This window comes from Arsenicicoccus sp. oral taxon 190 (assembly GCF_001189535.1).
Lineage (GTDB): Bacteria > Actinomycetota > Actinomycetes > Actinomycetales > Dermatophilaceae > Arsenicicoccus.
The window spans coordinates 282,233-337,548 of sequence record NZ_CP012070.1 but is presented as its reverse complement, the minus strand read 5'-3'; the positions used below and the strand labels follow the sequence as shown (position 1 = coordinate 337,548).

Genomic DNA, 55,316 nt, shown 5'->3' with positions numbered 1-55,316 from the left:
GACAGCTCCTCGACGTCGTCGAGGTTGCGGTAGTCGAGCGGGGCGAGGATCGCCCGCAGCTGCTCGGTGGCGGCCCCGATGTCGACGACCACGTTGTGCTCGTCCAGCTCGCGGCGCTCGAAGGTCGCCTCCACGACGTAGGTGACGCCGTGGAGCTGCTGGGCCGGCCCGAAGAACGGGTCGGGGAGGCTGTGGGCGCACATGAACCTGCTGCCGACGGTGACGCTGAACACGGTTACTCCTGCTGGTCGGGGGACGGGGCGGGGTAGGTGACGATCTGGCACACGGCGTCGCGTCGCCCGTCGGCGAGCTCGACCATGGTGGCCGGCAGGTCCGCGAAGTCGACTGCGGGGGAGAGGAGCTCGTCGAACGTGTCGTCGCCGAGCGCGGCGAGGGCGACGGCGAGCCGGTCGGCGAAGCCGCGACGGGCGCTGCGCGCCGGGCTGACCCGCGACACCTGGCTCGCCCGGACGGACAGCCGTTTGGCGTGGAAGGCCCCGCCGAGGGGCACCTCGGGGGTGCGGGTGCCGTACCACGACATCTCGATCACCTCGCCCTCGACCCCAAGCAGGTCGAGGCAGGTCGCGAGGCCGGCGGAGCTCGCCGAGGTGTGGACGGCGAGGTCGCAGTCGCCCTGGGCCTGCTCCGGGGTCACGGCGGTCAGGCCGAGGGCCCGGACCTGGTCCCGGCGCGACGCGGAGGTCTCGACGACCTCGAGGCGCTGCAGCGGGTGGCGGCGCAGCAGCAGGGCCACGGCGAGGCCAACCATGCCGGCGCCCACCACGGCGACCCGGTCCCCGATGCGCGGGGCGGCGTCCCACATCGCGTTGACGGCGGTCTCGACGGTGCCCGCGAGCACGGCCCGCTGCGTCGGCACGCCGTCGGGGACGGGGACGACGGCGGTGGCGGGGACGACATACCGGTCCTGGTGGGGGTGCAGGCAGAACACCCGCCGCCCCACCAGCTCGGCCGGCCCGGCCTCGACGACGCCCACGTTGAGGTAGCCGTACTTGACCGGTCCGGGCAGGTCTCCCACCTGATATGGCGCCCGCATCAGCGGGGCGATCTTGGGCGGCACCTGGTGCCGGTGGACCAGCAGCTCGGTGCCGCGGCTCACCCCCGAGGCGAGGGTCCGCACCAGCACGTCGTCGTCGCCGCGGGGCGGAAGCGGCTCGGCACGCAGCTCGCCAGCGTCGGGCCCGGTGGTCCAGTAGGCGAGGGCCGAGCCGGGGCGGTCGGGCGAGTCGATGACGAACCTCCTCGGGTGGGGCCACGCGGGCCGACGGGACGGTGCGCTCGTCATGCTAGGTGCTGCGCCCCGGCGTGCGGGGGCTGCGGGTAGGCCCCGTCGGGCTCGAACCGACGACCCACGGATTAAAAGTCCGCTGCTCTACCAGCTGAGCTAGAGGCCCGGGCGGTGGTGCGGCGAGAGGCCGCGCCGACCGTCAGCGGCCCAGTGTACGGCCCACCCGCGAGCGGCCGGATCGGCACGGCGGGCGGACTGGCAGGGCGGGCGGATCGGCATACGCCTCAGGGGCGTCGGGACTGCGCGGCCTGGCCGCGGACGACCTCCTGGGCGACCGTGGCGAGCTTGACGTTGAGGTCCTGGCTGGTGCGCCGCAGGATCTGGAAGGCGCGCTCGTCGTCGACCTTGTGCGCGGCCATGAGCAGGCCGACGGCCTTGCCGATCTCGCGGGAGTTGTCGAGGGCTCGGCGCAGGTTGGCTGCCTCGTACCGGGCCCGGACGGACATGATGGCGACGGAGGCGACGGAGGCCAGCACCGCGGCCTGGTCCAGGGCGGCCTCGCCCAGCGCGCCGGGGGTGTCGGAGAAGAGGTCGAGGGCGCCGACCTTCTCGCCGTCGGCCAGCAGGCGGCAGCCGATCATGCCGCGCACCGGGGTCTCGGCCAGGACGGCGGCGGCGAGCGTGGGCCAGGCGCCGGGGGTGCGCAGGTCGGGGTCGTGCTGGAGCGCCTCCTCGAGGATGGCGTCCAGGCAGGGGCCCTCGCCGACGCGCAGCTCCAGCTCGTCGATGCCCTTGGCGACGTCGTCGGTGGAGGCGACGCTGCGCGGCTTGCCGTGGTCGACCAGCAGGATCGCGGCGCGGTCGCACCCGTCCACGAGCTGCACCGTGGCGGCGACGATCGCGTCGTAGACCGCCTGCGGCTCCGAGCTGCGGTGGACCAGGGCCGTCAGGTCGGCGAACACCGCACGCGTCTCAGGGGGGAGCTGGGTCATCGGAACTCCTCGGGCAAGCAACCATGCATCGGCTCGGCCGTGATGGGGTAGCAAGACAACAACATGCGAACCGGGCCGAGAGTGAGCTCGGGGTCCAGCAGCGTGGCCCACGCACCGTCTTGACGCGCCACCCTAGTGAGGATGCCACATGAGCACCAGCGATCTGTCGTCGATCCCACCCCAGAGTCAGGAGTGGCCGGGGAGCGAGACGGCCCTGACGCCGAGCGCCGACCACGGCGAGTCGAGCTGGACCGGGCGAGATCGCCTGCCCGGCAAGCGGATCCTCATCACGGGGGGTGACTCCGGCATCGGTCGCGCCACCGCGATCGTGTGCGCCAAGGAGGGCGCCTCCGTCGCGATCACGCACCTGCCCGAGGAGGCCGAGGACGCCCGCGGGACCAAGGCGGCCGTGGAGGCTGCCGGCGGGACCTGCCACCTCATCGCGGCCGACCTGCGCACCCAGGAGGCCAACGTCCGGGTGGCCCACGAGGCCCTGGAGGCGCTCGGCGGCCTCGACGTCCTCATCTGCAACGCCGCCTACCAGATGGCCTACGACTCGCTGGAGGCCTTCCCCGGCGAGCAGATCGAGCGGACCTTCGCGACCAACGTGTTCGGGCCGTTCTGGCTGGTCCAGGAGCTGGCCGGGGCGCTGCGCGGCGGCTCGGTCATCGTGACGACCAGCATCCAGGCATACTCCCCGTCGGAGCACCTGCTGGACTACGCCAGCACCAAGGCCGCCCTCAACAACCTCGTGGTCAACCTGGCGAGCGAGCTGGGCGAGCGCGGCATCCGCGTCAACGCGGTCGCGCCGGGCCCGATCTGGACGCCGCTGATCCCGGCCACCATGGCGGAGGAGAAGGTGGACGGCTTCGGGTCCGACACCCCGCTCGGCCGGGCGGGTCAGCCGGTCGAGGTCGCGGCGGCCTATGTCTTCCTCGCGTCCGACGAGGCCAGCTATGTCTCCGGCACGGTCCTCGGGGTGACGGGCGGCAAGCCCGTCTTCTAGAGCCCGTATGCCGCTCGACGGCCGCCGCCCGGCCACACCGGGGTCAGCGGGGTCACCGGGTCACCGGGGTCACCCCTGACCGGTGATCTCGGCCTCGGCGGCGGCCGTCGCGCTGCCCAGCCGGTCGAGCACCTCGGTGACCAGCGCCAGCTGCTCGGGCGTGTAGCCGTCCAGCACGGTGTAGAACCCCGAGTTCATCGGCTCGAAGAGCTGCCGGCTGTCCTCGAAGGTCCGCTCCGCCGGCTCCAGCCGCACCCGCCGGCCGTCGTCGCCCGCGCGGGCCCGGTGCACGTGGCCGGCGCGCTCCATCCGGTCCAGCAGGGCGCTGACCGCGGCGGGGGACAGCCCGAGGGCGCGTCCGAGGTCGCCGGCTCCCATGGGTTCACCGGTCTCGGCGGCGTGCCGCACCACGGCGACGGCGTGCAGGTCCGCGGCGTGGTGGCCCGAGCGGCGGGCCACGGCGGCGACATACGAGTTGACGCGCAGGCCCAGGCGACGCACCGCGTCGCCCACGTCCCGCGCCTGGACCGGGACGGTTTCCGGGCCGGGGCCGGACGGGTGCGGGTGCTGGTTGACCATGACTCACTTCGATGATGGAATCACTCCACCGTCGAAACAACCTCTCTGCGGCAGGGCGTGGTCTGCGAAGGCAGGCGGCCCCGATCCTACGTCTCGGAAGGTCGGACCGTATGTCGGATGACCAGACCGACGTCATCGTCGTCGGGGCCGGGCTGGCCGGGTTGGCGGCGGCGTGCCACCTGCGTGGCCGCGGGCACCAGGTGACCCTGGTCGAGCGTGACGCGGGGCCCGGCGGGCGGGCCGGACGGTCCCACCGCGACGGCTACACCTTCGACACCGGACCCACGGTCATGACCATGCCGGACCTGCTCGACGGCGCCCTGCGGGCCGTGGGGACCAGCGTGGCCGACAGGGTGCCGATGCGGGTGCTCGACCCGGCCTACCGCGCGACCTTCCACGACGGCAGCACCATCCATGTGCGCCACGGCCAGGAGGCGATGCGCGACGAGATCCGCCGCACCTGCGGCAGCGTCGACGCGGCGGCCTACGACGGCTTCGTGGCGTGGCTGCGCGAGCTCTACGCGGTGGAGATGCCGCACTTCATCGACCGCAGCTTCGACTCTGTGGCGGACATGCTGTCCCGGCCTCGCGCCCTCGCCCGCCTGATGCGCCTCGGGCCGTTGCGCCGCCTGGGGCCGCTGATCCGCGACCGGTTCCAGGACCCGCGGCTGCACCGCCTCTTCACCTTCCAGGCCATGTATGCCGGGCTGCCGCCCGAGTCGGCGCTCGCCATCTACGCGGTGATCACCTACATGGACACCGTCGAGGGGGTCTACTTCCCCGAGGGCGGCATGGGGGCGATCCCCGCGGCGATGGCCGCTGCGGCCGAGCGCGCCGGCGTGCAGGTCCGGTATCGCGCGGAGGTGGCCCGCCTGCTGCGGTCGGGCACCGACGCCCGGGGAGCCGCCGGTGGTGCGGTGACCGGGGTGGAGCTCGTGGACGGCGAGCGGATCCACGCCCCCGTCGTCGTCTGCACCCTCGACCTGCCGGTGGCCTACGAGCGGCTGCTGCCCGACCTGCGCCCGCCCCGCGCGGTGCGCCGCGGCACCTACTCGCCGTCGGCGGTCGTGTGGCACGTCGGGACGCACTCGCCCGTGCCGGAGCACGTCGCGCACCACAACATCCACTTCGGCGAGCAGTGGAACGCCGCCTTCGACGCTCTGCTGCACCGCAGGCAGCTCATGCCCGACCCCTCGCGCCTGGTCACCGTCCCGTCCGTGACCGACCCCTCGCTGGCCGCCCCGGGCGGGTCCACCCTCTACGTCCTCGAGCCGGTGCCCAACCTCGACGGCGGCCAGGACTGGGCGCGCGAGGCCGGGCCGATGCGCGAGCGGCTGCACGCCTTCCTCGAGGCGCACGGCTATCCCACCGACGTGGTGGCCGAGGAGCTGTGGACCCCCGCCGACTGGCAGCGCATCGGCAACGCCCACGGCACCCCCTTCGCGCTCGCGCACACCGTCGCCCAGACCGGCCCGCTGCGCCCGTCCAACCTCGAGAAGCGGGTCCCCGGGCTGGTCTTCGCCGGGTCGAGCACGATCCCGGGCGTCGGGGTGCCGATGGTCCTGGTCAGCGGCAAGCTCGCGGCCGACCGGGTCGACGCGCTGGCCACCGCCCGCGCGAGGGGCGTCCGATGAGCGTGCCGGGCCCCCTGGAGCTCGAGGGCTACCGGCGCTGCGCCGCGATCACCCGCCGCCACGGCACCACCTACTACTGGGGTGTCGCGCTGCTGCCGCTCGAGCGCCGCCGCCACGTCCACGCGGTCTACGCGCTGTGCCGGGCCGCCGACGACATCGTGGACGACGAGGGCGCCACGTCCCCCGAGCAGGTGGCGCAGACGACCCGCCGCCTGGAGGCCTTCCGGCATACGGTCCTGCAGGCGGTCGACGGTGCCCCGGTGGACGACCCCGTGCTCGCCGCCGTCGTCCGCACGCTGCGCAGCTGCGCGCTCGACCAGGCCGTCCTCGACCGCTTCTTCGGTGCCATGGCGGCCGACCTGACGACGACGCGCTACGAGACCTGGGAGGACCTGCTCGGCTACATGGACGGGTCCGCGGCGGTGATCGGGGAGATGATGCTGCCCGTGCTGCGACCCACGACCCCCGAGGCCCTCGGGCCGGCCCGCGCGCTCGGGCTGGCCTTCCAGCTGACCAACTTCATCCGTGACGTGGCCGAGGACCTCGACCGGGGCCGCGTCTACCTCCCGCAGGCCGACCTACGGGCCCACGGCGCCGATCCGGCGCTGCGGCGCGTGACCCCGCAGTGGCGCACCTTCCTCGCCGAGCAGATCGAGCGCAACCGCGCGTTGTATGCCGAGGCCGACCGGGGCATCCCCCTGCTCCCCGGCGCCTCGGCGCGCTGCGTGGCGACGGCCCGGCTGCTCTACTCCCAAATCCTAGACCGCATCGAGGCCGCCGACCACGACGTCTTCAGCTCGCGGATCCGGGTGCCGACCCCCGTGAAGGCGGCCACCGCGGCCCGGGCCCTGGTGCGGCTGCCCGCACCGGTGCCTGCGTGACGGGGCTCGCCTACCTCGCCGCGCTGCTGCTGTCGCTGGGCGGGGTCGCGGCCATCGACCGCCGCTGGCGGCTCTTCGTGTGGGACCGGCCGCGGGCGGCGCTCGTGGTGCTGGCGGTCGGGCTCGGCTACTTCGTGGTGTGGGACCTGGTGGGGATCGCGCTCGGGCTCTTCCACCGCGGCGAGACCCCCTGGATGACCGGGCTGCAGGTGGCCCCGGAGCTGCCCGTCGAGGAGCTGTTCTTCCTCGTGCTGCTGAGCTGGTCGACGATGTGCCTGTGGTGCGGCGGCCGGCGCTGGGCCCGGCACCGGGGGGAGACGCGATGACCTTCACCCTGGTCAACCTCGCGATGCTGGCTGTGGCCGCGCTCGGGGCGTGGCTGGCCCTGCGGGGGGTCTCCGCGGCAGGTCGCGGCCCGTGGCTGCGCCCGACGCTGCTGACGCTGGCGGGGCTCGCCGCGCTGACGGTGGTCTTCGACAACCTCATGATCGCCGCCGACCTGTTCGACTACGGCGACCAGCACCGCAGCGGCGTCCAGCTCGGGCTCGCGCCGATCGAGGACCTCGCCTACCCGCTGGGCGCCGTCATACTGCTGCCTGCCCTGTGGGTCTGGCTGCGGGACCAGGAGACTCGGCGATGACCGGCGCCGGGCGTCTCGGCCGACTGGTCGCGTCCTCGCGCCCGCTGAGCTGGGTCAACACGGCCTACCCCTTCGGCGCGGCCTACCTGCTGACCGCCGGGCGCCTGGACCTGCGGGCGATCGTCGGGATCGTCTTCTTCCTCGTGCCCTACAACTTGCTCATATATGGCGTGAACGACGTCTTTGACTACGAGTCCGACCTGCGCAACCCCCGCAAGGGCGGCGTGGAGGGCATCGTGCTGGACCGCTCGCTGCACCGCCTGACGCTGTGGGCGGCCCTGCTGCTGCCGGTGCCGTTCGTGGTGTGGCTGCTGGTGCACGGGTCGCTCCTCGCCGGGGTCGTGCTGGCGGTGTCGGTCTTCGCGGTGGTGGCCTACTCCGCGCCGGGGCTGCGGTTCAAGGAGCGGGCGTTCGTCGACTCGGCGACGTCGAGCACCCACTTCGTGTCGCCGGCGGTCTACGGCGTGGTGCTCGCGGGGGTGGCGCTGCCGTGGCAGGGGTGGGTCGCGCTGCTCGCGTACTTCCTGTGGGGGATGGCCAGCCACGCCTTCGGCGCCGTGCAGGACGTGACCGCCGACCGCGCGGCCGGGATCGGGTCGGTCGCGACGGTCATCGGGGCCCGGGCGACCGTCCGGCTCAGCTGCGGCCTGTATGCCGCCGCCGGGCTGCTGCTCGGCCTCACCGGGAGGTGGGGCGTGCTCGCCGCGCTGCTGGTGCTGCCCTACCTGTGGATGGCGTGGCCCTACCGCTCGATCAGCGACGCGGAGGCGCCGCGCGCCAACGCCGGGTGGCGCAGGTTCCTGTGGATCAACTACGTCGTCGGCTTCCTGCTGACGCAGCTGCTGATCGCGCGGTGGCTGGTGGGCTGAGTCGGCCTCTGTGAGGGCGGGCGGTCGCGACGATGGCCGCCACGAGTGCCCCGGCCCCGTCGGCGGCGAGGTCGGTGAGGGAGTCGGCATACGTGACGTGGATCGCGGGGTCCAGCCAGACGTGGCCGGCCAGCTCGCCGAGCTCCCACACCACGCCGAGAGCCAGGACCGCGACGGTCGTGGCGGCCACGCGGCGTCGGCGCTCGACGCGGGCGTGCGGGCTGCTGCGGGGTGCCGTCCGGGATCGGCGAACGCTGGTGGCGTCCTGGGCGTGCGGGGTTCCCCGATCCTGCGGCTGCGGCAGGACGCGCAGCACCAGCAGCGCCAACGCCGCCCCGGAGGCCGCGTGCGCGACCAGGTCCAGCCACCAGACGCGGGCATAGCTGCCGTCGGCGGCCCACCACGCCGAGAGCGCGAGCACGACCTGGCAGGCGAGGTCGTGCCGCCGCGGCAGGTCGACGAACCGCGCCGCCATCGCCCCGCCGAGGGCCAGGAACATCGCCGCGGCCGCGGGGGCGCCGTAGTGCACCCACACCAGGGGGACCAGGGCCGCGACGGCGAGGCGCCCCGCGTCCGGACAGCGCCAGCGCCCCTGCCGGACCAGCCAGTCGTGGCGCGTCACGGGTGTCGGGCGGCCGGCGGCAGCGTGGTGAGGTCGCCGGTCGGCCACCGACGCGGGTCGTCGGGCAGGTCGGCGAGCTGGGCGACCTGGTCGGCGCACCACGGAGAGACGGTGATCGAGCCGTCCAGGACCCCGTCGCGCAGCTCGGGCCAGGGCACCCACCAGGCGTCGTCGACCTCGGTCGGGTCGAGCGCGAGCCGTCCGTCGCCGGAGGGCACCTCGGCGACGTGGACCGGGCACAGCTCGTGCTCGACCACGCCGCGCATCTCGGCGCGGTAGGCGAACCGCGGCAGCACGACGCGCACCCCGGTGACGGCGAGCCCCAGCTCGTCGCAGGCCCGGCGGGTGACGGCGTCCGCGAGGGTTTCGTCGGGGGCGGGGTGCCCGCACACGGAGTTGGTGACCACCCCCGGGAAGGTGGCCTTGTCGCGGGCCCGGCGGGTGAGCAGCACCCGGCCGCGGTCGTCGACGACGTAGCAGGAGAAGGCCAGGTGCAAGGGGGTGCGCTCGTGGTGCACCGCTGCCTTGGGGGCGGTCCCGAGCGCCCGCCCGTCGCTCGAGAGCAGCACCACCTGCTCGGGCTGCGGCGCCGGGGGCTGCGGCGGCAGGCCCGGGCCGATGGGCAGCCCCAGCCGGTCCATCCACCGCAGGCCGGCCGAGCCTCCCGCGCCCCAGCCGCGCCGCAGCGTCCGCAGCGCCATCCGGACCCGCCGCGCCGCCTGCCCCGGGCTGTGGAACATCCGCCCCGCCACGCCGACCCGCAGCCCCGGGTCGAACCGCACCCGCGCCTGCGGGCCCAGCGCCAGGCTGAGGTCGAGGTCGTCGTGCAGCGTCGCGTCGTCGCGCGTCACGAGGTGGCGCACCCGCTCCCAGGCGCCGCGCCGCAGCGCCATGTTGGACCCCCACAGCGGTATGCCGGCCAGCGCGGCCCCCGTCGCCCCGAAGGCCCCGGCCAGGTAGACGGCCGTCGCGAGCGGCGCCGCCACCGCCGGCAGGTCGTAGAAGCGGCCCGGCCCGGTCAGGCCGTCCAGGCGCGGGTCGGCGGCGAAGCGGTCGGCGATCCGGGCGACCCAGTCGCGCGGCAGCCGGCTGTCGGCGTCGCAGCGCGCGATGACGTCCCCGGTCGCGCTGTCGTAGCCCCGGGCCGCCGCCGCCGGCACCCCCACGAGGGGCTCGGTGACGACGCGGGCGCCATACGCGCGGGCGACGTCGGCGGAGCCGTCGGAGCTGGCGTTGTCGACGACGATGACCTCCCAGGGCGCGCGGCTCTGACGGGACAGATCGTCCAGGACGTGACGCAGCAGCGGGGCGTCGTCGCGGACCGGGACGACCACGGACACGCGGGGTCCCGAGATCGCGCGGTCGGATCGTTCCATGGACGAAAGATATCCCGTTAGGGTGGCGCCATGGAGCACTGGCGCGACACGGTCGCGCGGCATCGGCGGGCCGAGCGGTTCGCGGCGGACAGCGAGCAGCCCGCGCGGCGGCAGCGGCGGCGGGTCGTCGCCGTCCTCACGGTCGTCCTCGGGGCGGCCGTGCTCGCGTGGACCCTGCGGATCGCCCCGGGGGACCCGAGGTTCTACCTGGCCACGGTGGGGCTCGCGGCCGTCTGGCTGGCCGGGGCCCTCGCCGCCGGGCGGCCGCTGCGGGCCACCGAGGAGCTGGGACGGCAGCGCGCCCCCCGGCTGGTCGTGACCGGCCTCGCGGTCGGCCTCGTGCTGCTGGTGGTCTTCCTGGCCGGGGCCGTGGTGGTGGCGCGGGTGCCCGTGCTGCGCGAACCCGTCCAGGAGCTGCTCGACCACGCCCGCTGGGGCTCGCTGCCCGCCGTCCTCGCCCTCACCGCCCTCAACGGGGTGGTGGAGGAGCTGTTCTTCCGCGGGGGGCTCTACGACGCCTTCGGGGGCCGCGGCGCGGTGCTCGGCAGCACCGCGGTCTACACCGTGGTGACCGCACTCGCCGGGATCCCGCTGCTCGCCCTCGCCGGGCTGCTGCTCGGGCTGGTCGTCGCGCTGCTGCGCCGGCTCACCCACGGGGTGCTCGCCCCGATCGTCACCCACCTGACCTGGTCGCTCGGCATGCTGCTGCTGCTCGGCCCCCTCCTCGACCTCCTGGAGCGATGAATGTCCGACCACGACAAGCCTGAGCAGTCCGACCAGCCCGATCAGCGCGATCGGCCCCGCGAGGCGCGCGAGGGCCGGCTCGGGCTGGTGACCGGAGGGACCGGGTACGTCGGCGGCGAGGTCGTCGCGGCCCTGCTCGACCAGGGCTGGCGGGTCCGCGTCCTGTCCCGCAGCGCCGGCAAGGTCCAGCGGACGTCCTGGGGCGACGCCATCACCGACGACGACGGCGCCGTGGACGCTCGTGCCGGGCAGGTCGAGGTCGTCGAGGGCGACGCCTCCGACCCGGCCGACCTGCGCCGCGCCCTCGACGGGGTGGACGTCGCCTGGTACCTCCTGCACTCCATGGGGGAGGGCACGGACTTCCAGCAGCAGGAGCGGGAGATGGCCCAGGCCTTCGCGGACGCCGCACGTGCCGCCGCGGTCTCCCGGATCGTCTACCTCGGCGGCCTGCACCCGCAGGGCGAGGAGCTGTCCGAGCACCTGGCCTCCCGCGTCGAGGTCGGCGAGATCCTCCTGGGCTCAGGGGTGCCCACCGCCGCCCTGCAGGCCGGAGTGGTCCTCGGGGACGAGTCGCAGTCCTTCGTGATGCTGCGGCACCTCGCGGAGCGGCTACCCGGCGCGATCGCCCCGCGGTGGCTGCGCAACACGATCCAACCGATCGCGGCCGACGACGTCGTCCACTACCTCGTGGCGGCCGCCGACCTGCCGGCGGACGTCAACCGGACCTTCGACGTCGCCGGTCCGGACGTCATCAGCTACGCGGACATGATGAAGCGGTACGCCGCGGTCATGGGGCTCGGCCCACGCCCGGTCGTCACCGCCCCGGTGACCACGCCCCGCCTGGCCGCCCGCTGGATCGGTCTGGTCACGCCCGTGCCCTATGCCCTCGCGCAGCCCCTCATCGGGTCCCTCCTGCACGACACCGTCGCCTCCGAGTGCGACCTCGCCGACCTGGTGGGCGAACCCCAAGGCGGCGCAACGGGTTTCGAGGCGGCGGTGCGTCGAGCCGCCCAGGGCCAGGACACCCGGCGGTGGCGGCATACGGTCTCTGCCACCGGGTTGGCTGTGCTCGCCACGGCAGCCGTCGGCTCGCTGGTGACCGACCCCTCGAGCCGGTGGTACCGCCGGCTGTCCAAGCCCTCCTGGCAGCCCCCCTCGTGGGCCTTCCCCGTGGCCTGGACGGCGCTGTATGCCGACATCGCGCTGGTCTCGGCCCTGACCATCGCCGACCTCGCGGAGACGGACCGCGAGGAGGAGGCGCGCGCCTACGCCCGGGCGCTCGGGCTCAACCTCATGCTCAACGCCGGCTGGAGCGCGGTGTTCTTCGGCGCGAAGCAGCTGCGGCCGGCCGCCGTCGAGGCGGTGGTGCTCGCGGCCAGCTCCGCCGACCTGGTGCGCCGCGCGGCCGGGGTCAGCCCCGAGAAGGGGGTGGCGCTGGCGCCCTACGCCCTCTGGACCGCCTTCGCCGCCGCCCTGACCGCGGAGCTGGCCCGCCGCAACGCCTAGCGGCCGCTGGGCTGGTCGCGCGCGCCGGCGTCGGCGCCGGGCGGGCGGTCGGTCGCGCCCGCCGGCCGCACCAGCCGGCGTCGACTCGCATGCACAACGGGACGAACCCGCAGGGCGCCCCGGCGATCCGGGCCGTTGTGCATGCGAGTTCTCGGCCTCGGGCCGGGGCTAGCGACCCCGGGTCTCCTCGTAGCGCCGCAGCGCCTCGCGCCGCTCCTCGGCGTGGTCCACGACCCGCTCGGGATAGCCGTGCGCGAGGCCCCCCGCGACCTTCCACGGCTCGTGCACGGCCCGGCCCGCGACGTGGGCCAGCTCGGGGACGTAGCGGCGGACGTAGTCACCCTGCGGGTCCCACCGCTTGCCCTGCTCGACGGGGTTGAACACCCGGAAGTAGGGCGCGGCGTCGGTCCCCGTGCCCGCGGCCCACTGCCAGCCGTGGTTGTTGGAGGCCAGGTCGCCGTCCACCAGCAGGTCGAGGAAGTGGCGCGCGCCATACGGCCACCAGATGTGCAGGTCCTTGACCAGGAAGGACGCGGTGACCATGCGAAGTCGGTTGTGCATCCAGCCTTCTCGGGCGAGCTGGCGCATGCCGGCGTCCACCATCGGATAGCCGGTCCGGCCCTCGCGCCACGCGTCCAGGAGCCCGGCGGCGTCCTCGTCGGTGGCCGGGTCGGCATAGGGCATCGTCGACAGCTCGCGCCTCAGGTCGCCCCAGGCCGAGTCGGGGCGGTGCCACAGCACGTCGGCGTAGAACTCCCGCCAGCACAGCTCGTTGACATAGCGCTGCGCCGAGTCGCCTTGTGCCGCAGGGTGTCTCGCGAGGCCGTGCAGCAGTGTCCGCGGGTGGATGGTGCCGTGCTTGAGGTGCATCGACATCCGGGAGGTCCCGTCGAGGTCGGGGCGGTCACGGTCCTCGGCATAGGTCTCGAGCGGGCCGTCGAGGAAGTCCTCCCAGGCCTCGCGGGCCGCGTCCTCCCCGACCGGGTGCCGGGGCTCGACGTCGGGGAGGGGTTCGGAGTCGACGCCGCGGTGCCAGCGCAGCCGGGTCGGGACGGGCGGCGGGGCGGGCCAGCCGTGGTCGCGCCAGGCCCGCGAGAACGGCGTGAACACCTTGTACGGCGTCCCGGACCCGGTGGTGAGGGTGCCGGGGCCGACGGCATACGGGCAGCCTGTCGCCACGAGGTCGACGCCCTGGTCGTCGAGGAGGGCTCGGACGCGCTCGTCCCGGCGGCGGCCGTAGGGCGTGGACTCCTGGGAGACATGGACGCTCGTCGCGCGGGTCTCGGTGGCGACGGCGGGGAGCACGTCCTCGGGGCGGCCGTGGCGGACCACGAGCGCCCCGTCGGTGGCCTCGTGCAGGGCGCGCACCGCGCCGAGGTAGGCGTCGCGGCGGGGCCCGCCGGCGCGGTCGAGGGCGGGGTCCACGACGACCAGCGGCAGCACCGGGCCGCCGTCGGCAGCGGTGATCAGGGCGGGGTGGTCGTGCAGCCGCAGGTCGCGGCGCAGCCACAGGACGGTGGTCATCGGGCTCCTCTGGTGGACCTCCCCGAGGTGGTCACATCCGCCTGGGTGCTGACCCGGGCGGATGTGACCACCTGAGGGAGGTCAGGTCACTCGGCCTTGCCGTCCTCGTGGATCTGCTTCGCCAGACGCTCGACGTCGTCCTCGCTCTTGTCGACCCCGGCCTCCTCGAAGCCCTCCCGCAGCTCCTGCGCCACGGTCTCCTGCTCGGCGCCCTCCTGCCAGGACTCGACGCGCTCGACGACGCGGTCCTCGGCCTCGGCCTTGGCCGCTTGCACCTCGTTGTGGTTGTCGCTCATGGTGATCTCCTGTCGGTTGTGGTGCGTAGGGGTCAGAGGTCCACGGTCTCGTTGTCGCCCTCGACGCGCTTGCCGGTGACGGTCGCCTTCACGAGGTTGGCGAGCTGCACGACCTTGCTCCCGCCCGGCGCGTCCCAGTACTCCGCGGACTCGCCGGTCACCTCGATGAGGATGTTCTCCGGGTTGTCCGGGCCGCCCTCCATCCACGCGTCGGTGAAGGTGCTCCACAGCTCCTCGAGCTTGGCCCGGTCGTCGACCACGCGGGCGGTGCCGGACAGCGACACCCACGAGCCGTTGCCGGCGTAGGCGAGGTTGACCTGCGGGCTGGCCTGCAGGTCGCGGACCTTCTCCGTGCTGCGCTCGGCGATGAACCACACCGTGCCGTCGAAGTCGACGTCCTGCGTCGCCATCGGCCGGGACACGAGGCGCCCGGTCGCGTCGGTCTGGGTCAGCATGGCCACGCGGGTGCTCTTGATGATCTCGGCGACCTTCTCGCGCTGCTCGTCAGTCATGGGGATCTCCTTCGTGTGGTTGGGGATTGGTCAGGTGTCGGGCGACCTGGTAGGCGGGGCGCCGCAGCACCCGCACCCAGGCCGGTGGGCGCAGCCCCGCGAGGGGCCGCTCGACGGGCGTGAACCGCAGCCCCTGGTCCGCGCCCCAGGCGTGGTCCAGCTGCAGCCGCGCCGCGGGGTGCCACCGGCCGGCGGCGCCGGCCCAGGACAGCTCGTATGCCGCCCGGCCCGCCGGGTCGAGCCGCAGCCACCGGGCGCCGCGGCTGCTGTCCTGGGGGAGCAGGGTCGTCAGCGGCCCGCCCTGCTCGCTGCGGTGCAGGGTCAGCAGCCACCGCGTCACGGGGCCGGTGCCGGTGGAGGCGAAGAGCAGGTCGGCGTCGCCCCCGTCGGCGCCGGCGCCCTCGACGCGGACGGCGACGCCCATGACGTCGGGGCCGTGGTGGGCCAGCGACATCGCTCGGGAGGCGCGGACCGTGCACCGGTGCGCGCCGAGCTGGTCGAGCAGCGGGATCCCGGACGGCTCGTCGGGGCCGCCGCCGGTGGTGGGCGTGCCGGCGGTGACCGTGCCGATGATGAGCGTGCCGGTGGCGACGCGGCCGTAGGCGTGCAGCGGCTTGTCCCGCCGGACCACGGCCACCGCCCCGAGGGCGCCGGCCAGGGCTGCTCCTCCGGCGGCCGACCCGGCGAGCCGGGCGGCAGCGAACCCGGCCGAGACCGCCGAGACCGCTCCGCGGGTCGGGTCGTCCCGCAGGCCGCGGCTCATGACGGCGCCCCGACGTGCAGGGCGCGCACGGCGTCCACCGTGTCCGCCTCGGCCGCCGTCTTGTCGTCCCGGTAGCGCACGACCCGGGCGAACCGCAGCGCCATGCCGGCGGGGTAGCGCGGCGAGGTCTGGATGCCGTCGACGGCGATCTCGACGACCTGCTCGGGGCGGACGTGCACCACGTGGCCCTCGCGGGAGGTCTCCAGGGCCAGGAACCGCTCGGTCTGCCACGCGAGCATCTCGTCGGTCATGCCCTTGAAGGTCTTGCCGAGCATGACGAGCTCGCCGGTCTCGGGGTCGCGGGCGCCGAGGTGGATGTTGGACAGCAGGCCGGAGCGTCGTCCGCTGCCCCACTCCACGGCGAGCACGACGAGGTCGAAGGTGTGCCGCGGCTTGACCTTGATCCAGCCGCTGCCGCGGCGGCCGGCGGCATACCGGGTCTCGGGGTCCTTGACCACGACGCCCTCGTGACCGGCGGCGACGAGCTCGGTGAAGAAGGCCGTGGCCTCGTCCGCCGCGGCGGTGGTGACGGCGGGGACGAGGTGGCCCGGCGCGACCCGGCGCAGCACCGCGTCGCGCTCCTGCTGCGGCCGGTCGACGAGGTCCTCGCCGTCGAGGTGCAGCACGTCGAAGAGGAAGGTGGTGAGCGGGGTGCGTGCCTGCAGCCGCTCGACGTCGGCGGAGGACGCGGTGCGTGCCCCCGTGACCTGGAAGGGGTGCGGCCGGCCGTCCTCGCGCAGCGCGATCGCCTCGCCGTCGAGGACCACGGAGCGCACGTCGAGCGAGCGGGCGACGGCCACCACCTCGGGGACCCGCGCCGTGATGTCCTCCAGGCTGCGGGTGTGGACGCTGACCACGTCGCCGTCGCGGTGGACCTGGATGCGGATGCCGTCGAGCTTGCACTGCACGATCCGCTCGCCGCCGGTCTCGTCGAAGGCCTCGGCGACGCTCGGCGCGGCGCCCGCGAGCATCGGCCGCACCGGCCGCCCCACCTCGAGCCCGATGGCCTCCACGGCGTCGGCCCCGCCGGTGGCCGCGGCGAGCGCGACGGGTCCGAGGTAGCCGGCCATCATCGCGCCGCGCCGGACCGTCGCCTCCGGCAGGTCGTATGCCGCCGCCACGGCCGCCACCAGCACCCCGTCCTGGGCGCCGTGCCGGAGCTCCCCGACGAGCAACGCCCTCAGGAACTCCTGCTCCGGGGCGGTCGCCGTCGTCAGCAGGCGGTGCAGCGCCTCGGTGCGGGCCGCGGCGGAGCCGGGACCGGACAGGGTCGCGAGGGCGGTGACCGCGTCGTCCACGTCGCGCACGCTCAGGGTGCTCGCGGCGGCCGGCGGGGGTGGCTGCGCGATGGCGCGGTAGCCGACGCCGACGCGGCCCTGCGGCAGCACCCCGGCCAGGTGGGAGGCGACGACGCCGACCTCCTGCGGCTCGGCGCGGCGGAGCAGCTCGGCGATGGCGCCGGTCTTGGCCGTGCGCGACCGGGTGGCCGCGACCGCGGCGCTCGTGGCGACCAGGTCGGCGTAGGCGAGGGTCATGCCCGGTGGTGCTCGTTGTTGCGGCGGGCCGCGCGGTTGCCGAGGACGGTGAGCGCCTCGACGACCGGGTTGCCGAGCCGCTCCCGGGCCTCGTGGCCGGTGATGGTCTGCCCGTCGCCCGTGCCGGACGGCAGCACCCGGGCCATCAGGCCGAGCAGGCGCGTGGTGGTCGCGGGGGCGAGCCCGGCCACCCGGGCGCCGACCTTGCTGAGCGGGGACAGCAGCGCGACCGGGTCGCCGGCGAGGGTCGCCTCGACCATCTGGTGGGCGGCGCGGTCGGCGCTCATGGACACCAGCGGCAGCGAGGCGCCGGGGGCGAACCAGGCGTACTCCTTGGCCTGGTCCCCGATGAACTGCGCCTGCAGGTGGGACCCGGTGCGCATGAGCCCGGGCACAATCGTGGTGGCGGTGACGCCGGTGCCGGCCAGCTCGGCGGCCAGGCCCTCGGTGAACCCGACGGCCCCGAACTTCGCGGTGCTGTAGGGCAGCAGGTGGGGGACGCTGATCTTGCCGCCGATGGAGGTGACGACGCCGATCCGGCCCCGGCGCCGCTCACGCATCACCGGCAGCACGGCGAGGGCGAGGTTGACCGGTCCCCACAGCATGATGTCGATGGCCTGCTCGAAGTGCTCCCGCCGGGTGGCGGCCAGCGGCCCCACCTGGATGACGCCGGCGACGTGGATGGCGACGGTGATGGGTCCGACCTCGCGCTCCACCTCCTCGATGACGGCCTCGAGACGGGCGTGGTCGGTGACGTCGGCGGTGCGGCTGTGGGCGTCGATGCCCTCGCCGCGCAGCTGGTTGCGCGCCGCGTCCAGCTCCTCCGGGTTGCGGGCCAGCAGGACCACGCGGAACCCGCGCTCACCGAGGTCGCGGGCCACGAGCAGCCCCAGCCCGCGGGAGGCGCCGGCCACGACGGCGACCGGGGTGCGGCCCTGGATGGCGGTGGTCTGGTCGTCGTTGCTCATACCGAGTGCCTACCCTTCCACGGCCGAAACAATCCGTGTCGGGGGCGCGACGATCGTCGCGGCGTCCGGACCCACCGTCTCGGCGTCGTTGAGGTCCGCGAGCAGCCGCCCCAGCCCGAGCGCCGCCCGCCCGGGCATGCGCCCCGCGGTCCGCACGGTGCTCGACCGGGTGCTGGTCGTCCGCAGCCCAGCCGCTGCGAGGCGCTGCAGCAGGCCGGTCTCCTCCCCGTGGGGGACCGCCGGGAAGCCGCCGACCGCCAGGTAGGCGTCGAGGCGGACGGCGAGGTTGGCGGCATACGCGTGGGTGTGCGTGTCGGGCCCGGTCATCCCGGCCGCGAGGATCTGGTCGTATGCCGCCCTGGCGCCCGGCGTGGCCGCCCAGTCGACGAGCTTGACGAGGCCCGCGACGGCGACGGCGTGGCGCCGGGCCGCCACGGCGAGCAGGTCGGCGATCCACGTCGGCGGGACCACCGAGTCGGCGTCGGTGCTGAGCAGCCAGCAGCGGCGCGGGTCGGGGATGCGCGCGGCGCCGGTGCGGACGCCGTGGTCGCGGACCTCGCCGACGGTCTCGGAGTCGTGGTCGACGAGCACGCTGCGCTGCACCTGCGGGGGGCACGGGTGCCGCCGCGCGGCCAGGTCGGTGCCGTCGGTGCACCGGTGGGCCACGACCACCACGTGCACCGACCGCACGAGGCCACGGCGCAGCGCCTGGACCGCGGCCGCGCCGACCGCGGTGAGGGCAGCGCCGACCTGATCCGCCTCGTCGTGGGCCGGCACCACCACGAGGGCGTGGTCAGCGGGGGAGTGCACCGAGGTAGCCCTCGTCGGCGTCGCGGTTCTGCTGGGCCAGGTAGAGGTCGGCGTCGAGGATCGCCTGAGCCAGCTCGGGGTCGTAGGCGAGGCCCGCGGGCCCGGCGAGGGCATGGCACTCCGCGAGGACCCGGCGGGCGCAGCCGGCCACACCGGACCGCACCTCCGTGGACAGCTCCTGCCCGCGACCGCCGGCCCCACGCGCGGGGTCATGCGCGGGGTCATGGGCGGGATCGTCCTCACCGGCGGCCAGGACCTCGGCGGCCGTGGCGAGCAGCGCTGCAGCGCAGGCCAGCTCGGTGCGCACCCGCCCCCACCGCAGCGCGCGGGCCGGCGCCGGCGGGGCGGCTGCGGTGGCGCGGGCGGTGAGGTCGGCGACGCGGGCCGCGCACCCGGCCCAGACGGCCGCGACCCCGACCCCGCCGGGGAAGAACCCGGGGCGCCCGAGGTAGAAGCCCTCCGGCCCCACCTGGGCGGTGCGGGCCGCCTGCACGTCGCGGACATCGACGGTCAGCGAGCGCGAGGCCACCATCGCCGGGGTGTGCCAGCTGTCCGCCGCGCCCTGCCAGCCGGACACGTCCAGGTCCAGCAGCACGGAGCGGTCGGCGTCCAGCCACACCGGCAGCAGGGCCCGGTCGACCATCCCGACGCCGGAGGCGAAGCGCAGCGTCCCCGAGAGCAGCCACCCGTCGTCGGTGGGTGTGGCCTGCACCCCGGTGGCGTGCGACCGGGACGCCCAGACCGCGTAGACGGCTCCGGCCGCCGGCGGCACGTCGGCCTGCCGCAGGATCCGCAGCGCGTCGACGTGTCCCTCGGTGAGCCGGCCCAGCGGCACGTCGGTGCGCCCCAGCGCGACCAACGACCGCAGCAGCTCCGGCCAGCCCAGGTCGGCCCAGGCCCGGGACGCCGCCAGCTCGCGCAGCGCCGCGGCACGGCGCTGGTCCTGCTGGTCGGCGCCGACACCCTCCGCACCCAGGTCGGGCAGCTCGAGCAGCGGCTCCGGCAGCGGCACCAGCGTGGTCAGGGTGGCCGGGGTGGCTGACGGGGTGGGCATCGTCATCGGGTGGGCTCCGGGTGGGGAATCGGGTCGGGGACGGGGTGAGAAGTCGCGTCGGGGTCCGGGTCAGGAGTCGGCTCGGGTGTGCGGCCCCGGGTCCAGTGGCTCGACACGAAGTCGAGGTCCTCGTGGTGCACCTCGCGGCGCAGACCGGCCGCCGTCAGCCGCCGGTGCAGCTCCTCCGTGACGGCCTCCCCGGACAGGTGGGCGTCGTGCGGGTGGTGGCTCCAGTGGACGGTCGCGACCTCCCCGTCGGCGGCGAGTCGGGTGAGGACCATCTGCGTGGCGGCCCGGCGGTCCGCCGCGTCGAGGTAGTAGAGCACCTCGGACAGGACCACGAGGTCCAGCTCGGCGGGAAAGCCGGGGCGGGTCGTGGGGTCCCCGGGCAGCGCCAGCTGAGCGACCTGCACGGTCGTGGCCCGGCACAGCTCCTCGGTCAGGTGCACCGCGCGCGGCGCGGCGTCGGTGGCGAGCACCCGGTCGCAGCGCCACGAGAGCCGCAGCGCCAGGTCCCCGGTGCCGCAGGCGGGGTCCCAGGCGGTGGCGTAGCGCTCCCGCGTGAGCCCGGCGAGGACGACCTGCAGCTTGCGGCGCTCGTACCACCGGGTTCGCACCCCGAAGGGGTCAGGGTTGCGCTCGTAGAGGGCCTCGAAGTCGGTCCGGGTCGGTGCCTGCTCGGCCGTCATGGCTGCCTCCGGGGTCCGCGCACCCACGCGGTGCCGTCGTGGTGGGCCAGCCCGAGGCGGTCGAACTCCTCCAGCCAGCCCTCCATGGGCCAGCTGTCCCACCGGGCGTGGTAGGTCGCTGCGTTGCGCAGGATGTCGTCGAGGTGCTCGACGGGTGGGCTGGAGACGCGGTGGTGCTGGTGGTAGGCGTGGGCGCCACCGACCCAGACCACGTCCACCCCCTCGCGCCGGGCGACCATCCCGAGGTCGGTGTCCTCCGCGCCGTAGCCGTCGTAGTCCGCGCAGAAGCCCCCCAGCCGCTGCCACGTCGCGGGTGTGCACGCGAAGGACAACGACCAGAAGAGCCGGTGGTCGCCGCCTCGCAGGAGCGTCCCGTCGGCCGGGGCGGGCCGCGCGGGGTGCGGCCGGGTCCACGCGGCAAGCTCCCCGGGGGGCGGCGACCCCGCCTCGGGCGGCAGGTAGGTCACGGGGCCGCACAGCAGCGACGCGCTCCCGCCCGGCGACTCGGCAGCCGCGGCGTAGCGCTCGAGCAGCTGCGGGCCGGGCAGGCAGTCGACGTCGAGCAGCACCAGCAGCTCGGCGCCGCCGGCCAGCGCGGCCGCCGCCCCGACGTTGCGCGCCTCGCCGAGGGGCAGCCGACCGTCGACCACGGGCACCTCGACGACCTCGGTCCCCGGGTCGTCGTCGAGCAGGCGGGGGATCTCGGGGTCGCCCATGGCCACGACCACGTGGTGCGGCGGCTCGGGGAGGGCCCGCAGGTGTTCGCGCTGGGCCAGCAGGTGGCGGTGGCGACCGGCGGCGATGGTCACGACGGTCACGCGCACGTCGCCTCCACCGCTCGTGCCGCCCGCGCGGCCGCGCCCTCGACCTGCCAACGCTCCCACCGCGGCTCGCGATCCATGGCCTCGGCCAGGGTGGCCTCCCAGTCCTGCGGCCAGGAGTCCCGCACCACGGCCAGGCCCGCCCGGTCCAGCACCCCCGCCGTCGCCCGCTGCTCGTCGAACGGACGATCCTCCGGTATGACGATCGCCCGGCAGCCCGCCGCCGCGACGTCCGCCACGGAGTTCTGCCCCGCCGCCACGACGGCGACGTCGCAGGCGTGCAGCAGCGGCCACAGGTCGTCGTGCCACCGGCCGAGCGGCCCGGCCACGGTCCAGGTCCAGCCCGGGGTGGCCGCGCGCGCGGCGTCGAGGTCGGCGCGGGTCAGGCCGCTGCCGCCGGCGCCGCCGACGAGCAGGACCTGGCGCGCCGCCCCGGCGCGGGCCGTGGTGACCTCGTCGGGCCCGGGCAGGGGGCGGCCGGCATACCGGGAGATGCCCCCGACCCAGGTGACGGACCCGGCGCGGCGTTGCAGGTAGCCGGGCTGGTAGAGGTCGCCCGGCCACGGCGCGACGATGTGCGAGGCCAGGTCGTGGCCCAGCTCGTGGGGCGCGTCGTCCCGCTCGCCGGGCATGGCCGACACCACGACGGGGACGCCGAGCGTCCGCAGCAGCACGGTGACCTCGACGGACACGTCGACGACCACGAGGCGGGGACGGGTCTCCCGCACCCAGGCCACGATGCGGGCGAGGCGCTCGCGGTGGCCCGGGCTGTCGGTGGGGGCGAAGTGCAGCCGGCCGTGCGCGGTCGCGCCGGCGCGACCCTCGAGGTCGTCGCGCGGCAGCTCGACCCAGGGCGCCCAGGGCTCCGGCGGCAGGCTGGACAGCACGGTCACGTCCTCGCGCAGCTCCGCCGCGACGGCCCGCGCCCGGTGCAGGTGCCCGCGACCGTGGTGGTGGACGTACCACCCGATCATCGGCCGAACCTCACCTCTCGCACGACCCGGGGGGTGTCGCGGTGCTCGTCCCAGTGCCCCGCGAGCAGGTCCTGGTAGAGCCCGACGTAGCGTCGCACCATCCGCTCGACCGACAGCTCGGTCTCGGCGTGGCGCCGGACGGCCGCGCGGTCCAGGCGCACCACCCGGGGCAGCTCGGCGGCGAGGGCGGCCACGTCGTCGGCGGGCACGAGAGCGCCGAGCTCGGGCCGGTCGACCACCTCGGGGATCCCGCCGCGGCTGAAGGCCGCCACCGGGGTGCCGCACGCCAGCGCCTCGGCCACCACCAGCCCGAAGGGCTCGTCCCACCGTGGCGTGACCAGCACCGCCGCGGACCGGCCCACGAGCTCGGCCAGCCCGGCGTGCGGCAGGTGACCGACGTACTCCACGTCCGGGCCCAGCCGGGGCGCGATCTCCCGGGCGAAGTAGCCGCTGTCGCTGAGCGGCCCGGCCACCCGCAGCCGCATGCCGGCCGCGCGGGCCGCGTCGATCGCCAGGTGCGGGCCCTTCTCCGGCACGATCCGGCCCGACCACATCAACCAGTCACCGCCGGGGCCGAGCGGCCATTCGGTGAGGTCGACGCCGTTGTGGACCACGCGGGGGCGGTGGTGCAGCACCTGCCAGGCGTCGGCGGTGAAGCCGCTCACCGCCGCGAACCTGCTGGCCGCGCTCCCGTCCCCCGCGGTCACCTCCACGGCCGACTCCAGCCACGGCGTCGGCGGGGTGTGCAGCGTCGTCAGCATGGGGACCGGGACGGTCGCGGCCATCGCCACGGGCAGGTGGTGCAGCGCGTGGTTGTGGACCACGTCCACCTCGGTCGCCAGCTCGCGGGAGAGGGCCACCAGGACCCGCAGGTAGGCGTGGTGGGCGCTCATGAACGCCCGCGGTGGCATGGACACGTCCGCGGCCGCGGCGGCGGTCGGGGTCCAGGGCGCGCGGGGGAAGGCGTGCTGCGGGTCGACGCCGTCGGAGCCCTCGGGGGCGAAGAGCCGCACCTCGTGACCCAGCTGGCGCAGCCCGCGGGCCAGGTGCCAGACGTGCGCCTCCAGGCCCCCGGCGAAGGGCTCACGGATCGGGTGCCGGTGCGGCGCGAGCAGCGCGACCCGCAGTGGTTGCCGCCGGCTCATCCGGCTGCCACCGCGTTCGGCCCCCCGGCCAGGACCCGGCCGTATGCCGCCTCGTGGGCCGCCCGCACGTGGGCGCCGGTGGCCGCGCGGGCCGCGACCCGATGGCGCGCGTCGCCCCACGGGCAGCCGTGGGCGCGGGCCTCGAGCAGCGAGGCGAGGGCGCTGCTCACGCCGCGGTGGCGGAGCGTGGCGTGGAAGCCCGGCTCCACGTGCTGCTCGGCGTAGCAGCCGACGGCCGGGACGAGGACGGACGTGCCGAGGTCCCAGCACATCTCGAGCCACCCGGAGTGGGTGCCGTGCTGGTAGGGGAGGACTGCGACGTCCAGGGCGGCGACCCAGGCGTGCAGCTCGGGGTCGGACATGCGGCGGACGTGCCGCAGCCGCGCGTGCTCCTGCCCGGCGAGCTCGTCCTCGACGGCCCGCACCACGGCCTGCCGACGGTCGTCGCCGCGCAGCACCTCGTCGTTGACGACGACCTCGAGCACCGCTCCGGCCCGCTCGGTGGCGCGCACCAGGTCGGGGACCCAGGGCGCCGGATCGACGTTGGCGCGCACCGCGCCGAGGTGCATGCCGACCCGCGGTTGCATCCCGCTCGGCCCGCGCTGCGTCGCGAGGATCGTGCCGTCGTCCACGACCTGCGGGTGGGGCACCACCTGGGCGCGCACGCCCCACCGCTCCCGCAGCTGCTGGGCGGCGGCGGGGGTGAGGGTCAGCACGTGGGAGGCCGCGGGCACCAGGACGTCCAGGGCGGCGAGGTGGGGGGTCTGGTCGCGCAGGTGCGGGTTGGCCAGGTCGTGCGCGGTCAGCACCAGGGGCAGGTCGTGGTCACCCAGCACCGCGAGCCACTCCTGCAGCTGCCCGGTGGTGCGGCCCTCGAAGCCGAAGTGCAGGTGCACGACGTCGATGTCGGAGGCGTGCTCGGCGATCCAGCCCGGCTCGAGCATGCGCGGGGGCCACCAGACCCCCTCGGCGGGCCACCGCCCCGCGGGCAGCGGGTCCGGCAGCCGGGCCGCCCCGCCGGCTCCGGCGGGCTCGCGGGTGGGGCCGACGGGCAGCTGGGGGTAGTCCGCCGCAGCAACGCGAGGCAGCACCTGGGCGACATACGGATGCGTCCCCGGGATGCTGGCGACGCGAATCATGGGTCCTCCTGGGCCGGGGCACGGTGGCCCGCTGGTGGCGCCCATGGTTTCAAGGCTCCGTCGAACGATCTGGCTCCCTACTGTGTACCTCATGACCCGCCCCGATAACCCGTTGCCCGTCGACGAGACCGACGGCCGGGTGCGCCATTACGCAGAGTTCTATGGCGTCACTCAACCAGCGTCCGGTATGGCGGACGCGGGGGCCCCGCTGGCCGTGGTCCTCGGCAACTGCCAGGCCGAGGCGCTGCGGGTGCTGCTCGACGCCTCGCCGCAGCTGCGGACCGTCCGGGTGCCGCCGGTCTTCGAGCTCGACGACGCGGACGTGCACCACCTGGACCTGCTGCTGCAGCGGGCGGACGTCCTCGTCGCCCAGCCCGTCAAGGACGGCTACCGCGGGCTGCCGCTCGGCACGCAGGAGGTCCTGGCCCGGCACCCGCGGCTGCGGCTGCTGGCCATCCCGGTGTGCTTCTACGCCGGGCTCTACCCCTGGCAGGTGCTGGTCCGCACCCCGGAGAGCGGGGACCCGCCGGGGGTGCCCTACCACGACCTGCGCACGCTGCTCGAGGCCGCCGGGTCGCGGCCGCGGGACGTCATGCCCGCCGACGCGATCCGCGCCGTGGCCAGGGAGTCGGTCGCCGAGCTGCGCCGTCGCGAGAGCGTCGCGGGCACCGTCGTCGTGTCGGACCTGCTCGAGCCCGCGGGCGCCGACGCCTGCCACGTCGTCAACCACCCCGGCAACACGCTGCTGCTCGGCCTGGCCCGGCGGGTGCAGGAGGCGCTGGGGCTCCCGGTCGAGGCCCGCGACCCCGGGCGCACCCTGCTGCCGGAGCTCTACGCCCCCCTGGACGAGCGGGTCGTCGCGGCGCTGGACCTCGACGCCGAGCCCCGCGTCGACTGGCGGCTGCGCGGCGAGGTGCTCCCCGACGCCGAGGTGCGCGAGGTGCAGCTGGCGTGGCTGCGCGAGCACCCCGAGATCGTCGAGCTCGGCCTCACCCGCCACGCCCGCACCATCGAGGCCATGGGGTGGCGGTGACGGCCCACCTCGTGGTGGGCCCGGCGAGCCATGGCGTGACCCGCTGCGCCCTGGAGCTGCACGACACCCCCGCGCTGCGCCACCAGCCCGTGGTGCGGGTCGAGGACGGCCACGGCACCGACCTCGGGGCCGCGCTGGGAGCCCACCGCGGTGGCCACGTCCACCTGCACGTGACCGACAAGCTCCTCGGCCGCACCGCGGCGCAGGCCGCCGACGTGCTCACCGCGCTCGCGGCGCAGGTCCGGCTCACGGTCACGCTGCATGACCTGCCGCAGCCCGCGGACGGCCCGGGCGGCTTCGAGCGGCGGGCAGCGGCATACGCGCAGGTCGTGGCGGCCGTGCACGGGGTGGTGGTGAGCAGCCGGCACGAGGCCGCGCTGCTGGACGACGCCCTGGCGCAGGCCGGCGCCCCCGCCCTCCCCGACGACCGTCGGGCCGTGGTGCCGCTGCCCGTGGCCACCCACGAGCGCCCGGCCACGCCGCCTGAGCCCATCCCTCCCAGTGATGCCGCCCCCGGCGCGGACCAGCGTGACCTGGTCGTCCTCGGCTACCTCTACCCCGGCAAGGGGCACGAGGAGGCGCTCGACGCGGCGGCCACCCTGCCGGACGACGTGGGGGTGCTCGCCCTCGGCCGCCCCTCGGACGGCCACGACGACCTCGCGGAGGAGCTCGGCGCGCGCGCGGCCAGGCTGGGGCGCAGGTTCGCGGTGACCGGCTACCTGCCCGACGACGAGCTCGTGGGTCGGCTGCGGGGGGCCGCGGTGCCCGTCGCCCCGCACCGCCACCTGTCGGCGTCGGGGTCGATCAACTCGTGGCTGGCCGCCGGGCGACGGCCGCTGGTGCCGCGCAGCCGCTACGTGGAGGAGCTCGTGGCCCGGTGCCCGGGCGCGGTGCTCGTCTACGACGACCTCGCCGCCGCCGCCCGGGCGGCCCTCGCCGACCCCGCCTCCACCTGGCTCGGCCCGGACGTCCGCCTCACCCCCACGCGGGACGAGGCGGGCCGGTGCTACGCCGCGGTCCTCGCGCGGTGGGCGTCGTGACCGCGTCCAGCGGCGTCGCCGTCGTCATCCCCTGCTACGACCAGCAGGCGCAGCTCGACCTGGTCCTCGCGGCCCTCGAGCTGCAGACGCTCCCGCTGGACCAGCTCGAGGTGGTCGTCGCCGACGACGGGTCCGCCGTCCCCCCGGTCCTCGGGGACCGGCCGTATCCCGTGCGCCTGCTGCGGCAGCCGGACGCCGGGTTCCGCGCGGCTGCGGCCCGCCACCTGGGTGCCGGGGCCACCTCGGCGCCGGTGCTGTGCTTCCTGGACGCCGACACCGTGCCCGAGCCCGACTACCTGCGGCGGCTCGCGGCGGTGGTGCACGACGGCCCGCGCGGCACCCTCGCCGTCGGGCGGCGCCGTCACGCCGACCTCGCCGGGTGGACCCCGCAGCGGCTGCGGCCCTGGCGCGAGGGGGACGCTCCGGCCCCGCCGCTCCTCGACGAACCCGCTTGGCTGCGTGAGGGATACGCCCGGACGCAGGACCTTCGGGCGGCGGACGACCGGTCCTACCGGTTCGTCATCAGCGCGGTCATGGCGCTGCCCCGCGAGCTCTACGACGCGGCGGGCGGCTTCGACCCCGGGTTCGTGGGCTACGGCGGCGAGGACTGGGACCTCGCCCACCGGTGCTGGCTCGCCGGCGCCGACCTGCGCCACGTCCCGGAGGCCGTGGCCTGGCACGACGGCCCGGACCTCGCGGGCCGGGCCGGGGAGGGCGCCCGCGCGGTCAAGGACCGCGAGACCCTGCACCTCGCGACCGTGCTGACCGACCCGCTGGCCCGCGGCCACGGTCTCGTGTGGGCGCACCCCGAGACGGTGGTCGAGCTGCGCGGAGCGCCCGACCCCGGGAGCCTGGCCGCGACGGTCGCCGCGCTGCTGCGCGACAGCGACGCCGGGGTGTGGTGCGTCGACCTCGTGGCCCTCCCGGCCCCCCTCGAGCACGACCCGCGGATCCACGTCGGGCACCCCGACCCCGAGAGCCTGCGGCGCTGCCGCCACCAGGTCGTCGTCCACGGCCCCGTCGGGCTCGACGCCCCGCTGCGGGCGCTGGTGGGGCAGGGGCCGGCCGACTACGGCGACGACGGCCGGCTGCTGGTGCAGGTCCGCGCCACCCGGCAGCTCGCGCGCGGCGAGACCGCGGCGGCCGTGCGGGCGGCGGGTGCGGGCGGCATACGGCCGCTGGACGACCGGGCCACCCTCGAGGCCCGCTGGGCCGGCTGGGCCTGACCGTATGCCGACCGCCCGCCGCCTCGCAGAGGGCTGCGTGGCGGCGGGCGGTCGGTGCGGACCCGGGACGGGCTCAGCGGGCGCGGGTCGGGAAGCGGTCCCACACCCGGTGCTTGGCCAGCAGCGGGGTGAGCTCGCCGACCATGGCCTTGGCGTCGGCGACGACCACGCCGGGGGCGTCCTGGGGCAGGTCACCGAGGGCCTCGGCGCTCACCGCGCCGATGGCCTTGCAGTGCCGGAAGGCCTCGCCGAGCAGCAGGGCGATGCGCGGGTCAGTGGGCTTGGCCGACGCGTCCGGGTCGCCGTTGCGGGCGTCCAAGGTCGGCGCGGCGTCCGCGGCGGGCGCGATCGGCCCGGCCAGGACGACGGCGTCGAACTCCACCGACCGGGCGGTCGCGAAGGTCTTGTCGACCTCGACCTCCCCGCCCTTGCCCTGCAGCGTGCCGCCGTGCGGCCCCACCACGAAGGGCACCAGCTTGGCCTTGGTGGCCGCGCCGACCATCGCCGTCACGGCAGCCAGGTCGCTGTCGGCGTCGCAGACGATGCCGAGCTTGCGCCCGTCGACGGGGAACTCCTTGCCCACCTGCGACAGCGCCGCGCTGGGGGCCGCGTCGGCCACCTCCACGGTCGGCTTCGGCGCCGGCATGCCCAGCGCCGCAGCGACGCCGGCGCACAGGTCGGCGTCGATGTTGGCCAGGCACTGCAGCTGCCGCTCGCGCACCACCGACGAGGTGCACTTGCCGAGCTCGAAGGAGTAGGCCGAGACGGTGTGGTCCTGCTCCACCGGCGACAGCGAGCGGAAGAACATCCGGGCCTGGGAGTAGTGGTCGTCGAAGGAGCGCGGGATCGCCCGGACCTTCTGCGACGCCGCCACCGCGGCCGGGACCTCCACGAAGCCGCCCACGTCGGCGCCCGCGTGGAAGGGGCAGCCGCCGCCGAGGGAGTTGGGGCGGTACGGCGCCACCCCGGTCGGGACCGCGTGCTGGTGGAAGCCGTCACGCAGGTTGTCGTTGACGTCCACGTGCGGCCGGTTGATCGGCAGCTGGGAGAAGTTGGGGCCGCCCAGCCGGGTGATCTGGGTGTCGACGTAGGAGAACAGCCGCGCCTGCAGCAGCGCGTCGTTGACCACGTCGATGCCCGGCACCAGGTGGCCGGGGTTGAACATGACCTGCTCCACCTCGGCGAAGAAGTTGGTCGGGTTGGCGTCCAGCGTCATGATGCCGACCGGCTGGACCGGCGCCAGCTCCTCCGGGACCAGCTTGGTGGGGTCGAGCAGGTCGATGCCCTCGAAGGTCTGGTCCTCGGTGTCGGGCATGACCTGGATCCCGAGCTCCCACTGCGGGTAGTGGCCGGCCTCGATGGCGTCGGCCAGGTCGCGGCGCTGGAAGTCGGGGTCGCCGCCCATGATGAGCTGCGCCTCCTCCCACAGCGTGGAGTGGACGCCGGCGACCGGCTTCCAGTGCCACTTGATCAGGACGGTCTTGCCGTCCTCGTCGACGAGCCGGAAGGTGTGGACGCCGAAGCCCTCCATCGTGCGCAGCGACAGCGGCAGCGCCCGGTCGGACATGTTCCACAGCGTGTGGTGCTGGGCCTCGGTGTGCAGCGACACGAAGTCCCAGAAGGTGTCGTGCGCGCTCGCGGCCTGCGGGATCTCGCGGTCCGGCTCCGGCTTGGCGGCGTGCACCACGTCCGGGAACTTGATGCCGTCCTGGATGAAGAAGACGGGGATGTTGTTGCCGACGAGGTCGAAGTTGCCCTCCTCGGTGTAGAACTTCACGGCGAAGCCGCGGGTGTCGCGTGGGGTGTCCGCCGAGCCGCGCGAGCCCAGCACCGTGGAGAAGCGCACGAAGACGGGCGTCTCGACGTCCTTCTTGAGGAAGGCGGCACGGCTGACCTTCTCGGCCGAGCCGTAGGCCTTGAACACGCCGTGGGCACCGGTGCCGCGGGCGTGGACCACCCGCTCGGGGATGCGCTCGTGGTCGAAGTGGGTGATCTTCTCCCGCAGGTGGTGGTCCTGCAGCAGCGTCGGGCCCCGGTCACCGGCCTTCAGCGAGTGGTCGCTGTCGGGCAGGCGCACCCCCTGGGCGGTGGTGAGGTACTCGCCCTGCTGGGCGCGGGCATCCGGGGCCGCGCCGGTGTCGTAGCCGGTCGCGGTCCGCACCTGCGGGGCGCGGGTGTCGTCAGCCGGCGGCAGCGGCGGCTGGGGGGTGGTGGGCTCCTCGAGCGAGGGCTTGTCGGGCAGGCGGTTCGGCATAGGTCCTCCAAAGGGGCGGGCCGCTGTCGCGGCGCTGGGACAGCCGGGGCGCGGGTTCTCGACCTCGGGCTGCGCTCGCGCATACCCGACCGGGTCGGGGACACACCCCCGACGCACCCCCTGTCGTCCGCGGCCGGGGAGGGCGTTGTCGGGCGGCGTCTGAGACCTCCCCCCACGGGGGTATCTGGCGGTGGAGCGGCGGCACGGTGCCTGCCGCGGAGAGGAACTCATGAAGGCGTTGACCTGGCAGGGCGTGGAGAAGGTCGCGGTGGAGCAGGTGCCGGACCCCCGCATCGAGCAGCCCACCGACGCGATCGTGCGGGTCACCTCCACCGCGATCTGCGGCTCCGACCTGCACCTCTACAAGACCCTCGCGCCGTTCCTCACCCCCGGCGACGTGCTCGGCCACGAGTTCATGGGCATCGTCGAGGAGGTCGGGGCGCAGACCGGCGACCTCAAGGTGGGGGACCGGGTCGTGGTCCCCTTCAACATCTCGTGCGGCCACTGCGCCATGTGCCGGATCGGCAAGCAGTCGCAGTGCGAGACCACGCAGGTGCGCGACCAGGGCATGGGTGCGGCGCTCTTCGGCTACACCAGCCTGTATGGCGCCGTCCCCGGCGGCCAGGCGGAGTACGTCCGGGTGCCGCAGGCGCAGTACGGCCCGGTGGTGCTGCCGACCGACGGCCCCGACGAGCGCTACCTCTACCTGTCCGACATCCTGCCCACCGCCTGGCAGGCTGCGAAGTACGCCGACATCGAGCCCGACTCGACGGTCGCGGTCTACGGCCTGGGCCCGGTGGGGCAGTTCGCGGCGCGGTCGGCCCTGCAGCTCGGCGCCGGTCGCGTCATCGGCGTGGACCGGGTCGACGAGCGGCTCGAGCTCGCCAAGGTCTACGGCGTCGAGACGGTCGACCTGCGGACGGTGTCCGACCCGGCCGAGGCCATCAAGGAGCTGACCGGCGGCCGCGGCGCCGACTCGGTGATCGAGGCGGTCGGCATGGAGGCGCACGGGTCCCCGGTCGCCGGCGCGGCCGTGCGGGTCGTCGGCAAGCTGCCCCGCCCGCTGGGGCGCGCGATGACCGAGCGCATGGGGATCGACCAGCTCTCCGCGCTGCACAGCTGCTTCGACGCGGTGCGCCGCGGCGGGACGGTCTCGGTGGTCGGCGTCTACGGCGGCGCGGTGGACCCGATGCCCATGATGACGATGTTCGACAAGAACCTCACCATCCGGATGGGCCAGGCCAACGTGCGGCGGTGGACCGACGAAATCTTCGAGGTCCTGCAGCGCGACGGCGACGTGCTCGGCACGGAGACGCTGGCCACGCACCGGGTGTCGCTGGACGACGCGCCGCGGATGTACGACACCTTCCAGAAGAAGCAGGACGGCTGCATCAAGGTGGTCATGACCCCCTGATGCGACCTGACGCGACCTGAGCCGGGCGCTGCGCGCTCGGGCCGCGCCCTCGGGCACCCGCCCCGGCCCCTTGGCCGCCCTGCCGCCGGACGCACGAAGAGCGGTGCCGACGACCCCCAAACCCGTCGGCACCGCTCTCCGGTGTGAACCTCCCCCTCGCACGCTCACACGCCTACAGGACGGATCGTGCCCAGGTGCGGTTGCCCGGACGGAAGACCTTTTTTGTTCGTTCACCCGGATGGCCTACGCATTCCGGGCAGGAGTTATCGTTTCGCGACCTTTGGGTTCGTCCGGGCCGTCCTGTCATGTGAGACGGAGCGTCCGACATGCGAGCAGGTCGGAAGAGTGGGGTCATGCTCTCCACCCTCGTCCCCGCCGTCGCCGTCGAGGAGGCCGCCGCCCGGATCGACGGGGTCGTCACCCGCACCCCGCTGCACCCGGCCCCGCGGCTCGGCGAGCGGGTCGGGGCCGACGTCTGGTTCAAGCGGGAGGACCTGCAGCCCGTGCGGTCCTACAAGCTGCGGGGCGCCTACCACTTCGTGTCGCAGCTGGCCCCCGAGCAGCGGGCCGCCGGGGTGGTGTGCGCCTCGGCGGGCAACCACGGGCAGGGTGTCGCCCATGCCTGCCGGGAGCTGGGCATCAGGGCCCGGATCTTCGTCCCCAGCACCACCCCTCGCCAGAAGCGCGACCGCATGCTGTCCCTCGGCGGGGAGGCGGTCGAGCTGGTCGTCACCGGGGACACCTACGACGAGGCGGCCGGCGCGGCCGCCGTCGAGGCCACCGTCACCGGGGCGACCCTGGTCCCGGCCTTCGACGACCCCCGCACCATCGCCGGGCAGGGCACCGTGGCCCTCGAGATCGTCGAACAGCTCGGCCGCGCCCCCGACGTGCTCGTCGTCCCGGTCGGCGGTGGCGGGATGATCGCCGGGTGCGTGGCCTGGTTGCGCGAGCGCCACCCGCGGACCCGGGTCGTCGGCGTCGAGCCCGCCGGGGCGGCCTGCCTGGCAGCGGCGCTCGCGGCGGGGGAGCCGGTGACGCTCCCCGCGATCGACACCTTCGTCGACGGGGCGGCGGTGCGGCGGGCGGGGGAGACGACATACGGCCTGGTCCGGGAGGCGCGGGAGAGCGGGATGTCGATCGAGCTGGTGCAGGTGCCCGAGGGCAAGATCTGCACGGAGATGCTGGACCTCTACCAGGTGGACGGGATCATCGCGGAGCCGGCGGGCGCGCTCGCGGCGGCCGCGCTGGGGGGTGGCGAGCGGGAGGCGATCGCGCAGGTCGCGCCGGGCGAGACCGTCGTCGTGATCGTGTCCGGCGGCAACAACGACGTGTCCCGCTACTCCGAGATCGTCGAGCGCTCGCTGGTCTACGAGGGGCGCAAGCACTACTTCCTGGTGAGCTTCCCGCAGGAGCCGGGTGCGCTGCGGCGGTTCCTGGACGAGGTGCTCGGGCCGGAGGACGACATCACGCTGTTCGAATACGTCAAGCGGTCCAACCGGGAGATCGGGCCGGCGCTGGTGGGGGTGGAGCTCGGGCGGCCGGGGGACCTGCCCGGCCTGCTGCGGCGGCTGGAGGAGAGCCCGATCCGGGTGGAGCGGGTCGACCCGGACAGCCCCTTCTACCGCTTCCTGGTCTGACCTGCCCCAGGTAGTCGCCTCCGCCTGGGTCAGCACGCCAGGTCGATGTGTCGAACCCCGGCGGATGCTGCTGCTCGCCCCGGCCGTCTGGGGTTGCGTCCCGCGTCTCGGCATGCGGCGTCGGTCTGGTGCTGCAGCCGAAGACCGGCGATGGTCGCCGAGACGGAGGATGGTCGCCGAGACCAGCCCGTATGGCGGGCCGTGCCGCCGCCAGCCACCGAGACCGGCGGGGTGGCCGTGTCCGGCTCTGGTCCGGCCGCCGTCTGGGGTTGCGTCCCCCGTCTGGACGTGCGGCGCCGGTCTGGTGCTGCAGCCGTAGACCGGCGATGGTGGCCGAGACGGTGGATGGTCGCCGAGACCGGCGCGGGGTGGCCGGGTCTGGCCCCCCGTCTGGGGTTGCGTCCCCCGTCTGGGCGTGTGGCTTGGGTCTGGTGCTGCAGCCGTAGACCGGCGATGGTCGCCGAGACGGAGGATGGTCGCCGAGACCAGCCCGTATGGCGGGCCGTGCCGCCGCCAGCCACCGAGACCGGCGGGGTGGCCGTGTCCGGCTCTGGTCCGGCCGCCGTCTGGGGTTGCGTCCCCCGTCTGGACGTGCGGCGTCGGTCTGGTGCTGCAGCCGTAGACCGGCGATGGTGGCCGAGACGGAGGATGGCCGCCGAGACCAGGCCGTATGGCGTGCTGCCGCCGGCCGTCGTGCTGCCGCCGGCCGTCGTGCTGCCGCCGGCCGTCGTGCCGCCGCCGGCTGGCGTGCCAACCCCGGCGGATGTGACGACCTGAGGCGGGCCAGCAAGGGGTCAGAGGAGGGCGTCGACCCGCTCTCGGAAGCCCCGGAGCGTCGCCACGCTCGCGTCGAACGCCCGCTGCTCGTCCCCGTCGAGGTCCAGCTCGACCACGTGCTTGGCGCCGCCGCGGCTGAGGATGGTGGGGACGCCGACGCAGACGTCGTCGTGGCCGTACTCGCCCCGCAGCAGGGTGCTCACCGGCAGGATCGCCTTCTCGTTCTTGAGGATCGCGCGGGTGATGCGGGCCAGCGACATGCCGATGCCGTAGCTGGTCGAGCCCTTGGCGTCGATGATCTCGTAGGCCGCATCGCGGGTGCGCTGGAAGATGGCGTCGAGCTCGGCCCGCAGCGCCGGCTCGGCGGCGATCCGCCGGCTCATGGACCGGCCGGCGACCGAGGCTGCGCTCCACACCGGCAGCTCGCTGTCGCCGTGCTCGCCGATGATCAGTGCGTGCACGTTGGACGTGCTCACCTCGAACCGCCGGGCCAGGTGGAACCTCAGCCGCGCCGTGTCCAGCGTGGTCCCCGAGCCGAGGACCTGCTCGGCCGGCAGCCCGCTGAACCGCCACGTCGCGTAGGTCAGGACGTCTACCGGGTTGGTGGCGACCAGGTAGATCCCGTCGAAGCCGGAGGCGGTGACGCGCTGCACGATCTCCCGGAAGATCCGCAGGTTGATGTCGGCGATGTCGAGGCGGGTCTCGCCCGGCTTCTGGGCCGCGCCCGCGCAGACCACCACCATCGCGGCGTCCCGGCAGTCGTCGTAGCTGCCGAAGCTCACGCTGACCGGGCTCGGGGCCCATGCCTCGCCGTGGTTGAGGTCGAGGACGTCGGCGCGGGACTTGGCCTCGTTGAGGTCGATCAGGACCAGCTCGTCGCAGATGCCCTGGTTGACGAGGGCGTACGCGTAGGCCATGCCCACGGCGCCGGTTCCGACGAGGACGATCTTGCTGGGGACGTACTTCATCTGGGCTCCCGAGGGTCGGCGACGGCTCTCAGCCTAGAGACGATCTGGGACGATGGGTCCACGATGACGCTCACCGACCTGCTGCCGCCCCCCGCTGACCGCACCCCTGACGGCTTCGACGCCGACGCCGTCTATACGGCCTTCGTGGAGTGGACCCTGGAGCGGGGGATCGAGCTCTACCCGGCGCAGGACGAGGCGCTGCTGGAGCTGGCCACGGGCGCCAACGTCATCCTCGCCACCCCCACGGGCTCCGGGAAGTCGATGGTCGCGCTCGGCGCGCACCTCATGGCGCTGGCCGGGGGGCGTCGCACCTTCTACACCGCGCCGATCAAGGCGCTCGTCAGCGAGAAGTTCTTCGCGCTCTGCGAGGCCTTCGGCGCCGACAACGTCGGCATGATGACGGGGGACGCTGCCGTCAACGCCGGCGCACCCATCATCTGCTGCACCGCCGAGGTCCTCGCCAACATCGCGCTGCGACAAGGGGATCGGGCTGATGTCGGGCAGGTCGTCATGGACGAGTTCCACTTCTACAGCGAGCCCGACCGCGGCTGGGCCTGGCAGGTCCCGATCCTGACGCTGCCGCAGGCGCAGTTCCTGCTGATGAGCGCGACCCTCGGCGACACCAGCTTCTTCGTCGACGACCTGCAGCGCCGCACCGGCCGCGACACCGTCGTGGTCAGCAGCGCCACCCGGCCCATCCCGCTGACCTTCGAGTGGGCGATGCAGCCGGTCCACGAGACCATCGAGCTGCTGCTGATGGAGGACAAGGCGCCGGTCTACGTCGTGCACTTCACCCAGGCCGCCGCGCTCGAGCGGGCCCAGGCCCTGATGAGCCTCAACGTCACCACGAAGGACGAGAAGAAGGCGATCGCGGCCGAGCTCAAGGGTTTTCGCTTCGCCAAGGGGTTCGGCGCGACCCTGCAGCGCCTCGTCCGGCACGGGATCGGCGTCCACCACGCCGGCATGCTGCCGAAGTACCGCCGCCTCGTCGAGACCCTCGCCCAGCAGGGCCTGCTCAAGGTCATCTGCGGCACCGACACCCTCGGCGTCGGCATCAACGTGCCCATCCGCACCGTCCTGCTGACCGGCCTCACCAAGTTCGACGGCTCCCGCCAGCGCGTCCTCAAGGCACGCGAGTTCCACCAGATCGCGGGGCGGGCCGGTCGGGCCGGCTTCGACACCGCCGGCACCGTCGTCGTCCAGGCGCCCGACCACGTCATCGAGAACCACAAAGCCCTGCTCAAGGCCGGCGACGACCCCAAGAAGCAGCGCAAGGTCCAGCGCAAGAAGCCGCCCGAGGGGTTCGTCAGCTGGACGCAGGAGCAGTTCGACCGGATCGTCACCGCCGACCCCGAGCCCCTCCAGTCGCGCCTGCACGTCAGTCACGGCATGCTGCTCAATCTGATCCAGCGAGAGGGCGACCCCTTTCCCGTCATACGGGATCTGTTGCGCGACAACCACTCCGACGCGCGCACCCAGGCGCGGCTGCAGCGGCGCGCCATCGAGATCTACCGCTCGCTGCGCGACGCCGGCATCGTCACCCAGCTCGACGAGCCCGACGAGACCGGCCGCCGGATCTACCTCACCGAGGACCTGCAGCGCGGGTTCGCGCTCAACCAGCCGCTGTCGACCTTCGCGCTGGCCGCCTTCGAGCTGCTCGACCCCGAGTCGCCCACCTACGCCCTCGACGTCGTCTCCATCATCGAGGCCACCCTCGACGACCCGCGCGCCGTCCTGATGGCCCAGCAGTTCAAGGCCCGCGGCGAGGCCGTCCAGGAGATGAAGATGGACGGCATCGAGTACGACGAGCGGATGGAGCTGCTCGAGGAGATCACCTGGCCCAAGCCGCTCGCCGACCTGCTCGAGCAGTCGCTGCACACCTACCGCGAGACCCACCCGTGGATCTCCGAGGACGACCTGTCGCCCAAGTCGGTCGTGCGCGACCTCTTCGAGCGCGTCATGACCTTCGGTCAGTATGTCGCCCACTACCAGCTGTCTCGCTCCGAGGGCGTGGTGCTGCGCTACCTGTCCGACGCCTACAAGGCGCTGCGCCAGACGGTCCCCGCCACCTACCGCACCGACGAGCTCACCGACCTGATCGAGTGGCTCGGCGAGGTGGTGCGCCAGACCGACTCGTCCCTCCTGGAGGAGTGGGAGGCGCTCACGAGCGAGGACGAGGCGATGTCCGCCGAGGCGCTGGAGGCCTTGGTCACCCCGCTGCCCGGGGGCAACCGTCCGCTGTCCGCCAACGAGCGGGCGCTGCGGGTCATGGTCCGCTCCGCGATGTTCCGCAAGGTGGAGCTGGTGGCGCTGCGCCGCTGGATCGACCTGGCCGAGCTCGACGCGGCGGCCCTGGAGCTCGCCAAGGAGGCGCGCGCGGACGCGGATCTGCCCGCCCCCGACACCGAGGTCATGGACGTCGAGCTGTGGCAGGAGGCGATCGAGGACCTCTACGCGGAGTACCCCGAGATCTCCACCGGCCCCGACGCCCGCGGCCCGGCGCTGCTGCTGGTCGAGAAGGAGCCCGGCCGCTGGCTGGTCGACCAGATCCTCGACGACCCCGACGGCGACCACGACTGGCGGATCCAGGCCGAGGTGGACCTCGACGCGACCGACGCCGCCGGCGAGCTCGTCCTGATCACCACCAACCTCGACAAGACCTGACGTGGGTCGGCCGCCGCAGCCGGCGAGAGCGGTGACGCCACCTCGCCATACGGGCACGTTGTTTGAAAGACTGAGGGGCCGCACCGTCGCGGACGACCACCCCACCGAGCCACCCTTGAGGATGTGCGCACCTCCATGACCGTGACGGCGACCTACCGCCTCCAGCTGCACCACGAGTTCACGTTCGCCGACGCCGCCGCCCAGGTGCCCTACCTGGCGCGGCTCGGCATCTCGCACCTCTACCTCTCGCCGATCCTGCGGGCGGTGACGGGCAGCCTGCACGGCTACGACGTGCAGGACCACTCGGAGCTGAGCCAGGACCTCGGCGGCCTCGAGGGTTTCGAGGCGCTGGCGCGCACGGCCCACGACCACGGCCTCGGGATCGTCGTCGACGTCGTCCCCAACCACATGGCCCTCGTCGCCCCCGAGCACCTCAACCGTCCGCTGTGGCAGGTCCTCAAGGAGGGCCGCGACGCGCCGACCGCGCACTGGTTCGACATCGACTGGAAGTCCGGCGGCGGCCGGCTGGGTCTGCCGATCCTCGGCGACACCCTGGTCAGCACGCTGCAGGCCGGCGACATCACCATCGACGAGCTCGACGGGGAGCCGGTCATCCGCTACTTCGAGCACGTCTTCCCGATCGCGGTCGGGACCGAGAGCAACGACGTGGAGGCCGTCCTCGCGCGCCAGCACTACCAGCTCGCGTCCTGGCGGCAGAAGGAGTCGATGCTCAACTACCGCCGGTTCTTCGACGTCGACGAGCTGATCGCGGTGCGGGTCGAGGAGGACGACGTCTTCGACGAGACCCACGCGCTGCTGCTCGACCTCAACCAGCGCGGCCTCATCGACGGTTTCCGGATCGACCACCCGGACGGCCTGGCCGACCCGGCGGGCTACCTCGACCGGCTGCGCACCCAGTCCCGCGAGGGCACCATCATCTGGGTCGAGAAGATCCTGGAGGGCAAGGAGCGGCTGCCCCGCGACTGGGCCTGCGACGGCACCACCGGGTACGACGCGATGCTCGCGGTCCAGACCGCCCTGGTCGACCCGGCCGCCGAGCCCGAGCTGACCGCCCAGTGGGAGGCCTGCGGCGGCCAGATCGACGTCGAGCGCGACGTCACCAAGGCCAAGCGCCAGGTGGTCGAGGAGCTGCTGCAGCCCGAGGTGGAGCGGCTCGTGCGCCGCGCCCGCGAGGCCCTGCCCGACCTGGACCCGCAGCGGCTGCAGCTCGCGGTCGTCGAGCTGCTCGTCGCCGGCGACGTCTACCGCGCCTACATCCAGCCCGAGCAGCGGCTCTCCCCGCTCGCCCGGCGCCGCCTGCAGGAGGCGTATGACGGAGCCGTCGGTCACCGTCCCGACCTCGAGCCGGAGCTGCAGGCGCTGCACGAGCTGGCGACCGCCGAGGACGCCGACGCCAACGCCGTCGACTTCGCGGTGCGGCTGCAGCAGACGTGGGGTCCGGTGATGGCCAAGGGGATCGAGGACACCACCTTCTACCGCTGGCACCGGCTGATCGCCCTCAACGAGGTCGGTGGCGACCCGGCCGCGCTGGAGACGGCGTCGCCGGCGGCGCTGCACGAGTGGGCGCTGCACCAGCGCCGCTACTGGCCGCTCGGCATGACCACGCTGTCGACCCACGACACCAAGCGCAGCGAGGACACCCGCGCCTTCCTGCTCGCCATCGCCGGCGACCCGCAGGCGTGGAAGGAGCTGTCGCTGCGGTTCCGCGCCGCTGCGGCCGAGAGGGGCGTCGACAAGCCCACCGCCCACCTGATCTGGCAGACCATCGCCGGCGTGGGGATCATCGACCCCGACCGGCTCAACGACTACCTGCTCAAGGCGGTCCGCGAGGCCAAGCAGCACACCGCGTGGGTCGACGGAGACGAGGACTACGAGGCGCGCGTCCTGGACTTCGCCGACAAGGCGCTCGACGCCGGCGAGCGGCACGACGCGCTCGTGTCGCTGTGGGACACCCACGCCGAGGCGATCCGGGCGCTCGTGCTCGGCGCCAAGCTGCTGCAGCTGACGATGCCCGGCGTCCCCGACGTCTACCAGGGCTGCGAGACCGTCAACCAGTCCCTGGTCGACCCCGACAACCGTCGCCCCGTCGACTACGCCGACCTGTCGGCCCGGCTCGAGCGGCTCGACGGGGGCGCGACCCCGGCCGACCTCCACGACGAGAAGCTCCTGCTGTCCGCCGCGGCCCTGCGCCTGCGGCGCGAGCGCCCCGAGGCGTTCGACGAGGCCGGCCTCTACGTGCCGCTCACGACCTCCTCCGAGCACGTCATCGGCTTCCTGCGCGCCGCGTCGGTCGCCACCGTCGTCACCCGCGCCCCGCACCGGCTGCAGCGCGAGGGCGGCCTCAGCGACACCCGCGTCGTGCTGCCCCGCGGCACCTGGGTCGACCGCCTCACCGGGCGCATCACCGAGGTCGACGCCACCGGCGAGGTGCTCGCCGCCGACGTCCTCGCCGAGCGCCCCGTCGCCCTGCTCGTCCGAGCCTGACCCCGCCGCCCGGGGCCGCCGCACGAAGCCGTCGCGCAGTGGCCCCGGGCGACGGCATACGACCCCAGCAGACCCACCAGACCCCCAAGGAGAGGTGCCATGACCTCCTTCACCCTCTGGGCCCCCGGCAAGGACCGCGTCGAGGTCGTCGCCGAGGGCCGCCGGCTGCCGCTCGCCCCCGGCGAGGGCGGGTGGTGGCGGCTCGAGACCGACGAGATCGCCCCGACGGCGCGCTACGGCTTCAGCCTCGACGGCGGCGACCTCCGCCCCGACCCCCGCGGCCGCCGCCTCGAGGACGGCCCGCACGGCCTCACCACCCCCTACGACCCGAGCTCCTTCGCCTGGACCGACCAGGGCTGGGCCGGTCGGCCGCTCGAGGGCTCGGTGATCTACGAGCTGCACGTCGGGACCTTCACGCCCGCAGGCACCTTCGACGCCGCCATCGAGCGGCTCGACCACCTCGTCGAGCTCGGCGTCACCACCATCGAGATCATGCCGGTCGCGACCTTCCCCGGCGTCCACAACTGGGGCTACGACGGGGTGGCGCTCTTCGCCGTCCACGAGCCGTATGGCGGCCCCGCCGGCCTGCAGCGGCTCGTCGACGCCGCCCACGGGCGCGGGCTCGCCGTCTGCCTCGACGTCGTCTACAACCACTTCGGGCCCGACGGCAACTACCTCGCCGAGTTCGGCCCCTACTTCACCGAGCTGCACCACACCCCCTGGGGCGCCGCGGTCAACCTCGACGGGCCCGGCAGCGACGAGGTCCGCCGCTACCTGCTCGACAACGTGACGATGTGGCTGCGCGACTTCCACGTCGACGCTCTGCGCCTGGACGCCGTCCACGCCCTCATCGACGACCGGGCCCTGCCGATCCTCGAGGAGATGTCCCGGGAGGTCGACGCCCTGGCCGCCGAGGTGGGTCGCCCGCTCACCCTCGTCGCGGAGGACGACCGCAACGACGCCCGCACCACCACCCCGCGCGGTGAGGGCGCCGCGGTGGCCGGCCTCGGCATCCACGGGCAGTGGACCGACGACATCCACCACGCGCTGCACGTCGCCTTGACCGGCGAGACCGACGGCTACTACGCCGACTTCGCGTCGCCGGAGGCGCTCCCCAAGGTCTTCCAGGGGGCGTTCTTCCACGACGGGAGCTACTCCAGCTTCCGGGGGCGGTGCCACGGGCGCCCGGTCGACCGCGCCACGGTCCCCGGCTGGCGGTTCGTCGCGTCGCTGCAGACGCACGACCAGGTCGGCAACCGCCGGGTCGGCGACCGGCTGTCCATGGGGGTGGCCCCCGGGCGGCTCGCCGCGGGCGCGGCGCTGCTGCTGACCTCGCCCTTCACCCCGATGCTCTTCATGGGGGAGGAGTGGGCCGCGTCGACGCCGTGGCAGTACTTCACCGACCACCAGGACCCCACCCTCGTCGAGGCCATCCGCAACGGCCGGGCGGCGGAGTTCGCCTCCCACGGCTGGGGCGCCGACGAGGTCCCGGACCCCCAGGCCGCGGGCACCGTCGAGGCCTCCCGCCTCGACTGGTCCGAGCCGGAGCAGGGCGAGCACGCCCGGATGCTGGAGTGGTACCGCACCCTGCTGCGCCTGCGCCGCACCGTCCCCGACCTGTCCGACCCCCGGCTCTCCACGGTCCGGCTCGACTGGGACGCGGAGCGGCGGCTCGCCGTCCTGCACCGCGGCGCCCACCGCGTGGTCGCGTCGCTGGCGGACGAGCCCGTCACGGTGCCGCTGCAGGGCGGCCAGGTGCTCGCCTGCTGGGACGAGCCGACGACCGGCGACGACACGATCACGCTGCCCGGACCCGGCGCGGTCGTGGTGGGGCCGCGGTGACGGTGCACACTGGGCACGTGAGCGCCCAGACCCACGCCTGCAGGCGCCGGTGAGCGAGGACCGCCGGCTCCCTCGTCGCCCCGCCTTCTACTCGCCCGAGGCGATGGAGGCGTACGGCGGCCAGCTGCCCGACCCCGCGGTCGTCTCCGAGGTGGCTCACGAGACGGCGCAGGTGCTGGTGCACGCAGGCCGCGCCAGCGACGACCCCGACGTGACCACGCGGCTGGTGGCCCTCGTGGAGGACATCGGGCTGTCCACCCTCGCCGAGCTGTGGGCCCAGCTGCCCGCGCGCACCCTGCCCGGTGCGCTGTGGCGGCTCTACGCGCTGCGCGAGTGGGTGCGCCGCGACGCCGTCGGCGCCTCGGCCGACTACCAGGCCGGTATGCCGCACGCCGCAGTCCTGCACGCCGTCGCGGGGGCAGCCGAGCCGCCCGGACCCGGGCAGCTGCAGGACCTGGCCGACGCGATCCTGTCCGGCGTCTACGACGGCGACCTGGCCGTGGCGCTCGAGCGCGCCGGCGCGTTCTGCCGGATCGTCGCCGCCGGCCGTGCCCACCGCGCGGACACCGTCGCGACGACCTCCACCGCGACGTGGCTCCACTCGGCGGGCTCCATGCTGGGCGCAGGGGAGGACCTCGAGGCCAGCGCGCGGCTGTGGCGGCTCGGCCAGCTCACCTGACCTCCGGGCGGCTCGGCTGACCCTCGGTCGGCCCACCTGACCTCAGGCCGGCTCGGCTGACCTCACAGCGGCCCCGCTTGGGGTCCGCCGGGGGCGTCGCCCACGGTCAGGTTGTCGGCGAACGCGACGGCCCCGGGGGTCGGCCCGTTACAATGGACGTGCGCCGGGCCGTGGTAGCCCCGGGTCCCAAATTGAAGCCGCTACGAGCGGCCACGTGCCGAGAGGCGCTCCCGGTCCGGCGCCTGACCTCCCGTGAAGGCCGCCACCTGTCCAGGTGGCGGCCTTCACGGCATACGGTCTGGTCAGCGGAGCGGGAACGCCTGCGGCGGGAAGAGGCTGCGCACCTGCGCGACGTCCCCGCACCCGGTCAAGGAGTGCAGCTCGGCGTCGCGGCGGGCGCTGCTGCGGGCCCGGCGGCCCGGACCCTGCCAGCGGCACTCGAGGCACTCGCCGTGGCAGAAGTTGCCGAGGTCGACCACGTGCCACGTGGGCTCGTGGGAAGGGTCTCGCGGCTCGGTCTCGATGACGGGGACGAGCGCTGGTGCGTGGACGGTCTCGCCACGCACCCCACGTTGAGAGAGGGGCATGGCAGGAGCATGCCCTACTCGTCGGTCGCCCGCCAAGACCCCTGGTCCAGACATTGCGAGCGTGGTCCATCGGTGTTACCCGGAAGCACCGACCGACCACGCTCGCGGGCGGGGGAGGAGGGGCTGTCGATCAGCCGAAGCGACCGGAGATGTAGTCCTCCGTCGCCCGCTCCTTGGGGTTGTTGAAGATCTTGGTGGTGTCGTCGATCTCGATGAGCCTGCCGGGCTTGCCCTGGGCCTCGAGGTTGAAGAACGCGGTGCGGTCGGCCACGCGGGCGGCCTGCTGCATGTTGTGCGTCACGATCACGATCGTGTACTTCGGCTTGAGCTCGGTGATCAGGTCCTCGATGGCGAGCGTCGAGATCGGGTCGAGCGCGGAGCAGGGCTCGTCCATGAGCAGCACCTCGGGCTCGACCGCGATGGCGCGGGCGATGCAGAGCCGCTGCTGCTGGCCGCCGGAGAGGCCGGCGCCGGGCTTGTCCAGGCGGTCCTTGACCTCGTTCCACAGGTTGGCGCCGCGCAGCGAGCGCTCCACGACCTCGTCGACCCGCTTCTTGTTCTTGACGCCGTTGAGGCGCAGCCCGGCGGCGACGTTGTCGCGGATCGTCATGGTGGGGAAGGGGTTGGGGCGCTGGAAGACCATGCCGACCGACCGCCGCACCCCGACGGGGTCGACCCCGGGGGCGTAGAGGTCCTGCCCGTCCAGGAGCACCTTGCCCTCGACGCGCCCGCCGGGGATCACCTCGTGCATCCGGTTGAGGGTGCGCAGGACGGTGGACTTGCCGCAGCCCGACGAGCCGATGAAGGCGGTGCACGACCGCGGCTCGATGGTCAGCGACACGTCCTGTACCGCGTGGAACTTGCTGTAGTAGATGTTGACGTTCTCGACGTCGATGCGCTTGCCCATGGTGTGGATTCGCTTTCTGGGGTGGGTCAGCTCTTGACGGCGCCGAAGCGCGCGATCACGCGGCCCAGCAGGTTGAGCAGGAGGACGAGCAGGATGAGGGTGAGGGCGGCGGCCCAGACCCGGTCGTGAGCGGGCTGCAGGGTGAGGAACTGCCGCTCCTCGTTGATCATGGTCGGCAGGGTCGCCATGTTGCCGCCGAAGAGGTCCCAGTGGATGTTCTTGGTGTAGGGCCCGAGGATCAGCAGCGGCGCCGTCTCACCCATGATGCGGGCCAGGCCGAGCAGCACGCCGGTCACGATGCCGGACAGCGCCGTCGGCAGCACGACCGACACGATGGTCTTCCACTTGGGGACGCCGAGGGCGTATGACGCCTCCCGCAGCTCGTTGGGCACCAGCTTGAGCATCTCCTCCGTCGAGCGCACGACGGTCGGGATCATCAGCAGGACCAGCGACAGCGAGACGGCGAAGCCGACGCGGTTGAAGCCCAGCACCGTCACCCAGAGCGCGTAGACGAACAGCGCCGCGACGATGGACGGGACCCCGGTGAGGATGTCGACCATGAAGCTGACGGCGCGGGCGAGGCGGCCCCGGCCGTATTCCACAAGGTAGATGGCGGTGAAGATGCCGATCGGCACCGAGATCAGCGCCGTGATCAGGCCCTGCATGAGCGTGCCCATGATGGCGTGGTAGGCGCCGCCGCCCACGCGGCGCACCGAGATGCCCCGCTGGGAGTTGGTCCACCAGCTGCTGTTGAGCAGCAGCTCGATGCCGTTGCTCAGGACCTCGTAGAGGATCCAGAGCAGCGGCGCGAGCGCCACGAGGAAGGCGAGCCACATGATGATGCGGGCGATCTGGTCCGTGGCCTTGCGGCCTCCCGACGCCTTGTCGATGCGGGCCGGCTTGCTGTTGCTGACGGCGGTGCTCATTCGGTGAAGGCCTTCCGGCGCTCGATCACGATCCGCGCGATCGCATTGACCACGAACGTGAGGATGAACAGGACCAGGCCCGCGGCGATGAACGCGCCGGCCTTCTGCGGGGAGTCGAACTCCGAGGCGTTGTTGGCGATGCGCGAGGCGAAGGTCTCGCCGCCGTTGAAGATCGAGGGGTTGAAGGGCGTCCCGGCGGCCAGCGCCGACAGGATCATCATGACGGCGACGGTCTCACCGAGGGCGCGGCCGAGAGCCAGCATCGCGGCGGAGATGACGCCCGGGCGGCCGTAGGGGAGCACCGCGGTGCGGATCATCTCCCACTTGGTGGCGCCGAGCGCCAGCGCGCCCTCCTTGTGCGCCGCGGGCGTCTGGGCGAAGACCTCCCGGGACAGCGACGTCACGATGGGCAGGATCATGATGGCGAGGACCAGGCTGATCACGAAGATCGTGCTCTGCATCCCAGTCTTGCCGAAGAGCGGGAACCACCCCAGCCAGTCCTGCAGCCTGTCCTGCAGCGGCCGGATGAAGGGCGTGAACTGCGCGACGCCCCACAGGCCGTAGACGATCGAGGGCACGGCGGCGAGCAGGTCGATCATCTGGGCCGCCGGCTTGCTGAGCCAGCGCGGGGAGTACTGCGTGATGAAGAGCGCGACCGCGACCCCGAGCGGGACCGCGATCCCCATGGCGATGACCGAGCTCACCACGGTCGTCCACAGCAGGTCGGCGATGCCGAAGCGGGGCGCGTCGCCCGAGACGCTCCACTCGCGCGAGGTGAGGAAGTTGGCCTGGTTCTTGGCCAGCGCGGGGATGGCCTGCCACAGCAGGAAGACGCCGACCAGGGTGACCAGGCCGATGACCACGACCCCGGCGCCGGTGGCCGCGCCGCCGAAGAGCTTGTCGCCGAGGCGGCCGGTCGAGGCGCGGTCGCCCTGGAGCGGTCCCTTGCCGTCGTCGTCGGGCAGGGTGTCGACGGCGGAGACGCCGGTCACTGAGGACACGAGTACTACCTAACTGTGCGAGATGCTACGAGGGGTGCACACCCGGTCACAGAGCCCGGGCAGGCGCGAAGCCGGGCAGCCCAGGTGAGGTCCTGGGCCGCCCGGCTTCCACGGGTCACTGCAGCGCGTCGATGGCGGTCGCGACCTTGGACTGGACCTCCGTGGGCAGCGGCGCGAAGCCGATCTGCTCGAAGGACTTCTGGGTCTCGGCCGAGGACATGTGCTTCAGGAAGGCCTTGATGGTCTTGCCCTTCTCGGCGTCGGTGGCCTTGGAGCAGACGATCTCGTAGGTGACCAGCACGATCGGGTAGGCGCCGGCCTCCTTCGTGGCGTAGTCGAGCTTGAGGGCGAGGTTGTTGCCCTGGCCGGCGACCTTGGCGGCGGCGACGGCCTTGCCGGCCGACTCGCCGGTCAGCTCGACGGCGCCGGCGCCGGTGTCGATCTTGGCGATGCCCAGCTTGTTGTCCTTGGCGTAGGACCACTCGGCGTAGGTGATGCCGCCGTCGGTGGCGGCGACGGCGCCGGAGACGCCCGCGGACTTCTCCTTGCCCTCACCCTTGCCGGTCCACTTCTTGCCGGGCTCGGCGGTCCACTTGGCGGGGGCGGCGGCCTTGAGGTACTTCGTGAAGTTCTCGGTGGTGCCGGACTCGTCGGAGCGGAAGAAGACCTTGATGTCCTTGTCGGGCAGCGAGGCGCCGGAGTTGAGCTTGGCGATGGCCGGGTCGTTCCACTTCGTGATCTTGCCGTTGAAGATGTCGGCCAGCACGTCCGCGTTGAGCGTGAGGGAGTCGACGCCGCCCAGCTTGTAGCCGACGGCGATCGGGCCGGTGACCATGGGGAGGTTCCAGGCGGGGGAGCCGCAGGCCTTGTCGGCCTCCTGCTGCTCGATCTTCCCGTCCTTCGGGGTGCTCTTGAGCGCGGAGTCGGAGCCCGCGAAGTCGGCCTGCTTGGCGATGAACTGCTTGATGCCGGCGCCGGACCCGGTGGCGTTGTAGTTGATGGTCGCGCCCTGGCACTTCTCCTGGAAGCTGTTGGCGGCCTCCTCGAAGGCGGCCTTCTGGGCGGAGGAGCCCTCAGCGTTGATCGTCGACTTGCCGCAGTCGGCGTTGCCGCCGGCAGCCGAGGTGCCGCTGGAGCCGGCCGACGAGGCCGAGCTGGACGCGCCGGAGCCGGAGCCCGAGCCAGAGCTGTTGTTGTCCGAGCCGCAACCGGTCAGCGCGATCGCACCAGCCAGGGCAAGGGTCGCAGGACCGGCGAAACCAGGACCGGCAAAACGCTGAGTCTTCACGTTGGCAGTACCTTCCACAAGCAGTGTCGTGAGCAGGCGCAGGTGCGCCGTCGTCCGCCAATGTAGAGACGCTGGGTGACGTGATGGCACGCTGGCCATGAACGCAGGGTGAACGACTCGCGTCACGCTCGGTGATTGTCACCACGTGGACGAGGCCCGGCGGCCCCCGGTCGACGGGGTCGCGCGCCACCGGGGGGCGGTCACGGCAGGTGACGCTCCACCGCCACCACCCGGGCGTCGTCGCCCCGCCCGGTCAGGTGGCAGACCAGCAGCTCACCCTTGGCCATGCCGCTGTCGGCGGCCTCCAGCAGCGTGTCGACGACGGCCCGCCCCTCGGCGTCCTCCACCGACGCCAGCACGGACAGCTCCTCGAGCAGCAGCGGCAGGACCGGCCCGTGGCTGCACAGCGCACCGGGGACCCCGCGGACCACGGCCTTGCGCAGGTGCCGGACGGCGCGGTCGGGGTCGTCGACGAAGGCCTCCTCGGTCAGCCCGTGCTTGGTCTTGAGCTCGAGCCCGGCCACCTCGGCGTAGGGCGCCAGCGTGTCGGCGCAGCGCACCGAGATCGAGGTCACCAGCCGGGTGACGCCGAAGGCGTCGAGGATCGGCACGATGGCGCGGGCCCGCTCGCGGCCGCGGTCGTCGAGCGGTCGCAGCCGGTCGTCCTTGGTCCAGCGCGAGCGGGGCAGGGCCTTGGCGTGCCGCACCACCACGAGGGGCCACGTCGTGAGGGCGCCGCGCTCGGCGTGGCGCACCACGGCGCGCAGCTGCTCGCGGTCGCGGGCGTAGTCCAGCCTGGCCATCGCGTCCTGCACCGGCAGCCACGCCACCTCGTCGATCTCGTGCTCGAGCCGGCCGTCGCCGCCGATGACCTCCGCCGCCCAGTAGCGCACGTGCTTGTGGGCCACCTGGCCGCGACGGTCGACGAAGGAGTAGGACGAGACCGGCAGCGGGCGCCCGAGCCGGACCCGCAGCCCGGACTCCTCCTCCACCTCCCGCACGGCCGCGGCGGGCCAGTCCTCGCCCGGGTCGAGCTTGCCCTTGGCCCACGCCCAGTCGTCGTAGGCGGGCCGGTGCACCATCGCGACCTCCAGCACGCCCCGGCGCCGCCGCCAGGGGACGGCTCCCGCCGCCGCGATGACCGGCGCTCCGGGGGCTGGGGCTGGCATGGCGCTCCTTGGAGGGTGCGGAGGGGCGGAGGGGCTGGTCTGACGTGCCGTCCAGGTGCAGTATGCCGCCCCCGCCGCGGACCGCCACCCGTGGGGGCCGGGCCCTCGGTCGGGGCCGGCGTCAGGCCCGGTTGCGCTTGCGGCGCTGCTTGAGGTGCTTGTCGATGAGGGCGGACTGGTGGTCGAGCAGCGCCTGCCCCTGCTCGTCCCGGTGGTGGCGGATCCACCGGTCGTCGGCGAGGTGCCAGCTGGAGGTGGTGTCCGCCATACCCTGATCCATCAGCTCGAGGAGCTCCTTGACGTGACGCGGGTCGCTGATCCGCACCAGCGACTCGACGCGACGGTCCAGGTTGCGGTGCATCATGTCGGCGCTGCCGATGTAGACGGTCGGGTCGCCGTCGTTGCCGAAGATGAAGACGCGGGAGTGCTCGAGGAACCGCCCGAGGATGGACCGGACCCGGATCGTCTCCGACAGCCCCGGGACCCCGGGGCGCAGCGCGCAGATGCCTCGGACCAGCAGGTCGACGTGGACCCCCGCGCGGGAGGCGCGGTAGAGGGCGTCGATGACGGACTCGTCGACGATGGAGTTGGCCTTGATGCCGACGTAGCCGGGCTTGCCCGCGCGGGCGAGGGCGGTCTCGCGCTCGATCAGCTCGATCAGCCCGGTGCGCAGCGACCGGGGCGCCACGAGCAGCCGCTTGAACTTGCTGCGCGGCGCCCAGCCGGACAGCTGGTTGAACAACCGGGTGAGGTCCTCGCCGACCTGCGGGTCGCAGGTCAGGATGCCGAGGTCCTCGTAGAGGCGCGCCGTCTTGGGGTTGTAGTTGCCGGTGCCGACGTGGCAGTAGCGCCGCAGGCCGTCCTGCTCCTGACGCACCACCAGGGACAGCTTGGCGTGCGTCTTGAGCCCGACGATGCCGTAGACGACGTGCACGCCGTAGTGCTCCAGCCGGCGGGCCCAGGCGATGTTGTTGGACTCGTCGAAGCGCGCCTTGATCTCCACGACCGCGACGACCTGCTTGCCGGCCTCGGCGGCCGCGATGAGGGCGTCCACGATGGGGGAGTCGCCCGAGGTGCGGTAGAGCGTCTGCTTGATCGCGAGGACGCGGGGGTCGGCGGCGGCCTGCTCGAGGAAGGCCTGCACCGAGGTGCTGAAGGACGTGTAGGGGTGGTGCAGCAGGATGTCCTTGCGCCGGATCGCCGCGAAGACGTCGCTCGCCTCCGAGCGCTCCCGCGGCGCCAGGTCCGGGTGCGTGCGGGCCTGGAAGGCCGGGAAGTGCAGCGAGGAGCGTGACAGGTCGGCGACGGTGTTGAGGCTGCGGAGGTCCAGCGGGTTGGGCAGCGTGTAGACCTCGTGGTCCTGCACGCCGAGCTCGCGCACCAGCAGCTGCAGGACGTGCTCGTCGATGTCCTGCTCGACCTCGAGGCGCACCGGGGGGCCGAACCGGCGGCGGGTGAGCTCCTTCTCGAGGGCCTTGAGGAGGTTCTCGGCGTCGTCCTCCTCGACCTCGAGGTCCTCGTTGCGGGTGACCCGGAAGAGGTAGTGCTGCTGCACGTCCATGCCGGGGAAGAGCAGGTCCAGGTGCGCCGCGATGATGTCCTCGAGCGGGACGAACCGCACGTGGTAGAGGTCGACCTCGCCCTTGGTGGTGATCTGGTGCAGCCGGGGCAGCAGGTCCGGCACCTTGATCCGGGCGAAGTGCTCGGCCTGGGTGCGCGGGTTGACCAGGGTGACCGCGAGGTTGAGGGACAGCCCGGAGATGTAGGGGAAGGGGTGGGCCGGGTCGACCGCCAGCGGCGTCAGGACCGGGAAGATCTCGCTGCGGTAGACCGCCGACAGGTGGGTCTGCTCGTCCTCGCTCAGGTCGTGCCACCGCACGATCGAGATGCCGGAGCGGTGCAGCTCGGGCTCGACCTGCTCGTGGAACACCCGCGCGGAGCGGACCATCAGCTCGTGGGCCAGCCGGCTGATCTGCTCCTGCTGCTCGTCGGGCTCGAGCCCCGACGGGGAGCGCACGGCGAGGCCGGTCGCGATGCGGCGCTTGAGCCCGGCGACGCGCACCATGAAGAACTCGTCGAGGTTGCTCGCGAAGATCGCGAGGAACCGGCAGCGCTCGAGCAGCGGCACGTCCGGGTCGGCCGCCAGCTGCAGCACGCGCTCGTTGAACTGCAGCCAGGACAGCTCGCGGTCCAGGAAGCGGTCCTCGGGCAGGTCGGCGTCGGCGTCCTCGACGACGTCCTGGCTCACCCGCACGAAGCGCCCGTCGGCGGAGCGCGGCCGGGCGGGGGCGGTCTCGGTGGGGTCCACCACCGGCTCGTCCGTCGCGGGGTCTGCGGTCCGACGACCGCTCTGCGTGGAGGTCGCGTGGTCAGCCTGCATGCCCGCATCCTCCCACCGGCCGGCGGGGCCGCGTGACCACTGCACGTCCGTGGCCACCGTCGAGAAGCCCTGGCGCGCATAGGTGGCCATCGCCGCGGCGTTGTCCGCCTCGACGTAGAGCACGACCCGGGAGAGGCCCCGGGAGCGCAGGTGGTCCAGCCCGAGGCGGGTGACCAGGGCGCCCAGCCCGCGGCCCTGGTGGTCGGGGTCGACGGCGACGACGTAGACCTCGCCGGTCTGCTCGTCGTCGTCGGCCGGGTCGACCTTGGTCCAGTGGAACGCCGCGAGCCGCGGCTCGTCCCCGGTCACGTCCTCCACGAGGATGAGCCCCTCGGGGTCGAACCACGTCGAGGACATCCGGTCGCGCAGCCCCGCGAGGTCCAGCGACCCCTGCTCGGGGTGGTGGGCGAAGGCGCGGGCGTTGACGGCGAGCACGGCCTCCTCGTCCCCCGGGCGGAAGGTGCGCACCCGGAAGCCGTCAGGGACGTCCACGGGGTCACGCTCGGCGTCGGTGGGCTCGAGCGAGCGGCCGAGCTTGCGCAGGTCCCGGGAGGGGCGCAGCCCGCGCGACGCGAGCAGCCGCCGCGCCGCCGGCAGGTCGCCGTGGGCCCACACCGACGTGGGCGTCCCGTCCGGGGGGAGCGCGGCGTCGAGCAGCGCGCCGCCGAGGCCCCGGCCGCGGGCCTGGGGCGCGACCACCAGCTCGAGGGCGTGCGGGGGGCCGCCGGCATACGCCACGACCCGGCCGTCCTGCCGCGCCACGACGTGGTGACCCGGGTGGGACAGGTCCAGCCTGGACTGCTCCGACAGCGGCCCGACCTCGTCGTGGGCCGTGGCGGCCGCGACCACCTCGAGGACCTGCTGCACGTCGTCGGGAGCGATCTGCGTCAGCGACTCCACCGTCATGCGCTCATTGGACCACGGTCGCCGCGTTGCGGTCAGTCTTCGGCCGCCGGTGCCCCCGCGCTCTCCCGGACCTCGTCGAACCGGTAGCCCACGTTGCGGACGGTGCCGATGGCCAGGTCGTGCTCCGGGCCGAGCTTGGCCCGCAGTCGTCGCACGTGGACGTCCACGGTGCGGGTGCCCCCGAAGTAGTCGTAGCCCCAGACCTCCTGCAGCAGCTGGGCCCGGGTGAAGACCCGGCCGGGGTGCTGCGCGAGGTGCTTCAGCAGCTCGAACTCCTTGTAGGTGAGGTCGAGGATGCGGTCCCCGAGGCGCGCGGTGTACGCGCCCTCGTCGATGGTCAGGGCGCCCGACCGGATCGGCCCCTCCGGTGCGGAGGGCAGGGTGGCGTCCGCGTGGCGGTGGGCGGCCAGGCGCAGCCGCGCCTCGACCTCGGCCGGGCCGGCCGTGTCCAGGAGTATGTCGTCCAGGCCCCACTCCGCGGTCACGGCCACGAGGCCACCCTCGGTGAGGACCGCGATGACCGGCGCGGTGGTCCCGGTGGCCCGCAGCACGCGGCACAGGGAGCGCGCGGCGACCAGCTCGCGGCGGGCGTCCACGAGGACGGCGTCGCAGCGCGGCGCCTCGACCAGGGCCGAGGGCTCGGCGGGCAGGATCCGCACGTGGTGGGGGAGCAACCCCAGCGCAGGCAGCACCTCGGCGCTCGCGGCGAGCGCGTTGGTCAGCAGCAGGAACTGGGCCATCGTCCTTCGAGGATAGGGCGGCCCGCGCGAGCGCCGTCGGATGCGACCATGGGGCGAGAAGGTGTCGCCGGCCGGTCCGGCGGCGCCCCGACCAGGGAGGAGTCCTGATGCAGCAGGGGACGACGGCTCCGCAGGCCGCGGCGGCGAGCAGCGACCCGGGGACGGTGCTGGTGCGCTACTGGGCCGGGGCGCGCGCGGCCGCCGGGGTCGAGCAGGACCAGCTGGACCGCTCGTCGACGACGACCGTCCAGGAGGTCCTCGCGGCGGCGGCCGAGCTCCGCCCGGGGCTGCAGCCGGTGCTGCCGGCGTGCAGCGTGCTCCTCGACGGCCGCGCGGTGCCGCGCGGGACGGCGCTCGGGGCGGCCGGGTTGATCGAGGTGCTGCCGCCCTTCGCCGGCGGCTGAGCGCGTCGTTTGCCGAGCGCGCCGGATGCCCAGCCCGGCGGATGCCGAGCGCGACGGGTGCCGCGAGTGCCGGATGCCGCCCGAACCCGGACCCGTCTGGAAGGATGGCCGGGTGCCCACCCCTGACGCCTCGATGCCCGCCGACGGGTCGGGAGCGTCGTCGGTGCGGCGCGAGCTGGCCCACCACGCGCGCCGGCTCGCCCGGCCCACGACCGTCCGGGACCTGTCGCCCCGCAGCCTGGTGACCCTCTCGGCGTGCCTGCTGGCGACGCTGCTCGCGGTCGCCTCCGCCGCCGGCCCGGCCGCCGAGGGAGCCACGGCCGGCGTGGTCGCTGCCGCCGCGGTCGTGCTGGCCGCCGGCTGGACCCGCGTCGTCGGGCTCCCCAGCCGACGCGGCACCCTGATCACGGTGGGGCTGTCCGCCGCGCTGCTGCTGGCCTCGGTGCTCGTGCCCGCCGACGGCGCCACCCTGCGGTGGGTGCCCGCGGCGCTCGCGATGGGGGTGGTGACGGCGTTCCTGCACCAGCTGGTGCGCCGCGACGGCCGCCCCCGCGTGGTGTCCAGCCTGTCCGGGACCCTGATGGCGCTCGCCGTCACCGCCGCCGGCGTGACCTGGGTCGCGCTGCCCTCGCTGCCTCACGGCGCCGACGCCGCCACGACCGCCTGGGTGGCGCTGGCCGCGGCGGCCGCCGTCGAGTGGGCCTGCCACCGTGCCCGGTGGTGGGCGGCGATGGTGCCGGGCGCCCTGCTCGCCGCCGCGGCCGCCGCGGCCCTCGTGGCGACGCTGCTGCACGTCGCCCTGCCGTGGTCGGTCCTGCTCGGCCTGGCCGTGGCCGCGCCCTCCGTCGCGACCCGGGCGGTCTTCGCGCCCCTGCCCGCGCTGGTCAGCAGCCGCGCCCAGGCCGTGAGCGGGGTCGCGTCGGTGCTGGTGGCGGGGCCGGTCGTCGAGGTCGTCGCCCGCCACGCCTTGGGCTGACGGCCGGCGCGGGTAGCATCGAGGCGTGCCTTTCGAGATCCCCACGGACCTGCCTTCCCCGCTGCTGCCGCTCGCCTGGATGATCGGCCGCTGGGAGGGCGTCGGCCTGTTCTCCTACCCGACGATCACCGAGGGCCGGTTCGGCCAGGAGCTCGTCATCAGCCACGACGGTCGCCCCTTCCTCGAGTGGCACTCCCACACCTGGGAGCTCGACGACGAGGGCCAGCCGGTCCGGCCCCGCGCCACCGAGCTGGGCTTCTTGCGCCCGGTCGGCGAGGAGAGCAAGGAGTGCGAGCTGCTGCTCGCGCACGCGACCGGGATCGTCGAGATCTACTACGGCAGCATCGAGCCGGCCCGCCTCATGATGAAGACCGACGGGGTCATGCGGTCCCCCCACGCCAAGGACTACTCCGCCGCGTCCCGGATGTACGGCTACGTCAACGGCGAGCTCTTCTGGGCGATGGACATGGCGGCGGAGGGCCAGCCGCTGCAGACCCACCTGTCGGCCCAGCTCAAGCGTGTCCAGTAGCCCCCCGCGAGGCGCCATGGGCCAGGACGTCGACGCGATCTTCCGCAACCACGGGCTGCGGGTCACCTCCCAGCGCCGCCGCGTGGTCGCCGCCCTCGGGCGGCTGCAGCACGCCACCCCCGACCAGCTGTCCCGCGAGGTCGACGGGGACGGCGGCGACGCGCTGCCGCTGTCCACGATCTACCGCAACCTCGACACCCTCACCGAGCTCGGGGTGGTCGCGGCCACCCGGCTGACCGAGGGCCCGCCCACCTACCACCTCGTCGACCACGCCACCCACCTGCACCTGGTGTGCAACGGCTGCGGCGCCATCACCGAGGCCCCGCTCGCCGTCGCCGACGAGCTCGTCGAGACCCTCTACGACCGCGACGGCTTCGTCGCGGACCTGCGCCACCTGCCCGTGCGCGGCTGGTGCGCGCGCTGTGCTCCCGAGCGTTCCCAGGAGGACCGCCACCATGACCACCCCCGCCACCCCCACCAGCACTGAGATCCGGCGCTCCCCGCTGCTCGACCGCCCCGGCGCCGTCGCCGGCGACCGGGAGGACGCGGGCGTCGCCGCGCACTACGGCGACCCCATGCGCGAGCAGCGGCTGCTCGTCGAGGGTCTGGCCGCAGTTGACCTGTCCCACCGCGGCGTCGTGACCGTCACCGGCCCGGACCGGTTGAGCTGGCTGCACTCCATCACCACCCAGCAGGTCACCGGGCTCGCGCCCCGGACCTCCGTCGAGGACCTCGTGCTCAGCCCCAAGGGGCACGTCGAGCACGTCCTGCACCTCGTCGACGACGGGGAGACGACCTGGCTGACCGTGGAGCCGGGCACGGCGCCCGCCCTGGTGGCGTGGCTGCGCAGCATGCAGTTCATGCTGCGCGTGGAGGTGGCCGACGTGTCCGCCGAGCACGCGGTGGTCGGCGAGCCGATCCGCGCCGAGGGCGCCGACGGCGAGCCCCCCACGTGGTGCGACCCGTGGCCGCGCCTGGGCCCCGACACGGCGGCATACGGGCCGGTCGAGGGGCACCCGGGAGAGGAGCGCCGCTGGCGCGAGGTGATCGTCCCCCGGGGTGAGCTGGTGGGCCGTATGTCGGACCGCCCGCTCGCCGGCACCTGGGCCGCCGAGGCGCTGCGGGTGGCCGCGTGGCGC

At 74.0% G+C, this 55,316-nt stretch carries 52 protein-coding genes, 1 tRNA gene and 1 pseudogene (2 of these 54 running past the window's edge); 23 read left to right on the top strand and 31 right to left on the bottom strand.

Going from position 1 to position 55,316, the window contains the following annotated elements; translation table 11 throughout:
* From ADJ73_RS17105 to ADJ73_RS01550, 4 genes are all read right to left on the bottom strand, one after another.
* Positions 1-233, bottom strand: partial view of a 6-pyruvoyl trahydropterin synthase family protein gene (locus ADJ73_RS17105; RefSeq protein ID WP_050346805.1) — the 5' portion only. It extends 151 nt beyond the left edge of the window; the window shows 233 of its 384 coding nt (coding positions 1-233); the start codon lies at positions 231-233; its stop codon lies beyond the left edge, outside the window.
* Positions 234-235: 2 nt separating this feature from the next.
* A complete protein-coding gene (locus ADJ73_RS01560) occupies positions 236-1,303 on the bottom strand; it encodes a zinc-dependent alcohol dehydrogenase (protein ID WP_253272635.1) in 1,068 nt (355 codons plus the stop codon).
* 36 nt (positions 1,304-1,339) lie between these two features.
* Positions 1,340-1,412 (bottom strand) — tRNA-Lys (locus ADJ73_RS01555).
* 118 nt (positions 1,413-1,530) lie between these two features.
* A complete protein-coding gene (locus tag ADJ73_RS01550) occupies positions 1,531-2,238 on the bottom strand; it encodes a GAF and ANTAR domain-containing protein (protein WP_050346804.1) in 708 nt (235 codons plus the stop codon).
* 148 nt (positions 2,239-2,386) lie between these two features.
* Between ADJ73_RS01550 and ADJ73_RS01545 the strand changes: the two genes are divergently transcribed.
* On the top strand, positions 2,387-3,244 hold the full coding sequence (locus tag ADJ73_RS01545) for an SDR family oxidoreductase (RefSeq protein ID WP_050346803.1): 858 nt from the start codon (positions 2,387-2,389) through the stop codon (positions 3,242-3,244).
* 69 nt (positions 3,245-3,313) lie between these two features.
* Here the strand turns inward: ADJ73_RS01545 and ADJ73_RS01540 are convergent, their stop codons facing one another.
* Positions 3,314-3,823 (bottom strand): MarR family winged helix-turn-helix transcriptional regulator, encoded by a 510-nt coding sequence (locus tag ADJ73_RS01540; RefSeq protein ID WP_050346802.1) that lies wholly within the window; start codon positions 3,821-3,823, stop codon positions 3,314-3,316.
* Positions 3,824-3,933: 110 nt separating this feature from the next.
* On the opposite strand from ADJ73_RS01540, the gene ADJ73_RS01535 reads away from it, so the two are divergent.
* Genes ADJ73_RS01535 through ADJ73_RS01515 form a run of 5 tightly spaced genes read left to right on the top strand, consistent with a single transcriptional unit; the run spans position 3,934 to position 7,847 of the window.
* Positions 3,934-5,457 carry a phytoene desaturase family protein gene (locus tag ADJ73_RS01535; RefSeq protein WP_050346801.1) on the top strand — a complete coding sequence of 508 codons (1,524 nt, stop codon included), beginning with the start codon at positions 3,934-3,936 and terminating at the stop codon, positions 5,455-5,457.
* The gene (locus ADJ73_RS01530; protein WP_050346800.1) at positions 5,454-6,338 is read left to right on the top strand and encodes a phytoene/squalene synthase family protein; all 885 of its coding nucleotides are present in this window, start codon (positions 5,454-5,456) and stop codon (positions 6,336-6,338) included. Before ADJ73_RS01535 ends, ADJ73_RS01530 begins: the two co-directional genes overlap by 4 nt.
* On the top strand, positions 6,335-6,664 hold the full coding sequence (locus ADJ73_RS01525; protein WP_050346799.1) for a lycopene cyclase domain-containing protein: 330 nt from the start codon (positions 6,335-6,337) through the stop codon (positions 6,662-6,664). The genes ADJ73_RS01530 and ADJ73_RS01525 overlap by 4 nt, the downstream gene beginning before the upstream one ends.
* The gene (locus tag ADJ73_RS01520; RefSeq protein WP_050346798.1) at positions 6,661-6,978 is read left to right on the top strand and encodes a lycopene cyclase domain-containing protein; all 318 of its coding nucleotides are present in this window, start codon (positions 6,661-6,663) and stop codon (positions 6,976-6,978) included. The genes ADJ73_RS01525 and ADJ73_RS01520 overlap by 4 nt, the downstream gene beginning before the upstream one ends.
* Positions 6,975-7,847: a prenyltransferase gene (locus ADJ73_RS01515; RefSeq protein ID WP_050346797.1), complete on the top strand. Its 873-nt coding sequence runs from the start codon at positions 6,975-6,977 to the stop codon at positions 7,845-7,847. The genes ADJ73_RS01520 and ADJ73_RS01515 overlap by 4 nt, the downstream gene beginning before the upstream one ends.
* Here ADJ73_RS01515 and ADJ73_RS01510 read toward each other — a convergent pair.
* Both ADJ73_RS01510 and idi read right to left on the bottom strand, forming a co-directional pair.
* Positions 7,786-8,469, bottom strand: coding sequence for a hypothetical protein (locus tag ADJ73_RS01510; protein ID WP_156188060.1), 684 nt, complete (start codon positions 8,467-8,469; stop codon positions 7,786-7,788). The genes ADJ73_RS01515 and ADJ73_RS01510 overlap by 62 nt on opposite strands.
* The gene (gene idi / locus ADJ73_RS17400; protein ID WP_253272634.1) at positions 8,466-9,845 is read right to left on the bottom strand and encodes an isopentenyl-diphosphate Delta-isomerase; all 1,380 of its coding nucleotides are present in this window, start codon (positions 9,843-9,845) and stop codon (positions 8,466-8,468) included. Before idi ends, ADJ73_RS01510 begins: the two co-directional genes overlap by 4 nt.
* Before the next feature lie 30 nt (positions 9,846-9,875).
* On the opposite strand from idi, the gene ADJ73_RS01495 reads away from it, so the two are divergent.
* A complete protein-coding gene (locus tag ADJ73_RS01495) occupies positions 9,876-10,589 on the top strand; it encodes a CPBP family intramembrane glutamic endopeptidase (protein WP_050346795.1) in 714 nt (237 codons plus the stop codon).
* Positions 10,590-12,095 (top strand): tryptophan-rich sensory protein, encoded by a 1,506-nt coding sequence (locus ADJ73_RS01490; RefSeq protein ID WP_082176660.1) that lies wholly within the window; start codon positions 10,590-10,592, stop codon positions 12,093-12,095.
* A 168-nt stretch (positions 12,096-12,263) separates the two neighbouring features.
* Here ADJ73_RS01490 and ADJ73_RS01485 read toward each other — a convergent pair whose 3' ends face one another.
* The 13 genes from ADJ73_RS01485 to ADJ73_RS01425 all read right to left on the bottom strand — a co-directional run bounded on the left by ADJ73_RS01485 (position 12,264) and on the right by ADJ73_RS01425 (position 24,325).
* Positions 12,264-13,619, bottom strand: coding sequence for a cryptochrome/photolyase family protein (locus tag ADJ73_RS01485; protein ID WP_050346794.1), 1,356 nt, complete (start codon positions 13,617-13,619; stop codon positions 12,264-12,266).
* A gap of 86 nt (positions 13,620-13,705) precedes the next feature.
* A complete protein-coding gene (locus tag ADJ73_RS01480) occupies positions 13,706-13,915 on the bottom strand; it encodes a hypothetical protein (protein WP_050346793.1) in 210 nt (69 codons plus the stop codon).
* A gap of 32 nt (positions 13,916-13,947) precedes the next feature.
* The gene (locus ADJ73_RS01475) at positions 13,948-14,427 is read right to left on the bottom strand and encodes a pyridoxamine 5'-phosphate oxidase family protein (protein WP_050346792.1); all 480 of its coding nucleotides are present in this window, start codon (positions 14,425-14,427) and stop codon (positions 13,948-13,950) included.
* Entirely contained in the window at positions 14,420-15,190 is a 771-nt protein-coding gene (locus tag ADJ73_RS01470) for a hypothetical protein (RefSeq protein WP_050346791.1), read from the bottom strand. Before ADJ73_RS01470 ends, ADJ73_RS01475 begins: the two co-directional genes overlap by 8 nt.
* The gene (locus ADJ73_RS01465) at positions 15,187-16,725 is read right to left on the bottom strand and encodes an ATP-dependent DNA ligase (protein WP_050346790.1); all 1,539 of its coding nucleotides are present in this window, start codon (positions 16,723-16,725) and stop codon (positions 15,187-15,189) included. The genes ADJ73_RS01470 and ADJ73_RS01465 overlap by 4 nt, the downstream gene beginning before the upstream one ends.
* Positions 16,722-17,693, bottom strand: a complete 972-nt coding sequence (locus ADJ73_RS01460; protein WP_050346789.1) for an SDR family NAD(P)-dependent oxidoreductase — start codon at positions 17,691-17,693, stop codon at positions 16,722-16,724. Before ADJ73_RS01460 ends, ADJ73_RS01465 begins: the two co-directional genes overlap by 4 nt.
* 9 nt (positions 17,694-17,702) lie before the next feature.
* Positions 17,703-18,503, bottom strand: coding sequence for a hypothetical protein (locus tag ADJ73_RS01455; protein ID WP_050346788.1), 801 nt, complete (start codon positions 18,501-18,503; stop codon positions 17,703-17,705).
* Entirely contained in the window at positions 18,487-19,563 is a 1,077-nt protein-coding gene (locus ADJ73_RS01450) for a hypothetical protein (protein WP_156188058.1), read from the bottom strand. Before ADJ73_RS01450 ends, ADJ73_RS01455 begins: the two co-directional genes overlap by 17 nt.
* Entirely contained in the window at positions 19,560-20,246 is a 687-nt protein-coding gene (locus tag ADJ73_RS01445) for a methyltransferase domain-containing protein (RefSeq protein ID WP_156188057.1), read from the bottom strand. The genes ADJ73_RS01450 and ADJ73_RS01445 overlap by 4 nt, the downstream gene beginning before the upstream one ends.
* Positions 20,243-21,064 (bottom strand): glycosyltransferase family 2 protein, encoded by an 822-nt coding sequence (locus tag ADJ73_RS01440; RefSeq protein WP_253272633.1) that lies wholly within the window; start codon positions 21,062-21,064, stop codon positions 20,243-20,245. Before ADJ73_RS01440 ends, ADJ73_RS01445 begins: the two co-directional genes overlap by 4 nt.
* Positions 21,061-22,041, bottom strand: coding sequence for a hypothetical protein (locus ADJ73_RS01435; protein ID WP_050346784.1), 981 nt, complete (start codon positions 22,039-22,041; stop codon positions 21,061-21,063). Before ADJ73_RS01435 ends, ADJ73_RS01440 begins: the two co-directional genes overlap by 4 nt.
* A complete protein-coding gene (locus tag ADJ73_RS01430; RefSeq protein WP_050346783.1) occupies positions 22,038-23,186 on the bottom strand; it encodes a glycosyltransferase family 4 protein in 1,149 nt (382 codons plus the stop codon). Before ADJ73_RS01430 ends, ADJ73_RS01435 begins: the two co-directional genes overlap by 4 nt.
* The gene (locus ADJ73_RS01425) at positions 23,183-24,325 is read right to left on the bottom strand and encodes a glycosyltransferase (RefSeq protein ID WP_050346782.1); all 1,143 of its coding nucleotides are present in this window, start codon (positions 24,323-24,325) and stop codon (positions 23,183-23,185) included. Before ADJ73_RS01425 ends, ADJ73_RS01430 begins: the two co-directional genes overlap by 4 nt.
* Before the next feature lie 91 nt (positions 24,326-24,416).
* Between ADJ73_RS01425 and ADJ73_RS01420 the strand changes: the two genes are divergently transcribed.
* The 3 genes from ADJ73_RS01420 to ADJ73_RS01410 are packed head-to-tail and all read left to right on the top strand — an operon-like array spanning position 24,417 to position 27,624.
* Positions 24,417-25,358, top strand: coding sequence for a WcbI family polysaccharide biosynthesis putative acetyltransferase (locus tag ADJ73_RS01420; RefSeq protein ID WP_156188056.1), 942 nt, complete (start codon positions 24,417-24,419; stop codon positions 25,356-25,358).
* Positions 25,355-26,398, top strand: a complete 1,044-nt coding sequence (locus tag ADJ73_RS01415) for a hypothetical protein (RefSeq protein ID WP_172669677.1) — start codon at positions 25,355-25,357, stop codon at positions 26,396-26,398. The genes ADJ73_RS01420 and ADJ73_RS01415 overlap by 4 nt, the downstream gene beginning before the upstream one ends.
* On the top strand, positions 26,395-27,624 hold the full coding sequence (locus ADJ73_RS01410; RefSeq protein WP_172669675.1) for a glycosyltransferase: 1,230 nt from the start codon (positions 26,395-26,397) through the stop codon (positions 27,622-27,624). The genes ADJ73_RS01415 and ADJ73_RS01410 overlap by 4 nt, the downstream gene beginning before the upstream one ends.
* Before the next feature lie 73 nt (positions 27,625-27,697).
* Here ADJ73_RS01410 and ADJ73_RS01405 read toward each other — a convergent pair whose 3' ends face one another.
* Positions 27,698-29,878, bottom strand: a complete 2,181-nt coding sequence (locus ADJ73_RS01405; protein WP_050346778.1) for a catalase — start codon at positions 29,876-29,878, stop codon at positions 27,698-27,700.
* Between the two features lie 229 nt (positions 29,879-30,107).
* On the opposite strand from ADJ73_RS01405, the gene ADJ73_RS01400 reads away from it, so the two are divergent.
* From ADJ73_RS01400 to ADJ73_RS17685, 3 genes are all read left to right on the top strand, one after another.
* Positions 30,108-31,292, top strand: a complete 1,185-nt coding sequence (locus ADJ73_RS01400) for a zinc-dependent alcohol dehydrogenase (protein ID WP_050346777.1) — start codon at positions 30,108-30,110, stop codon at positions 31,290-31,292.
* A 353-nt stretch (positions 31,293-31,645) separates the two neighbouring features.
* A complete protein-coding gene (ilvA, locus tag ADJ73_RS01395; protein ID WP_050346776.1) occupies positions 31,646-32,929 on the top strand; it encodes a threonine ammonia-lyase IlvA in 1,284 nt (427 codons plus the stop codon).
* Between the two features lie 648 nt (positions 32,930-33,577).
* Positions 33,578-33,706: a hypothetical protein gene (locus ADJ73_RS17685; protein ID WP_301280700.1), complete on the top strand. Its 129-nt coding sequence runs from the start codon at positions 33,578-33,580 to the stop codon at positions 33,704-33,706.
* Positions 33,707-33,723: 17 nt separating this feature from the next.
* Here the strand turns inward: ADJ73_RS17685 and ADJ73_RS01390 are convergent, their stop codons facing one another.
* On the bottom strand, positions 33,724-34,674 hold the full coding sequence (locus ADJ73_RS01390; RefSeq protein WP_050346775.1) for an L-lactate dehydrogenase: 951 nt from the start codon (positions 34,672-34,674) through the stop codon (positions 33,724-33,726).
* A gap of 63 nt (positions 34,675-34,737) precedes the next feature.
* Between ADJ73_RS01390 and ADJ73_RS01385 the strand changes: the two genes are divergently transcribed.
* The 4 genes from ADJ73_RS01385 (at position 34,738) to ADJ73_RS01370 (ending at position 42,364) form a co-directional block, all read left to right on the top strand.
* The gene (locus tag ADJ73_RS01385; RefSeq protein ID WP_050346774.1) at positions 34,738-37,338 is read left to right on the top strand and encodes a DEAD/DEAH box helicase; all 2,601 of its coding nucleotides are present in this window, start codon (positions 34,738-34,740) and stop codon (positions 37,336-37,338) included.
* A gap of 123 nt (positions 37,339-37,461) precedes the next feature.
* A complete protein-coding gene (gene treY, locus ADJ73_RS01380; protein WP_367379590.1) occupies positions 37,462-39,843 on the top strand; it encodes a malto-oligosyltrehalose synthase in 2,382 nt (793 codons plus the stop codon).
* Positions 39,844-39,942: 99 nt separating this feature from the next.
* Positions 39,943-41,685, top strand: a complete 1,743-nt coding sequence (gene treZ / locus ADJ73_RS01375) for a malto-oligosyltrehalose trehalohydrolase (protein ID WP_050346772.1) — start codon at positions 39,943-39,945, stop codon at positions 41,683-41,685.
* Between the two features lie 49 nt (positions 41,686-41,734).
* The gene (locus ADJ73_RS01370) at positions 41,735-42,364 is read left to right on the top strand and encodes a hypothetical protein (RefSeq protein WP_253272632.1); all 630 of its coding nucleotides are present in this window, start codon (positions 41,735-41,737) and stop codon (positions 42,362-42,364) included.
* Positions 42,365-42,666: 302 nt separating this feature from the next.
* On the opposite strand, the gene ADJ73_RS01365 is transcribed toward ADJ73_RS01370, so the two are convergent.
* From ADJ73_RS01365 to ADJ73_RS01330, 9 genes and pseudogenes are all read right to left on the bottom strand, one after another.
* The gene (locus tag ADJ73_RS01365; protein ID WP_216593658.1) at positions 42,667-42,951 is read right to left on the bottom strand and encodes a hypothetical protein; all 285 of its coding nucleotides are present in this window, start codon (positions 42,949-42,951) and stop codon (positions 42,667-42,669) included.
* 130 nt (positions 42,952-43,081) lie between these two features.
* Positions 43,082-43,858, bottom strand: coding sequence for a phosphate ABC transporter ATP-binding protein PstB (pstB, locus tag ADJ73_RS01360; RefSeq protein WP_050346770.1), 777 nt, complete (start codon positions 43,856-43,858; stop codon positions 43,082-43,084).
* Between the two features lie 26 nt (positions 43,859-43,884).
* Positions 43,885-44,784, bottom strand: coding sequence for a phosphate ABC transporter permease PstA (gene pstA / locus ADJ73_RS01355; protein ID WP_050346769.1), 900 nt, complete (start codon positions 44,782-44,784; stop codon positions 43,885-43,887).
* On the bottom strand, positions 44,781-45,785 hold the full coding sequence (gene pstC, locus ADJ73_RS01350; protein ID WP_050346768.1) for a phosphate ABC transporter permease subunit PstC: 1,005 nt from the start codon (positions 45,783-45,785) through the stop codon (positions 44,781-44,783). The genes pstA and pstC overlap by 4 nt, the downstream gene beginning before the upstream one ends.
* Positions 45,786-45,900: 115 nt before the next feature.
* Positions 45,901-47,073 carry a phosphate ABC transporter substrate-binding protein PstS gene (gene pstS, locus ADJ73_RS01345; RefSeq protein ID WP_050346767.1) on the bottom strand — a complete coding sequence of 391 codons (1,173 nt, stop codon included), beginning with the start codon at positions 47,071-47,073 and terminating at the stop codon, positions 45,901-45,903.
* A gap of 200 nt (positions 47,074-47,273) precedes the next feature.
* Positions 47,274-48,242, bottom strand: coding sequence for an NUDIX hydrolase (locus ADJ73_RS01340; RefSeq protein WP_050346766.1), 969 nt, complete (start codon positions 48,240-48,242; stop codon positions 47,274-47,276).
* A 121-nt stretch (positions 48,243-48,363) separates the two neighbouring features.
* On the bottom strand, positions 48,364-50,622 hold the full coding sequence (locus tag ADJ73_RS01335) for an RNA degradosome polyphosphate kinase (protein ID WP_050349181.1): 2,259 nt from the start codon (positions 50,620-50,622) through the stop codon (positions 48,364-48,366).
* 99 nt (positions 50,623-50,721) lie between these two features.
* Positions 50,722-51,528, bottom strand: a pseudogene (mshD, locus tag ADJ73_RS17395) (mycothiol synthase); the annotation flags it as partial.
* Between the two features lie 32 nt (positions 51,529-51,560).
* The gene (locus tag ADJ73_RS01330) at positions 51,561-52,268 is read right to left on the bottom strand and encodes a winged helix-turn-helix transcriptional regulator (protein WP_050346765.1); all 708 of its coding nucleotides are present in this window, start codon (positions 52,266-52,268) and stop codon (positions 51,561-51,563) included.
* A 107-nt stretch (positions 52,269-52,375) separates the two neighbouring features.
* On the opposite strand from ADJ73_RS01330, the gene ADJ73_RS01325 reads away from it, so the two are divergent.
* The 5 genes from ADJ73_RS01325 to ygfZ all read left to right on the top strand — a co-directional run.
* Positions 52,376-52,672, top strand: coding sequence for a MoaD/ThiS family protein (locus ADJ73_RS01325; protein WP_050346764.1), 297 nt, complete (start codon positions 52,376-52,378; stop codon positions 52,670-52,672).
* A 112-nt stretch (positions 52,673-52,784) separates the two neighbouring features.
* Positions 52,785-53,648 (top strand): hypothetical protein, encoded by an 864-nt coding sequence (locus tag ADJ73_RS01320; protein WP_050346763.1) that lies wholly within the window; start codon positions 52,785-52,787, stop codon positions 53,646-53,648.
* Positions 53,649-53,673: 25 nt separating this feature from the next.
* On the top strand, positions 53,674-54,177 hold the full coding sequence (locus ADJ73_RS01315; RefSeq protein ID WP_050346762.1) for an FABP family protein: 504 nt from the start codon (positions 53,674-53,676) through the stop codon (positions 54,175-54,177).
* Between the two features lie 16 nt (positions 54,178-54,193).
* Complete coding sequence (locus ADJ73_RS01310) at positions 54,194-54,664, top strand: Fur family transcriptional regulator (protein WP_050346761.1); 471 nt, start codon at positions 54,194-54,196, stop codon at positions 54,662-54,664.
* A protein-coding gene (gene ygfZ / locus ADJ73_RS01305; protein ID WP_050346760.1) for a CAF17-like 4Fe-4S cluster assembly/insertion protein YgfZ crosses the window boundary here: on the top strand, positions 54,633-55,316 show its 5' portion. The gene runs 363 nt beyond the window's last position; only the first 684 of its 1,047 coding nucleotides appear in the window; it begins with the start codon at positions 54,633-54,635; its stop codon lies beyond the right edge, outside the window. The genes ADJ73_RS01310 and ygfZ overlap by 32 nt, the downstream gene beginning before the upstream one ends.

What these genes read in the sequence shown, in the direction of transcription:
- ADJ73_RS01420 (WP_156188056.1), top strand. Translation starts at nt 24,417, where the DNA reads ATGACCCGCCCCGATAACCCGTTGCCCGTCGACGAGACCGACGGCCGG.
- ADJ73_RS01405 (WP_050346778.1), bottom strand. Translation starts at nt 29,878, where the DNA reads ATGCCGAACCGCCTGCCCGACAAGCCCTCGCTCGAGGAGCCCACCACC.
- pstA (WP_050346769.1), bottom strand. Translation starts at nt 44,784, where the DNA reads ATGAGCACCGCCGTCAGCAACAGCAAGCCGGCCCGCATCGACAAGGCG.
- ADJ73_RS17685 (WP_301280700.1), top strand. Translation starts at nt 33,578, where the DNA reads ATGGCCGCCGAGACCAGGCCGTATGGCGTGCTGCCGCCGGCCGTCGTG.
- ADJ73_RS01550 (WP_050346804.1), bottom strand. Translation starts at nt 2,238, where the DNA reads ATGACCCAGCTCCCCCCTGAGACGCGTGCGGTGTTCGCCGACCTGACG.
- ADJ73_RS01460 (WP_050346789.1), bottom strand. Translation starts at nt 17,693, where the DNA reads ATGAGCAACGACGACCAGACCACCGCCATCCAGGGCCGCACCCCGGTC.
- ADJ73_RS01475 (WP_050346792.1), bottom strand. Translation starts at nt 14,427, where the DNA reads ATGACTGACGAGCAGCGCGAGAAGGTCGCCGAGATCATCAAGAGCACC.
- ADJ73_RS01310 (WP_050346761.1), top strand. Translation starts at nt 54,194, where the DNA reads ATGGGCCAGGACGTCGACGCGATCTTCCGCAACCACGGGCTGCGGGTC.
- ADJ73_RS01535 (WP_050346801.1), top strand. Translation starts at nt 3,934, where the DNA reads ATGTCGGATGACCAGACCGACGTCATCGTCGTCGGGGCCGGGCTGGCC.
- ADJ73_RS01545 (WP_050346803.1), top strand. Translation starts at nt 2,387, where the DNA reads ATGAGCACCAGCGATCTGTCGTCGATCCCACCCCAGAGTCAGGAGTGG.
- ADJ73_RS01390 (WP_050346775.1), bottom strand. Translation starts at nt 34,674, where the DNA reads ATGAAGTACGTCCCCAGCAAGATCGTCCTCGTCGGAACCGGCGCCGTG.
- ADJ73_RS01430 (WP_050346783.1), bottom strand. Translation starts at nt 23,186, where the DNA reads ATGAGCCGGCGGCAACCACTGCGGGTCGCGCTGCTCGCGCCGCACCGG.
- ADJ73_RS01365 (WP_216593658.1), bottom strand. Translation starts at nt 42,951, where the DNA reads ATGCCCCTCTCTCAACGTGGGGTGCGTGGCGAGACCGTCCACGCACCA.
- ADJ73_RS01480 (WP_050346793.1), bottom strand. Translation starts at nt 13,915, where the DNA reads ATGAGCGACAACCACAACGAGGTGCAAGCGGCCAAGGCCGAGGCCGAG.
- ADJ73_RS01330 (WP_050346765.1), bottom strand. Translation starts at nt 52,268, where the DNA reads ATGGCCCAGTTCCTGCTGCTGACCAACGCGCTCGCCGCGAGCGCCGAG.
- ADJ73_RS01490 (WP_082176660.1), top strand. Translation starts at nt 10,590, where the DNA reads ATGTCCGACCACGACAAGCCTGAGCAGTCCGACCAGCCCGATCAGCGC.
- ADJ73_RS01435 (WP_050346784.1), bottom strand. Translation starts at nt 22,041, where the DNA reads ATGATCGGGTGGTACGTCCACCACCACGGTCGCGGGCACCTGCACCGG.
- ADJ73_RS01335 (WP_050349181.1), bottom strand. Translation starts at nt 50,622, where the DNA reads ATGCAGGCTGACCACGCGACCTCCACGCAGAGCGGTCGTCGGACCGCA.
- ADJ73_RS01540 (WP_050346802.1), bottom strand. Translation starts at nt 3,823, where the DNA reads ATGGTCAACCAGCACCCGCACCCGTCCGGCCCCGGCCCGGAAACCGTC.
- ADJ73_RS01425 (WP_050346782.1), bottom strand. Translation starts at nt 24,325, where the DNA reads ATGATTCGCGTCGCCAGCATCCCGGGGACGCATCCGTATGTCGCCCAG.
- ADJ73_RS01465 (WP_050346790.1), bottom strand. Translation starts at nt 16,725, where the DNA reads ATGACCCTCGCCTACGCCGACCTGGTCGCCACGAGCGCCGCGGTCGCG.
- pstB (WP_050346770.1), bottom strand. Translation starts at nt 43,858, where the DNA reads ATGGGCAAGCGCATCGACGTCGAGAACGTCAACATCTACTACAGCAAG.
- ADJ73_RS01445 (WP_156188057.1), bottom strand. Translation starts at nt 20,246, where the DNA reads ATGACGGCCGAGCAGGCACCGACCCGGACCGACTTCGAGGCCCTCTAC.
- ADJ73_RS01495 (WP_050346795.1), top strand. Translation starts at nt 9,876, where the DNA reads ATGGAGCACTGGCGCGACACGGTCGCGCGGCATCGGCGGGCCGAGCGG.
- ADJ73_RS01515 (WP_050346797.1), top strand. Translation starts at nt 6,975, where the DNA reads ATGACCGGCGCCGGGCGTCTCGGCCGACTGGTCGCGTCCTCGCGCCCG.
- ADJ73_RS01530 (WP_050346800.1), top strand. Translation starts at nt 5,454, where the DNA reads ATGAGCGTGCCGGGCCCCCTGGAGCTCGAGGGCTACCGGCGCTGCGCC.
- idi (WP_253272634.1), bottom strand. Translation starts at nt 9,845, where the DNA reads ATGGAACGATCCGACCGCGCGATCTCGGGACCCCGCGTGTCCGTGGTC.
- ilvA (WP_050346776.1), top strand. Translation starts at nt 31,646, where the DNA reads ATGCTCTCCACCCTCGTCCCCGCCGTCGCCGTCGAGGAGGCCGCCGCC.
- ADJ73_RS01385 (WP_050346774.1), top strand. Translation starts at nt 34,738, where the DNA reads ATGACGCTCACCGACCTGCTGCCGCCCCCCGCTGACCGCACCCCTGAC.
- ADJ73_RS01560 (WP_253272635.1), bottom strand. Translation starts at nt 1,303, where the DNA reads ATGACGAGCGCACCGTCCCGTCGGCCCGCGTGGCCCCACCCGAGGAGG.
- ADJ73_RS01520 (WP_050346798.1), top strand. Translation starts at nt 6,661, where the DNA reads ATGACCTTCACCCTGGTCAACCTCGCGATGCTGGCTGTGGCCGCGCTC.
- ADJ73_RS01400 (WP_050346777.1), top strand. Translation starts at nt 30,108, where the DNA reads ATGAAGGCGTTGACCTGGCAGGGCGTGGAGAAGGTCGCGGTGGAGCAG.
- ADJ73_RS01485 (WP_050346794.1), bottom strand. Translation starts at nt 13,619, where the DNA reads ATGACCACCGTCCTGTGGCTGCGCCGCGACCTGCGGCTGCACGACCAC.
- ADJ73_RS01470 (WP_050346791.1), bottom strand. Translation starts at nt 15,190, where the DNA reads ATGAGCCGCGGCCTGCGGGACGACCCGACCCGCGGAGCGGTCTCGGCG.
- ADJ73_RS01340 (WP_050346766.1), bottom strand. Translation starts at nt 48,242, where the DNA reads ATGCCAGCCCCAGCCCCCGGAGCGCCGGTCATCGCGGCGGCGGGAGCC.
- ADJ73_RS01450 (WP_156188058.1), bottom strand. Translation starts at nt 19,563, where the DNA reads ATGACGATGCCCACCCCGTCAGCCACCCCGGCCACCCTGACCACGCTG.
- ADJ73_RS01325 (WP_050346764.1), top strand. Translation starts at nt 52,376, where the DNA reads ATGCAGCAGGGGACGACGGCTCCGCAGGCCGCGGCGGCGAGCAGCGAC.
- treZ (WP_050346772.1), top strand. Translation starts at nt 39,943, where the DNA reads ATGACCTCCTTCACCCTCTGGGCCCCCGGCAAGGACCGCGTCGAGGTC.